The sequence below is a fragment of the Pseudoduganella flava genome, from assembly GCF_007830495.1.
GTDB lineage: Bacteria > Pseudomonadota > Gammaproteobacteria > Burkholderiales > Burkholderiaceae_D > Rugamonas > Rugamonas flava.
Map to the genome: position 1 here is coordinate 1 of NZ_VLKW01000019.1, position 51,693 is coordinate 51,693.

Annotated in this window: 40 protein-coding genes; 25 read left to right on the forward strand and 15 right to left on the reverse strand. The window is 69.7% G+C overall.

The window, feature by feature from the left end:
- Positions 1 to 324: 324 nt before the first annotated feature.
- The 4 genes from IP92_RS28820 to IP92_RS28835 form a co-directional block, all read right to left on the reverse strand.
- The gene (locus tag IP92_RS28820; protein WP_199271880.1) at positions 325 to 3,612 is read right to left on the reverse strand and encodes an exo-rhamnogalacturonan lyase family protein; all 3,288 of its coding nucleotides are present in this window, start codon (positions 3,610 to 3,612) and stop codon (positions 325 to 327) included.
- A 170-nt stretch (positions 3,613 to 3,782) separates the two neighbouring features.
- Positions 3,783 to 6,026: a TonB-dependent receptor gene (locus IP92_RS28825; RefSeq protein ID WP_145881979.1), complete on the reverse strand. Its 2,244-nt coding sequence runs from the start codon at positions 6,024 to 6,026 to the stop codon at positions 3,783 to 3,785.
- A 79-nt stretch (positions 6,027 to 6,105) separates the two neighbouring features.
- The gene (locus IP92_RS28830; protein WP_145881981.1) at positions 6,106 to 6,807 is read right to left on the reverse strand and encodes a YjjG family noncanonical pyrimidine nucleotidase; all 702 of its coding nucleotides are present in this window, start codon (positions 6,805 to 6,807) and stop codon (positions 6,106 to 6,108) included.
- A 33-nt stretch (positions 6,808 to 6,840) separates the two neighbouring features.
- Positions 6,841 to 7,323 (reverse strand): sigma-70 family RNA polymerase sigma factor, encoded by a 483-nt coding sequence (locus IP92_RS28835; protein WP_229419024.1) that lies wholly within the window; start codon positions 7,321 to 7,323, stop codon positions 6,841 to 6,843.
- 220 nt (positions 7,324 to 7,543) lie between these two features.
- Here IP92_RS28835 and IP92_RS28840 point away from each other — a divergent pair, with 220 nt between their 5' ends.
- From IP92_RS28840 to IP92_RS28855, 4 genes are read left to right on the forward strand one after another with little or no spacing between them, the layout of a single operon-like run.
- Positions 7,544 to 7,882 carry a hypothetical protein gene (locus IP92_RS28840; RefSeq protein ID WP_145881986.1) on the forward strand — a complete coding sequence of 113 codons (339 nt, stop codon included), beginning with the start codon at positions 7,544 to 7,546 and terminating at the stop codon, positions 7,880 to 7,882.
- A 56-nt stretch (positions 7,883 to 7,938) separates the two neighbouring features.
- Entirely contained in the window at positions 7,939 to 9,177 is a 1,239-nt protein-coding gene (locus tag IP92_RS28845; RefSeq protein ID WP_145881988.1) for a TolC family protein, read from the forward strand.
- A gap of 10 nt (positions 9,178 to 9,187) precedes the next feature.
- Positions 9,188 to 10,411: an efflux RND transporter periplasmic adaptor subunit gene (locus tag IP92_RS28850; RefSeq protein ID WP_145881990.1), complete on the forward strand. Its 1,224-nt coding sequence runs from the start codon at positions 9,188 to 9,190 to the stop codon at positions 10,409 to 10,411.
- Positions 10,412 to 10,418: 7 nt separating this feature from the next.
- Positions 10,419 to 13,544, forward strand: a complete 3,126-nt coding sequence (locus IP92_RS28855) for an efflux RND transporter permease subunit (RefSeq protein WP_145881992.1) — start codon at positions 10,419 to 10,421, stop codon at positions 13,542 to 13,544.
- A 50-nt stretch (positions 13,545 to 13,594) separates the two neighbouring features.
- On the opposite strand, the gene IP92_RS28860 is transcribed toward IP92_RS28855, so the two are convergent.
- From IP92_RS28860 to IP92_RS28875, 4 genes are all read right to left on the reverse strand, one after another.
- Entirely contained in the window at positions 13,595 to 14,044 is a 450-nt protein-coding gene (locus IP92_RS28860) for a RidA family protein (protein ID WP_145881994.1), read from the reverse strand.
- 1,071 nt (positions 14,045 to 15,115) lie between these two features.
- Positions 15,116 to 15,367, reverse strand: coding sequence for a DUF378 domain-containing protein (locus IP92_RS28865; protein ID WP_307724882.1), 252 nt, complete (start codon positions 15,365 to 15,367; stop codon positions 15,116 to 15,118).
- Between the two features lie 180 nt (positions 15,368 to 15,547).
- Entirely contained in the window at positions 15,548 to 15,754 is a 207-nt protein-coding gene (locus IP92_RS28870) for a hypothetical protein (RefSeq protein ID WP_145881996.1), read from the reverse strand.
- A gap of 76 nt (positions 15,755 to 15,830) precedes the next feature.
- Positions 15,831 to 18,020, reverse strand: coding sequence for a hybrid sensor histidine kinase/response regulator (locus tag IP92_RS28875; RefSeq protein WP_145881998.1), 2,190 nt, complete (start codon positions 18,018 to 18,020; stop codon positions 15,831 to 15,833).
- Positions 18,021 to 18,166: 146 nt separating this feature from the next.
- Between IP92_RS28875 and IP92_RS28880 the strand changes: the two genes are divergently transcribed.
- The 3 genes from IP92_RS28880 to IP92_RS28890 all read left to right on the forward strand — a co-directional run bounded on the left by IP92_RS28880 (position 18,167) and on the right by IP92_RS28890 (position 24,491).
- A complete protein-coding gene (locus IP92_RS28880) occupies positions 18,167 to 20,263 on the forward strand; it encodes a TonB-dependent siderophore receptor (RefSeq protein WP_145882048.1) in 2,097 nt (698 codons plus the stop codon).
- Between the two features lie 9 nt (positions 20,264 to 20,272).
- Positions 20,273 to 22,738 carry a PepSY domain-containing protein gene (locus IP92_RS28885; protein WP_145882000.1) on the forward strand — a complete coding sequence of 822 codons (2,466 nt, stop codon included), beginning with the start codon at positions 20,273 to 20,275 and terminating at the stop codon, positions 22,736 to 22,738.
- A 64-nt stretch (positions 22,739 to 22,802) separates the two neighbouring features.
- Positions 22,803 to 24,491 (forward strand): diguanylate cyclase, encoded by a 1,689-nt coding sequence (locus IP92_RS28890; RefSeq protein WP_145882001.1) that lies wholly within the window; start codon positions 22,803 to 22,805, stop codon positions 24,489 to 24,491.
- A 33-nt stretch (positions 24,492 to 24,524) separates the two neighbouring features.
- Here the strand turns inward: IP92_RS28890 and IP92_RS28895 are convergent, their stop codons facing one another.
- The gene (locus IP92_RS28895; protein ID WP_145882003.1) at positions 24,525 to 25,103 is read right to left on the reverse strand and encodes a flavin reductase family protein; all 579 of its coding nucleotides are present in this window, start codon (positions 25,101 to 25,103) and stop codon (positions 24,525 to 24,527) included.
- Between the two features lie 166 nt (positions 25,104 to 25,269).
- On the opposite strand from IP92_RS28895, the gene IP92_RS28900 reads away from it, so the two are divergent.
- From IP92_RS28900 to IP92_RS28955, 12 genes are all read left to right on the forward strand, one after another.
- Positions 25,270 to 26,331 carry a sensor histidine kinase gene (locus IP92_RS28900; RefSeq protein WP_158206661.1) on the forward strand — a complete coding sequence of 354 codons (1,062 nt, stop codon included), beginning with the start codon at positions 25,270 to 25,272 and terminating at the stop codon, positions 26,329 to 26,331.
- Complete coding sequence (locus tag IP92_RS28905; protein WP_145882007.1) at positions 26,328 to 26,936, forward strand: response regulator transcription factor; 609 nt, start codon at positions 26,328 to 26,330, stop codon at positions 26,934 to 26,936. Before IP92_RS28900 ends, IP92_RS28905 begins: the two co-directional genes overlap by 4 nt.
- A gap of 86 nt (positions 26,937 to 27,022) precedes the next feature.
- Positions 27,023 to 27,409 (forward strand): response regulator transcription factor, encoded by a 387-nt coding sequence (locus tag IP92_RS28910; RefSeq protein WP_145882008.1) that lies wholly within the window; start codon positions 27,023 to 27,025, stop codon positions 27,407 to 27,409.
- A 115-nt stretch (positions 27,410 to 27,524) separates the two neighbouring features.
- The gene (locus IP92_RS28915; RefSeq protein WP_158206662.1) at positions 27,525 to 28,211 is read left to right on the forward strand and encodes a sensor histidine kinase; all 687 of its coding nucleotides are present in this window, start codon (positions 27,525 to 27,527) and stop codon (positions 28,209 to 28,211) included.
- Position 28,212: 1 nt separating this feature from the next.
- A complete protein-coding gene (locus tag IP92_RS28920) occupies positions 28,213 to 28,833 on the forward strand; it encodes a response regulator (RefSeq protein WP_145882012.1) in 621 nt (206 codons plus the stop codon).
- A gap of 48 nt (positions 28,834 to 28,881) precedes the next feature.
- A complete protein-coding gene (locus IP92_RS28925; RefSeq protein WP_145882014.1) occupies positions 28,882 to 30,132 on the forward strand; it encodes a c-type cytochrome in 1,251 nt (416 codons plus the stop codon).
- Positions 30,129 to 30,593 (forward strand): (2Fe-2S)-binding protein, encoded by a 465-nt coding sequence (locus IP92_RS28930; protein ID WP_145882016.1) that lies wholly within the window; start codon positions 30,129 to 30,131, stop codon positions 30,591 to 30,593. Before IP92_RS28925 ends, IP92_RS28930 begins: the two co-directional genes overlap by 4 nt.
- Positions 30,590 to 32,830 (forward strand): xanthine dehydrogenase family protein molybdopterin-binding subunit, encoded by a 2,241-nt coding sequence (locus IP92_RS28935; protein WP_145882018.1) that lies wholly within the window; start codon positions 30,590 to 30,592, stop codon positions 32,828 to 32,830. Before IP92_RS28930 ends, IP92_RS28935 begins: the two co-directional genes overlap by 4 nt.
- A gap of 10 nt (positions 32,831 to 32,840) precedes the next feature.
- Complete coding sequence (locus IP92_RS28940; RefSeq protein ID WP_229419025.1) at positions 32,841 to 33,986, forward strand: FAD binding domain-containing protein; 1,146 nt, start codon at positions 32,841 to 32,843, stop codon at positions 33,984 to 33,986.
- Positions 33,987 to 34,047: 61 nt separating this feature from the next.
- On the forward strand, positions 34,048 to 34,377 hold the full coding sequence (locus tag IP92_RS28945; RefSeq protein WP_145882021.1) for a hypothetical protein: 330 nt from the start codon (positions 34,048 to 34,050) through the stop codon (positions 34,375 to 34,377).
- Positions 34,378 to 34,476: 99 nt separating this feature from the next.
- Positions 34,477 to 36,564: a TonB-dependent siderophore receptor gene (locus IP92_RS28950; RefSeq protein WP_145882023.1), complete on the forward strand. Its 2,088-nt coding sequence runs from the start codon at positions 34,477 to 34,479 to the stop codon at positions 36,562 to 36,564.
- Positions 36,565 to 36,573: 9 nt separating this feature from the next.
- The gene (locus IP92_RS28955) at positions 36,574 to 37,698 is read left to right on the forward strand and encodes an acetyltransferase domain-containing protein (protein ID WP_145882025.1); all 1,125 of its coding nucleotides are present in this window, start codon (positions 36,574 to 36,576) and stop codon (positions 37,696 to 37,698) included.
- A gap of 106 nt (positions 37,699 to 37,804) precedes the next feature.
- Here the strand turns inward: IP92_RS28955 and IP92_RS28960 are convergent, their stop codons facing one another.
- A complete protein-coding gene (locus IP92_RS28960) occupies positions 37,805 to 38,092 on the reverse strand; it encodes a putative quinol monooxygenase (RefSeq protein WP_145882027.1) in 288 nt (95 codons plus the stop codon).
- Between the two features lie 75 nt (positions 38,093 to 38,167).
- Positions 38,168 to 39,466, reverse strand: a complete 1,299-nt coding sequence (locus IP92_RS28965; protein ID WP_145882029.1) for a sugar MFS transporter — start codon at positions 39,464 to 39,466, stop codon at positions 38,168 to 38,170.
- A 234-nt stretch (positions 39,467 to 39,700) separates the two neighbouring features.
- On the opposite strand from IP92_RS28965, the gene IP92_RS28970 reads away from it, so the two are divergent.
- Entirely contained in the window at positions 39,701 to 42,382 is a 2,682-nt protein-coding gene (locus IP92_RS28970) for a bifunctional diguanylate cyclase/phosphodiesterase (protein WP_158206663.1), read from the forward strand.
- 6 nt (positions 42,383 to 42,388) lie between these two features.
- On the opposite strand, the gene IP92_RS28975 is transcribed toward IP92_RS28970, so the two are convergent.
- The 4 genes from IP92_RS28975 to IP92_RS28990 form a co-directional block, all read right to left on the reverse strand.
- The gene (locus tag IP92_RS28975) at positions 42,389 to 43,195 is read right to left on the reverse strand and encodes a ferritin-like domain-containing protein (protein WP_145882033.1); all 807 of its coding nucleotides are present in this window, start codon (positions 43,193 to 43,195) and stop codon (positions 42,389 to 42,391) included.
- A gap of 84 nt (positions 43,196 to 43,279) precedes the next feature.
- A complete protein-coding gene (locus IP92_RS28980; RefSeq protein ID WP_158206664.1) occupies positions 43,280 to 44,683 on the reverse strand; it encodes a PQQ-dependent sugar dehydrogenase in 1,404 nt (467 codons plus the stop codon).
- Positions 44,684 to 44,980: 297 nt separating this feature from the next.
- Positions 44,981 to 45,388, reverse strand: coding sequence for a KGG domain-containing protein (locus IP92_RS28985; protein WP_145882037.1), 408 nt, complete (start codon positions 45,386 to 45,388; stop codon positions 44,981 to 44,983).
- 214 nt (positions 45,389 to 45,602) lie between these two features.
- A complete protein-coding gene (locus tag IP92_RS28990; protein ID WP_158206665.1) occupies positions 45,603 to 46,604 on the reverse strand; it encodes a helix-turn-helix domain-containing protein in 1,002 nt (333 codons plus the stop codon).
- A gap of 111 nt (positions 46,605 to 46,715) precedes the next feature.
- Here IP92_RS28990 and IP92_RS28995 point away from each other — a divergent pair, with 111 nt between their 5' ends.
- The 5 genes from IP92_RS28995 to IP92_RS29005 all read left to right on the forward strand — a co-directional run bounded on the left by IP92_RS28995 (position 46,716) and on the right by IP92_RS29005 (position 51,547).
- Positions 46,716 to 48,728, forward strand: coding sequence for a TonB-dependent receptor domain-containing protein (locus IP92_RS28995; protein WP_145882041.1), 2,013 nt, complete (start codon positions 46,716 to 46,718; stop codon positions 48,726 to 48,728).
- A 1-nt stretch (position 48,729) separates the two neighbouring features.
- Positions 48,730 to 50,319, forward strand: coding sequence for an enterochelin esterase domain-containing protein (locus tag IP92_RS29000; protein WP_145882043.1), 1,590 nt, complete (start codon positions 48,730 to 48,732; stop codon positions 50,317 to 50,319).
- 95 nt (positions 50,320 to 50,414) lie between these two features.
- The gene (locus IP92_RS30065; RefSeq protein ID WP_158206666.1) at positions 50,415 to 50,555 is read left to right on the forward strand and encodes a hypothetical protein; all 141 of its coding nucleotides are present in this window, start codon (positions 50,415 to 50,417) and stop codon (positions 50,553 to 50,555) included.
- A 245-nt stretch (positions 50,556 to 50,800) separates the two neighbouring features.
- Complete coding sequence (locus IP92_RS30070; protein WP_158206667.1) at positions 50,801 to 50,944, forward strand: hypothetical protein; 144 nt, start codon at positions 50,801 to 50,803, stop codon at positions 50,942 to 50,944.
- 81 nt (positions 50,945 to 51,025) lie between these two features.
- On the forward strand, positions 51,026 to 51,547 hold the full coding sequence (locus tag IP92_RS29005; protein ID WP_145882045.1) for a helix-turn-helix domain-containing protein: 522 nt from the start codon (positions 51,026 to 51,028) through the stop codon (positions 51,545 to 51,547).
- The last annotated feature ends 146 nt before the right edge of the window (positions 51,548 to 51,693 follow it).

Genomic DNA, 51,693 nt, shown 5'->3' on the forward strand with positions numbered 1-51,693 from the left:
GCCCCACCAAACGCTGGGCTACCGCAGTCCAATCGAAGTCGAAAAACGGCACGCGATGCCAAATTAGACTGTCTACGGAATCCGGGCTATCTCAGTCTGACCCCGGCATTTGCCGTTGGTTCAAGCTTGCGATAACGGCGCCCCAACTGTGGTCAGAGAAGCCGGTAGACGACGAAGTCGCTGACCGCTGGCGCGATTCGGTCGTGAGCAAGTCGGCGGCTTCGGGCTGAAAACCAAATGCAAACCCTGGGGTCAGACCCGGCGGGTCTGACCCCGGCATTTGCCGTTGGTTTCAAGCTTGCGATATCGGCGCGCCAGGCAGGATCACGGAAGCCGGTAGACGACGAAGTCGCTGACCCGCTGGCGCGATTCGGTGGTGCGCAGGGCGAACAAGCCCGGGCCGATCCGTTCGGTGGAGGCGAAGAACTGAACGTTGTCGACGTACAGGCGGGTGCCGGCCGCGTCGACGACGATGCGCACGCGGTATGGCGTGTTCGCGCGCAGCAGCCACGGCTTGTCCGTGTATTCCTGCAGCAGCGGCCGGGCGCCGGTCGTGTCGTAGCGCCGGAAACGCGTCGTCGTGTTGCCGTTGCCGCCGATGCCCGCGTAGAACATCGGCACGCGGTCGTAGTCGGCGAACCTGCCGGATACGGGGCTCTTCACCTGCGCCTGCCAGAACACGTTCAGGTCCGACACGCGGTCCAGCGGGTCGGCTTCGTCCAGCACCGTGCGCGTAAACGCGATCTCGTAGTGGCCGTCCAGCGGTTGGGTGAGCCACACCGTCAATCCCTTGCGAGCCGCCAGCAGCAGCGATCCGTCGCGTGCCGTGACGGCCGTGGCGGCGTCGCCCGCTTCCGCTTCGACACGCCAGCGGGTCCGGTCGAACGTCCGGAAGTCGTCGCGCACCACCACGGGGCCGGGTTCGCGGGCGCGCCCATCCAATGCCAGCAATCCCAGCGCGCCGAGACCCCACTGGGCCGCCGAGTTGGTGGAGATGCGCGCCGCTTCGTCGACGTCGTTCAGCACATCCGGCGCACGCAGCCGCCGCACCGCGAAGTCGGCGTCGCGCAAGCCGACGCCGCCCGCCTCGAACTGTCGCCATGCCCGTTCCATCTCCACCGGATCGCGCGCCTGGGCGGCCGCATAACCGAGCAGCCGCGCATGGCCCTGCGACAGATTCAGCTTGCCCAGCTCCTTGCCGAGCGCCGCGCGCTGCGTCGCGCCGTCCGCGTTGTACCACCGGCAGTACTGCAGCCACGCCCGGCGGAACGCCGGTTCCGGCAATGTACGCAGCAGCTCGGCGCAGATCTCCGTCAGCCCGAACACGGCGGACAGGTGCGACACGGACAGCTTGCGCGACGTATCGATCGCGAACGCGCCCGTGTCCAGGTTCATCGTGCCGGCGCCCGTGAAGAAGCCGAAGGGCTGCGCGGCGATCGTCGCCATGCTGGCCAGCAGCCGGTCGCGCCAGCGCTTGTCGCCGGTGCGCTCCCACGCCGTGAACCACGCGCCCGCGATCGCGCCCCAGTCCGTGCCGAACTGCACGGTCGCTTCATTGGCGCCAGGCGCCGCCCGCGAGCCGATCTTCCGGCCCGGCACCACGTCGCGCAGCCGGCGCACACCGTCGACCTGCTCGGCCAGCAGGTCGCCGATGCGTTCGTCGGCCGTCAGGTAATACATGAAGCGGCGGTTGATCGCCGTCGAGATGCGCAGCTGCTTAGCGCTGTCGCCCCAGTGCTGCACGCCGTGCCGCGTACCTAGTGGGCTGAACCGGCCGATGTGATAAACGTCCACCTCGCCCGTGTGCCGCGTCATCGCCTCGGCGAAGCGGAACACGTCGGCGCGCCCGGAATGCAGGAAGTAGTGCCACAGCCAGATGTCGGTCGACAGCTCCGAGTTGTCCCACGCGAAGCCGCCGACATCGTAGCGCCACTGGTGGCGGCGCGGGTCGTACGTGTGCATCACGTCGCCGTAGTTCCAGAAACCGTACCAGTGCCGCTGCCCGGCCTGGTCGTGGTAGTAGTTGAACAGCTGCGCGAGGCGCGCCTGCAAAGCGGCGGCGCGCGGGCCGCCCGCCCCCGCTGGTGCCCCCGCTGGTGCCCAATAGTCGCTGAAGGCGCCCGCCGCATACAGGTGCGCGGCCGTCGGCACGAGCCGCGGCGGCTGCGCGACGCGGCGCGCCAGCGCGGCCAGCGCCTTGTTCGACGGCGTGGCCGCCAACAACGTCAGCGTCAGTTCACTGGTGCGCGCGATGCCGTACGGCGTGCCGAAGCCCGGTTCGTAGTCCTCGTACGTGATGTCCAGGCCCGCGCGCTGCTTCTCGTGCGTGTCCTGGCCCATGCCGTCGTGGTAGAAGCGCAGGTCCATCGGCGGCGCTTCCGGCGCCCACAGCCACATCGTCACGGTCGGCGTCGTGCCGGCAGCGCCGGCGATGTCCAGCTGGCTGGGATGGCTTTGCCAGAAGTTGCGCACACCGAAGGCCACGCCACCCTGCGTACCGCCCACGTAGCCGGTGCCCGCCGCACGGGTGCCGGCCGCCGCGCCGATCCAGCCATGGCCGGATGCCGTGCGCTTCTCGATCGCGTAGCCGTCCGCATTGGCCTGCACGAGACGGTAGTCGCCGAACGCCGGCACGTATTGCAGGCCGTCGCGCACGGCGGACGGCAACTGCGCCACCGGCGGCAGCGGCCGCCCCGCCACCTGCGCGGCGGCGAGATCGTCGCCGACGTCGCGCCGCAAGCCGGTCAGGCTCTTGACGCTTTCGGCAAACACCCCGCCACCGTCGGCCACGAAGCGCACGTGCCGGTCGTGCGCTTCGCCATCGAGCGCCACGCCGAAGCGCAGGCCGATGCCGCGCACGGCCAGCCTGGCGGGATCGGCATCGTAGACAAAGGTGTGCAGCACGCGCACCGCATCGCTGCCCTGGTGGAATTCAAGCCGCAGCGTGAACGGCAGCAGCGCCGCTGCCTCAGCCCCACGGTGGACACCCGTCAGCTTCAGCACGGCGCGCACGGGGCCGTCCTGCTCCACTTCCACCTTCGCCACCTCGCCGCGCCAGCTCTGTCGCTGCGTGCTGCCCACCTCGTCCTCGCTGACGGTTTCCGTGCGCAGCACCAGCGCGCCGTCGCGCAGCAGCGTGTGGCCGGCCAGCGCGAGCGATGAAAAGACCTTGGCGCCGCCGGCCGGCACGGTGGCGCGCAGCCGGCCCGTGTCGATGACGTAATCGCTGCCGGCCCGCGTGACCATGCCGCGTGCCGGCGCGCCGGCGGCAACGGGCCGCACTTCGTAGGACCTGGCCACCGGCCCGCTTCCCAGCGCATGGCCGGTCCATTTCAGCGAACCGTCCGGCCAATAGGCCAGCGGCCACGATTGCAGCGGGGGGCCGCTGCCGTCCGCGCCGCGCAGCGCGAAGCCGCTGCCCGCCGGGACAAGCCCCTGCGGCCACGGCACGCCGAACGCACCGCCGGAGAACGTCTCGGGTGCCACGTCATCCAGCCAGCGCAGCGGCGCGGCAAGCCCTGCTCCCAATTGCGCTGCCCGCGCGGGCAGCATCGTCATCGCGGGCGCGCCAGTCAGCAGCGCGCCCCATTTCAACATGGTGCGTCGGTCCATCGGTCTCCTTTATGGTCTGTCATGGACCGGCAGCGCTGCGCCGATCCATCCGGGCTAGTGTACGACGGGCTTACCGGATATTTCGATCAATTACGCGAGCGGTTGGTGCCGAGGATGTCGGCAGCGCGCCGGTCGCCGGCACATCGGCCTCCGTTGTGCGTCTGGTCGTATCAGTAGCGATAAGCGAGCGTCGCGCCCAGTGTGCGGCGTTCGCCCAGCCAGCCGGCAACCGAACCGTATTCGCCGTTGACGAGCCGTTTGTAGTACGCCTTGTCGAACGCGTTGTTCAGCCAGAGCGACGCGCTCCACTCGCCCTGCCGCAGCTTGCCCTCGGTGCCCACCGCGAACGCCGCCAGGCCATAGCCCGGCACTCGGGTGAACGCGGAGTCGTCGACGGTCCCGTACATCCAGCTGCGCCACGCGTAGCGCGCCGACACGAACGAGCGCAGGCCGTGCGCGCCCGTCCAGCCGTAGCGCACCGACGCATTCGCCGTCACGCGCGGCGCGTTGAACACGCGCCGGCCCGTCATGTCGCACGACGGCGGCGCGTTAGGTGCCAGCGTCACCTCCGGCGGGCAGCGCGCGTGCTCGTAATGGGTGTAGTAGGTATCGTTGAAGACGGCCGCCGCGTCGATGCGCCAATGGCGGTCCGGCGCCCAGCGCGCGCTGGCCTCGGCGCCGCGCGAGATGAACGTGCCGGCATTCATCAGGTAGACCTGCTGGTCGTCCGGGTTGTAGCCCTGCGTCTGGAAGTGGGCGATCTCGGTCAGGAACACGTCCGCCTTCAGCGTCAGCCGGTCGCCGGCCAGGCTGGCCTGGACGCCCACCTCGCCGCTCTTCGTCTTTTCCGGTTCGATGTACAGCGAATCGAGGCCGGCCTGGCGCGCGGCGCCGGCCGAGATGTTCAGGCCACCGGACTTCTCGCCATACGACGCCGCCGCATACGTGCTCCACCCGGCGGCCGGCCGCCACGTGACGGCGAGCGTCCCGGAAGGCAGCGTATGCTGTTCCTCCAGGTAGCCGGAGTTGAACGGCACGCGGTTGTAGCGCACGAAGCTGCCGCCCTTGCGCTCGACGTTGGCGCGCACGCCGGCCGTCACGTCCACCGTGTCGCCGACGTGCAGCGTGCCCTGCGCGAACGGCGACAGCATGCGGTCGCGCAGCAGGCCGACGCGGATGATGTCCAGGCCCTTGTAAGCGGCGCTGTCCAGCCATTGCGCCGGCGTGGCCGTGTTCGCGTAGCGCGTGTGCGCCAGCGTCTCCAGGTGCTGGCCCAGGTACGTGAGGCCGAATGCGTACTCGAACGGCTGGCCGCTTGGCGAATCCACGCGCAGCTCCTGCGACCACGTCTTGTCGCGTACTTCGGTGCCCGTGTTTGCGTAGACGCGCACGGAGAGCCCGTCGGCCATCGTCGGCTGCGAACGGAAGTAGCGCAGCGACGTTACCGAGCGCACGCGCCACCCCGCCGCGCTGCGCCACTCGGCCAGCGCCGAACCGCCGCCCTGCACGACGTGGATGCGGTTCTCGTCGTCCAGGTCGACCTCCGGCCCGAATACGACGTGGTTGCCGGCCGCCTGCGAATGGGTCAGGTACGTGTCGCGGCCGTTCACGGCATGCGTGGCGACGAGGACCGAGGTCGGTGCGCTGTTGCTGTTGTTGTAATCGGCGGCCAGGCGCAGCGTGAAACGTTCGCCGTCCTGGTACAGCAGTTGCCCGCGCGCGCCGTTCGACGTGCCGCCGTTCAGCCGGTTGCCGGTGCGCTGGTTCGTCACGGCGCCGTCGGCATCGCTGCGCATGACGTTCAGCCGTCCGGCCCAGTGCTGCGACAACGGCCCGGACACGATGCCGCGCACGCGCTGGTAGCCGTGCTGGCCAGTGGACACCGTCAGCGAAGCCTCCGGCACGAACGTCGGGGCGCGCGTCGAGATGTTCACCACGCCGCCCGTCGCATTGGCGCCGAACATCGTGCCTTGCGCGCCGCTCAGCACCTCCGCGTAGGCGATGTCGCCGAGGCTCGACAGCATGCCTGGCCGCGCCAGGTAGACGCCGTCCACGTACACGGCCACCCCGCTGGGCATGCCGATATTGCCGTCGCCGCTGGCCTGGCCGCCGCCGTCGCCAATGCCGCGGATCGAGATCTGCATGTCGGAAGGATCGGTGCTCTGGATGTTCAGGCCAGGCACGAGCTGCTGCAATTCCTCCAGGCTCGTGACGTTCTGTTCGTCGAGTTCATCGCCGCGCACGCGGTAGGCGGAGGTGGGCGCGCGGCGCGGATCGTCGTCCGGCTCCGTCCGGGCCTGGCGGACGCCGTTCACGGTGACGGTGGCGATCGCGCCCGCGGCTTCAGGTTCGGCGGCCGCGGCGGCGCAAGGAACGGCGGCCAGCACGGCCAATGCCATCAAAGTCTTTTGCAAGGGAATACCTCATGGAAGTCGTTGGTATTCCCTTGTGCGACGAGACGGCGAAAGCGTCAGTGCCGCGCCAAAAAAAACTTCAGGCGGCCAGCAATCCCCGCAGCGCCGGCACTACGTCGCCCAGCCTGCGCGCCTCGCACGTCGGCACCGCTTCCGACGCGTTCAACGCGCCGTCGGGGTTGAACCAGCAGCTGTCGATACCGAAACGGTTCGCGCCGAGGATGTCGGCATCGAGCCGGTCGCCGAAGATGATCGTGCCATCCTTGCCGAACGTGCGCGCCATCGCCGCCGCATGCTCGAAGAAGCGCACGTCCGGCTTGGCGTAGCCGCACGCTTCCGACGTGGCGACGAACGACACGTACGCATCGAGCCCTGACGCGGCGATGCGCCGGTTCTGGATCGCGTCGACGCCGTTCGTGACGATGCCGATTTCGCCGATGCCGGCCAGCGTTTCGCACAGCCGCGCGGCGCCGTCGATGAGGACGACGGTGTCGGAAAGCGATTCGAGGTACAGCGCGCTGGCGGCGGCCGGATCGAGATCGAGCGCGTGTTCGGCGAAGGCCTTGCGGAAGCGTTCGACCTTCAGGAACTCCTTGGTGACGGTGCCCTGCTCGAACGCGCGCCACAGCGCCACGTTGACGGACTGGTAATGCGCGAACAACGTATCGAGCGGGCCGGAGTGGCCCAGCGCGTGCAGCGTGCGCTCGAACGACAGCCGTTCGGAAGCGCGGAAATCCAGCAGGGTGTCATCGAGGTCGAACAGGAACAGGCGGTACTTCATCGGCAGGCGGTATGGATGGGATCACCCATCATATCACTGCACCGCCGGGCCGGTATCACGACACGCGTCGCGTGCCTGCGCCACGTACTTGCGCGCCATGCTGGCCGAGACGCCCAGCCGCGCGCCGATCGCCGCATGATCGAGCCCTTCGAAGCGGCTCATCGCGAATGCCTGCCGCGCCTTCGCGGGAAGACGCGCCAGCACGGACTCGAAGCGCGCCAGTTCCAGCGCGGCGGCGCACGTGTCCTCGGCGGACGCGGCCCGGCCCTCCGGGCGCGCGGCCAGTTCGGCCAGCCAGGTGCGCTCCAGGTCGCGGCGGCGCCAGAACTCGAATGTCAGGCGGCGCGCGATCGTCGTCAACAGCGCGCGCGGCTGGCGCACGTGGCGCAGGTCGTCGAGCGCGGCCAGTTCCGTGAACGCGGAGGCAGCCAGGTCCTCTGCATCGCTGCGCGAACCGACGACGCGGTGCACGCTGGCCGTAAGCCACCCATAACTGTGGCGGAACTCGCTGCCCAACAACTCGTTGCGCAGCGCAAGCAGGGATCCGGATGCGGCGGTTTCGAAAGCTGCGGATTGGAATGCTGCGGATTCGAATGTTGTACTCATACTGGCGCCCACTATAGAAGGGCAAGCCGCGGAGCGGAACGAACGATTTCGACTAAGCTTGATCGGATTTCGCCAAAGGCCCAAGGCGGGTTATCATTACGCCGATATCGATCAACGCTACCACCAACCCATGCGCCGCTGGCTGCTGATCCTCCTGCTGCTGATCTACCCGTTCCAGGTGTCCCTGGCACTGGCCGACGGCTGCTGCCTGGCGACGGCGGCGGGCGTGACGCATCACGCGGCAGACAGTAACCAGTCCGCCCAGCCGCAGGACGACGGCTATACCGGCGCGGCCGATCCGCATTGCGCCGCCTGCACGTTCGGCCACGCGGCCGCGCTGCCGCAGCTGATCGCCCCGATGCCGATGCCGCACACGCACACGCTGTCGCCCGTTCTGCCCTCCTACCTCCCCGCTTCCCACCTGCCCGGCCGGCCCGACCGGCCGCAGTGGTCCCCCGCCGCCCTCTGACGCGCGGGGTTCCCCAGCTTTCCCGCGCCTGATCCATCACATCATCAGGAGCACCCATGACACGACCGTTATTGACGGCCGTGGCGGCGGTATTCGTCCTGTGCCGCGGCCCCGCGTGGGCCGAGGCGCAGGCGCCGTCCCCGGCCACCCTGCTTGACCTGCCGGCCGCGCTGCGGCTGGCGGCCGAGCGCGATCCCACCTTGCGCGCGGCCGCGCACGAAGTCGCGGCGAGCGATGCCGCCGTCGACCAGGCCGGCCGCCTGCCCAACCCGGAACTCGCCTACCTGCGCGAAGGCCAGCGGGCCGGCACCCGCACGACCACCGTACAGATCAACCAGCCGCTGGAGCTGGGCGGCAAGCGGCAAGCGCGCATTGCGCTGGCCAACGGCGCGCTGGACGTCGCGCGCGGCGAGCTCGCTCTGCGCCGCCAGGCGCTGCGAGCCGACGTCACCCTCGCCTATTACACGGTGCTGGCCGCGCAGGAGCGGCAGCGGCTGGCGCAAGCCGCCGCCGACCTGGCCGCGCGCAGCCTCGGTGCGGCCGATATCCGCGTCGCGGCCGGCAAGGTCTCGCCCATCGAGGCGGGCAAGGCCCGGCTGGCCCAGGCCGAAGCGCAAGCGGCGCTGGGCCGCGCCACGGCGGAACTGGCGATCGCCCGCACCCGTCTGGCCGCCTTCATCGGCGCGCGTGCCGACGAGCCGCTGGCCAGTGCCGACGCGGCCGCCCTGCCCGATCCGGGCCCGCTCGCACCGTTGCTCGACCGGGCCGCGGATGGCCCGGCATTGCTGCTCGCCCGGCGTCAGGTCGTCTACCAGCAGGCGCAGACGGACGTGGCGAAGAGCGCTCGCGTGCCCGACGTGACCTTGACGATCGGCAGCCAGCGCGACGACCAACTGGCGCGGCGCCAAGCCGTCGTCGGCATCGCCGTGCCGTTGCCGCTGTTCGACCGCAACGGCGGCAATGTCGTGGCGGCGAGCGAGCGCGCCGCCAAGGCCCGTGCCGAGCTGGAAGCGGCCCAGCGGGACGTGACGGCCGACGCAACCACCGCCTGGCTGCGCTACCGGCAGGCGCGCGACGAAGCGCTGCTGATGCAGAACGGCGTCGTGGCCGATGCCGCGTCCGTGCACGCGCTGACGTTGAAGGGCTACGAGTACGGCAAGTTCGCCTTCCTTGACGTGCTGGACGCGCAGCGCACGCTGTTCGCGGCCCGATCGCGCCTCCTCGACGCGATGCTGGACGCCTGGCGCGCCCACGCCGACCTTGCGCGCCTGACGGGCGCCTTGACCACCGAATGAAGAGACAACAATGACGACCAACCAACGAAAAACCAGGCTGGCGGTCGCGCTGCTGTGCGCCGTCGCCGCCGTACTGGCCGCGCTGATCCTGTGGCGCCAGCCGGGCAGCGCGCCCGCCGGCGAAACTTCCGAGCATGCCGGCCACGCCGATTCGCACGGCCACGACGACCGCCACCCGGAACCTGCCGCGCCGCACACGGAACAGGAAGGCGCGATCGCGATGACGGCCGCGCAGGTGAAGGAAAACGGCATCGCCGTCGACACCACCCGGCCTGCGACGATCCGCGAAACCTTGCACCTGCCGGCGCAGATCAAGGTGAATGCGGAGCGCGCCGTGGCACTGGCGTTCCCCGCCCAGGGCATCGTGCGTTCCGTGCTCGTGTCGCCCGGCGACGCCGTGCGTGCCGGCCAGGGCCTCGTCGTGCTGCAAAGCCCGGATGTGGCGCAGTGGCGCGCCGACTACGGCACCGCGCGGCAGCGCGTGGCGCTGGCGCGCAGCGTGGCCGAACGCGAACGCAAGCTGTGGGACGAAAAGATCTCGGCCCGCCAGGACCTCGATGCGGCGGATGCGGCCCTTGCCGAAGCGCGTATCGGCGAACAGGCCGCCCGCCAGCGCCTTGCCGCACTGGGCATCGCGGCGGAAGGCGAGGCGCTGGCCACCGCCACGCTGCGCGCGCCGCAGGACGGCATCGTGATCGAGCGCCCCGCCGTGCCTGGCATGGCGATCGATCCCACCCGCCCCCTCGTCGCGCTGGCCGATCTCGCCCACGTGTGGGTCGAAGCGGCCATCCCGTCGGACAGCCTGGCGCAGGTCACGACGGGCATGCCCGCTTCCGTCAGCGCCGCCACCCTCGCGCAGGCGCAGACCGGCACCGTGTCGTTTGTCGGCCCCGTGCTCGGCGAAGCGACACGGATGGCCGTTGCCCGCGTCACGCTACCCAACTCTGGCCTGCGGCTGCGGCCCGGCATGCTGGCCACCGTCGACCTGCTTGGCCAGCCCGCGCATGCCCCCGTCACCGTTGCCAGCGATGCGGTGCAGACGATCCACGAACGCAGCGTCGTGTTCGTGCGCACGGCGGGCGGCTTCGCGGCGCGCACCGTCGTCACCGGCCGCTCGGATGGCCGCCGCACTGAGATCGTGCGCGGCCTGGCCGCCGGCACGCCGTACGCTGCAGCCGGCAGCTACCTGTTGAAGGCGGACCTCGGCAAGGCCGAGGCCAGCCATGACGACTGAGGCGCCCATGTACCAGCGACTCATCGAATTCGCCATTGCCCGGCGCTGGCTCGTGCTGTTTGCCGTGCTGTGCCTGGGCGCCCTCGGCATCCGCAGCTACCAGCACCTGCCGATCGACGCCGTGCCGGACATCACCAACGTGCAGGTGCAGATCAACACGGCCGCCCATGGCTATTCCGCACTGGAGGTGGAGCAGCGCATCACGTTCCCCATCGAGACCGTGATGAGCGGCCTGCCCGGTCTGGAGCAAACCCGCTCGCTGTCGAAGTACGGGCTGTCGCAGGTCACCGTCGTGTTCCGCGACGGCACCGACATCTGGTTCGCGCGCCAGCTCGTCACGGAGCGGCTGCAGCAGGCCAGGTCGCGCCTGCCCGGCGGCATCGAGCCGGCCATGGGCCCGGCCGCGACGGGCCTCGGTGAGATCTTCTACTGGACAGTCGAGGCCAAGGATGGCGCCCGCAAGCCGGACGGCACGCCATACTCGCCGGCCGACCTGCGCGAGATCCAGGACTGGATCGTCGCTCCGCAGCTGCGCGGCGTGCGCGGCGTCACCGAAGTCAATACGACGGGCGGCCACCTGAAGGAATACCTGGTGGCGCCGGACATGGCGCGCCTGGCCGCGCATGGCCTCGGCCTGGCGGAACTGGTGACGGCGATCGACCGCAACAACGGCAACGCCGGTGCGGGCTACATCGAACGGGGCGGCACGCAATTCGTCGTGCGCACGCCCGGCCAGTTGCGCACGCTGGACGAAATCGGCAACATCGTGCTGGACGTCGTGGCCGGCGCACCGGTGCGCGTGCGCGACGTGGCCAGCGTGGAACCGGGCCGGGAGCTGCGCACCGGCGCGGCCACCGAGAATGGCCGCGAGGCCGTGCTGGGCGCCGTGTTCATGCTGATCGGCGAGAACAGCCGCGCCGTGGCCGATGCGGCGCGCCGCAAGCTGGACGACGTGAACCGCTCGCTGCCGAAAGGCGTGCAGGCGCTGCCCGTGTACGACCGCTCGGTACTCGTCAACAAGGCGATCGTCACGGTGCGCAACAACCTCGTCGAAGGGGCGCTGCTCGTCATCGCGATCCTGTTCCTGTTCCTCGGGAACCTGCGCGCGGCATGCATTGCCGCGCTGGTGATTCCGTTCACGATGCTGCTAGTGTTTTCCGGGATGGTCGGTGCAGGTGTCAGCGCGAACCTGATGAGCCTTGGCGCGCTGGACTTCGGCATCATCATCGATGGCGCCGTCGTCATCGTCGAGAACTGCATCCGCCGCCTCGCCCATGCGCAGGCGGCCGCAGGCCGGCCGCTGACGCGTGCCGAGCGCCTCGCCGAAGTGGCCGCCGCCGCGGCCGAGGCACGCCGCCCGCTGCTGTTCGGCCAGTTGATCATCATGACCGTCTACCTGCCCGTGCTGGCACTGACGGGCGTCGAGGGCAAGATGTTCCAGCCGATGGCGCTGACCGTCGTGATGGCGCTGGTGGCGGCGATGGCGCTGTCCGTGACGTTCGTGCCGGCCGCCGTCGCGCTGTTCGTCACGCAGCCGGTGGCCGAGCGCGAGAACCGCTTGATGGAACGGGCCCGCGCGCTGTATCGCCCCCTGCTGGACGGCGTGCTGCGCAACCGCCCCATCGCGCTGACGTTCGCCGTGCTGGCGGTGCTGCTGTCCGCGCTGCTGGCCACGCGGCTCGGCACCGAGTTCGCGCCAGCGCTGAACGAAGGCGACGTGGCCGTGCTGACGATGCGCATTCCCGGCACGGGGCTGCAGCAATCGGTGCAGATGCAGCAGCAGCTGGAACGCACGCTGCTGCGCCAGTTCCCCGAGATCGAGCGGGTGTTCGCCCGCATCGGCACCGCCGAGGTGGCGACGGACCCGATGCCGCCGAACGCGGCGGACAGCTACATCATGCTGAAGCCCGAGCGCGACTGGCCGCGCCCGCGCAAGACGCATGCCGAACTGGTGGAAGCCATCACGGCGGCGGCCGCGCGCGTCCCCGGCAACAACTACGAGTTCTCGCAGCCGATCCAGTTGCGCTTCAACGAGCTCATTTCCGGCGTGCGCAGCGACGTGGCCGTGAAGGTGTTCGGCGACGAGACGGAGGCGATGCTGGCGACGGCCCGCCAGGTGGCCCAGCGACTGTCCGGCATCGCCGGCGCCGCCGAAGTGAAAGTCGAGCAGGTCGAAGCGCTGCCGACGCTGACCTTGCGGGTTGACCGCGACCGCGCCGCCCGCTACGGCCTGAACGTGGCCGACGTGCAGGAGGCGTTCGCGACGCTCGTCGGCGGCCGCGATGCGGGCCTCGTGTTCGAAGGCGACCGCCGCTTCGCAATCGCCGTGCGGCTGCCCGAAGGCATGCGCAACGACGTCGACGCGCTGCGCCAGCTGCCGATCGCGCTGCCGGCGCGCGAGGGCCGCAGCGCCAGCATTCCGCTCTCGGAGATCGCCACGCTGGCGTTCGTGCCTGAGGCGAACCAGATCAGCCGCGAGAACGGCAAGCGCCGCGTCGTCGTCACGGCCAACGTGCGCGGACGCGACCTGGGTTCCTTCGTCGCCGACCTGCAAGCCGACCTGGCGAAGTTGCCGCTGCCGGCCGGGACGTGGCTGACGTTGGGCGGCCAGTTCGAGCACCTGCAGGCGGCCGGCCAGCGGCTGGCCATCGTCGTGCCGCTCGCGCTGGCACTCGTGTTCGCGCTGCTGTACCTCGTGTTCAACAGCGTGCGCGATGGCCTGCTCGTGTTCACCGGCATCCCGTTCGCGATGACGGGCGGCGTGCTGGCGCTGTGGCTGCGGGGGCTGCCGCTGTCGATGTCGGCCGCTGTCGGCTTCATCGCGCTGTCGGGCGTCGCCGTGCTGAACGGGCTGGTGCTGATGACGCATGCTCGCGCCTTGCGCGACCAAGGTATCGGCCCGGAACAGGCGATCCGCGACAGCGCACTGGCGCGGCTGCGCGCCGTGCTGATGACGGCGCTGGTGGCATCGCTGGGTTTCCTGCCGATGGCGCTGGCCACCAGCACGGGCGCCGAGGTGCAGCGGCCGCTGGCCACCGTCGTCATTGGCGGGATGATCTCGTCGACGGCGCTGACGCTGCTGCTGTTGCCGGCGTTGTATGCGTGGGCGCACCGCAAGGAGGTGCGGGGCTGAAGAAACGGCGGCACGGCGGGCCGCGCCGTGCCGCAAGCGATCGCGCAGGGTCAGTCCGGCACGATCGCGCGGAACGTGATCTCGATCAGCTGTTCCGGGAACGCCAGGCGCGACACGCCGATCAGGTTGCTCGCAACGCCGGGCTGCGCGCTGCCATAAGCAGCCTTCCGGACGTCGCCCGCCACGGCAAAGGCGGCGTCCACATCCAATACATACAGCGTTTCCTCGACCACGTTGTCGAGCGTCGCGCCGAACTGCGCCAGCAGGCCGACGGCGTTCGCGTAGGTCTGGCGCATCTGCTCGGCCATCATGTCGAAGTTACGCGGTTTGCCGTGCTCGTCCACGGGTGCCGGCGCGACGAGGTTGCCTTGCTGGTCGTGGCTCAGCTGGCCGGAGATGTAGATCGTGTCCTTTACTTTCACGGCCTGGGTGTAGCCGTAGAGGTTTTCCCAGGCGACGCCCAGGTTGGCGGTCTGCTTTTGCAGTGGCGATGTATTCATGGGTTCTTTTCCGATTGGCGGCAGCCGCGCGCGGATGGCGGGCAGCATCGCGTGCAAGGATAGCCACCGCGTGACGGGCGTGCATCGTTCGGATTAGGGCAAGCGCCGTCTGCCTTTTTGCAGAAGCGCCCTGAGCAACCAAAAAATGGAATCTTCACGGAATGATGTCACTGGCGCCGGCAGCGGTTCCGTGCCGGCGGTCGGCGTCGGGTTCGCAGCGATCGGCAAGCGGTCGCGAAGCAGTGCCTCGTTTTGCCTAATTGCGCCTCGTTCCTGTCTCACCTTTTTCATTCGGGCGACGTTCTCCCTTCCTGCCGGGCTGCCGCCCCCCTTCGAGTGCGAGGCAAAAACGAGGCCGAACGCGACAAAACGAGGCAGTTGGCGCAGCGGTGCACGGCGCCGCCTCCCTCGACCTTTGCGTGCAGCCTTTCAAGCGCGTTGCCACGCCGGGCCGGCCAGGCGCGGAGTGCCTCGTCTTGCCTGTTCACACCACGCTAGTGCCCCACTTTTTCGAGTTCTTCACGGTTGATGTGACAGGCCTTCTTGGCGGCGCACGCGGTTCCTTCCTGGCGGCCGGCGCCGCGCCCGAGGCGACTGGCGTGGCGCAACGGGCTGGCATAGAGCCCCGCAACCACGCATGCTTCCGCCCCGGAGGACACGCCAGCGTGGGCATGATCGACTGCCGCGGGCCCGGTATCGATGCGGTCACCGCCACGCGCACGTCGGGCGCTTTTGGAAGGACGGCGCCATGTGCGATCCTCGTGCGACCGCCGCGACGCCTTCAATGCGTCCCACCAGCCATGTCTCCACGCGGCCGCACGGCATGCGTCGGGTGGCCGTCACGCGTGTCTCCTTCCTGCCCGCCATACACGGCAGCGCTCCGGCAGCACGTGAGCCAACATCGATGTCAGACGCGAATGAACAAAAAAAGTCCGCCGCATGGAACCCATGCCAGCGGACGGTCAGCTTGTATCAGCACCATTCACGCACCGCGTCCGCCCACGGGGCAGCGCGGCCGGACGCCAGCGCGTTCGTCCAATGAGTCGGCCAATCAGTCGGCTAGTGATTCGGCTAGTGATTCGGCAGCTTCTTCGCAGCCAGGTAAATGCCGTACAACGCCGACAAACCAACCAGCGCATAGACGACGCGCGCGGCGGTGGTCTGCTCGCCGAAGATGGCCGCCACCAGATCGAATTGGAACAGACCCACGAGGCCCCAGTTCAGGCCGCCAACGATCAGCAACACCATGGCAATCCAGTCCACGGCATTCATCGCCTTGTGCGCGACCACGTCGGCCGAGCCAGCATTCAATGTTGCCATCATCTTCTCCTTGTTCAGGTTGCGGGAAGCCCGCCCGATGCGAGCCTGCTCATTGTAGGCGTCGCAATGGGCCCTGACAGTCAGAGGGTCATCCAGAACAGCGTAGGAATCGACCTAGATGGAGGTCGCCGCTGCAAGTCACACGGCTCGGCGGGCTTGGTGGCTTAGTGGGGCGTGGCGGGCTCAGCGTGGATTACGCCGCCGCTCGCCGCGGCGGTGAAACTGCGGCGCGCACAGCACGCGCAGCGCGATCTCGCGGGGCACGCCCGCCTTGCGCATGAACTCGAGGGCCGGATGTATGCCGTCGGCCTCGCCGATCTTCAATCCGTCTTCCACCCGCGCTGCCGTCGTTGCGTCGGCGCGCGACCTTGTCGTACCGCGTTCCGCCATGATGCCTATTCCATCGCCAAGAAACGGGGCAGCCTACACGAAACGGCGCGCAGACGGCGCACGGATGATAGCGAGCTCATGCCGCCAGCGCGCGGCGCAGGTCGTCCAGCGACGCGGGCTTCGTCAGGTGCAGGTCGAATCCGGCGGCGGTGGCCCGCTCGACGTCGCTCTTCTGGCCGTAGCCGGTCAGCGCCACCAGCCGCAGCGCCCGCCCGCCCGCGGCGGAGCGCAGCGCCGACGCCAGCGCGTAGCCGTCCATGTCCGGCAGGCCGATGTCCAGCAGTGCCGCGTCGATCGTGTGCTCGCCGTAGGTGGCCAGCGCGTCGTGCGCCGTGTGCGCCACCCGCACGTCCAGCCCGATGTGACGCAGCATCAGCGCGCTGGCGCGGGCGGCATCCTCGTTGTCGTCCACCAGCAGCACGCGCAGGCCGGACGCGAGCGGCGTGCCCGCCGCTGCCGGGGCCGTGGCGGCCGGGCTCGCCAGCGGCAGCACGACGTCGAACGTGCTGCCCTGCCCCAGCCCGGTGCTGTGCGCGCTGACGTGCCCGCCATGCAGCTCGACGATCTTGCGCACGATCGCCAGGCCCAGACCGAGGCCGCCTGTGCGCCGCGCCAGCTGTTGCGGCGCCTGGTAGAACGGTTCGAACACGCGCGCCAGCAGTTCCGGCGACATGCCGACGCCGCGGTCGCTGACGGTCAGCCGGGCATTCTGCCCTTCCGACCGCAACGTGACGGCCGCCTCGCCGCCGCCGAAGCGCGCCGCGTTCGACAACAGGTTGCCCAGCACCTGCGCCAGCCGGCTGTCGTCGCCGCGCACCCACAGCGATTCGGGCGTTTCCAGCGTCACGCGCATGCCGGCCACGGCGGCCACGGATTGCCGGGCGATTTCCGCCAGGTCGACCGGGTGCAGTTCCAAGGTCAGCTTGCCGGAAGCGATGCGCGACACGTCGAGCAGGTCGTCGACCAGCCGCTTCAGGTGGCTGACCTGGCGCCGCATCACGGCGCGCTCGCGCTGCGCGCCGGGGTCGCCGCGCAAGTCCATCAGGTCCAGCGACGCGACGATGGGGCTCAGCGGATTGCGCAGCTCGTGGCCCAGCACGGCCAGGAATTCGTCCTTCGCCTGGCCCGCCTCGCGCGCCTCGGCCAGCGCCTCTTCCTGCGACGCGATGGCGCGCTCCAGCGATGCCAGCAATTCGGAGCGTTCCCGTTCGTGGCGGTCGCGCTGCTGCGCGGCGGCGGCCAGCGCCTGCCCCATCTGCTCGATCTCGCGGATGCGCGACGGCCCCACCGACACGGGCGCGCCCGCGCCCAGCGCCGCAGCGCCGCGCACCAGCCGGTCGATGCGGCGCACGATGCGGCGCGCCAGGATGGATGCCAGCACGATGCAGGTGGCCAGCGACAGTGCCAGCCCGGCCGCGTAGACGACGGCGCCCTGCATCAGCGGATAGCGCAGCGATTCGGTGGGCGCGCTGACGACGACCGTCCAGCCCCAGCGCGACGACGTCGTGTACGCGGTGCGCACCTCGGTGCCGTCGATCGTCTTCGAATCGCCGGTACCTTCCGGGCCGCCGTGCATCAGCCGCTGCAGCGCCACGCTGGGCGCGCCGCCGACATAGCGCTCGTGCTCGCGCGAGCGCGCCACCCGGTTGCCGACGCCGTCCGTCACCGCGATGATCCAGTCTTCCGGCACGCGCTGGCGCCCGATCACGTTGACGATGCGGCCAGGTTCGATGACGGCGGACAGCACGCAGCGCTGGCCGTCCGGCAGGTTGATGGGCACCCGCACCGGGAACGCATAGCGGCCGCTGTGGCCGCGCACGAGGTTGCCCACCACCGGCCCGTGCGCCGCGATCGCCTGGCGCAGGCTGGGCAGATCCACCGCCGTCGGCGGCGGCACGTCGAATGGCGCCATCGTGCGCACCAGCAGGCGGCCCTGTTCGTCCGCCAGCGTGATGCCGAGCCATTCGGCCTGCGCCGCGGCCTGCTGGCGCGCCACCTCGTGGAACGCGCGCAGGTCGCCCGCCTTCAGCGCCGGCGAGTGGGCGATGCCGGCCAGCGCGGCTGCGGCGCCATCGTGCTCCGCATCGACGGCGGAAGACAACGCCCGCGCCAGCTCCAGCATCGAGCGGTCCTGTTCGCGCTGGCGCACGTCGCCCGCCGCCTTCAGTCCCCACGTGCCCAGCAGCGCGAGCGGCAGGAAACCGATCGCGGTCAGCAGGATCAACAGGTGGCGAAGACTGAGGGTGATGCCGCGGCGTGCCTGCATGGATGAGCTCGGCTGTTGAAAGTTTGATTATAACGGGCATCGCGTTGCGGCAATATTTCCCCGCAAAACGTCAGCAGTATCCGCAAATGGTAATGATTCTCATTAAGCCCTATAATCTCGTGCATTCGAACAACTCTACTGCTTCCATGCCCTGCCGCCGTCCCCTCGCGCTCGCACTGTCGCTTGCCTTCCCGCTGTCCATTCCCGCGCTGGCGCTGGCCCAGTCCGACGAACTCGCCACCGTGCGCGTCACCGCCGCCCGGGCCGACGGCTTCGTGCCGAACACCGTCGAAGCGGGCACGTTCCGCGGCGCCGACATCATGGACGTGCCGTCCACCGTCAACGTGATCACCCGCGAAGTGCTGGAACTGCAGGCGGCCGGCGGCCTGTACGACGCGGTGCGCAACACGGCCGGCGTTACGCGCCAGCAGAACGGCGGCGACACGTGGGACCAGCTCGTGATCCGCGGCATCGCCGTCGAGAACCGCACCAACTACCGCCTGAACGGCTCGCTGCCGATCATGAATTTCTCCCAGGTGCCGATGGAGAACAAGGAGCGCGTCGAGGTGCTGAAGGGTGCGACGGCGCTGTACTACGGCTTCACGTCGCCGGCCGGCGTCGTCAACTTCGTCACGCGCCGCGCCGGCGCCACGCCCGTCACGACGCTGGGCCTGACCCTGGACGACAACGGCAGCGCGATCGCCACGGCCGACTTGGCGCGCCGCTTCGGCGAACGCCAGCAAGTGGGCGTGCGTATCAACGCGGCCGGCGGCACGCTCGGCTCCCACCTCGATGGCGTCGGCAACGGCAATCGCGCCTTCGCATCGGCCGCGCTGGACTGGCAGGTCGACCGGCGCCTGCGCCTGAAGGCGGACTTCGAATACGACCGCCGCCGCGTCACCGAGCAGGCCGGCATCACGCTGCCGACGGCGGTGGCGGGCGTCATCACGCTGCCGCGCGCCGTCGATCCGCGCCGCCTCGTCGGCCCCGATTGGGCGCTGTTCCGCACGGAGTCGATGAACGCGCAGCTGCGCGCCGACTACGCGTTATCGAGCGACTGGGCGCTGACCGTCGAGGCGGGCCGCGCCCGCACGGAGCGCGACCGCAACCTGCCGATCTTCCGCTTCACCAATGCGGCCGCCGTCGCCACCGGCGCGGGCCGCATCACGGGCAATATGCAGCACCTGGGCGTCGACTCGGACATGCTGCGCACCGAGCTGTCCGGCCGCTTCGCCACGGGTCCGGTCGAACATGACTTGACGCTGGGCGCATCGCGCACGGACAAGGGCCAGGACCCGATCTGGCAGGCGACCTATGCGATCCCCGCGCAGAACCTGTACGACCCGGTGCCGGTGACGAACGTGACGATCACGCCGCCCGCCGCCACGCCGTCTACCGCGGGACTGGAAAGCCGCGACGAAGGCCTGTACGCGGTGGACCGCATGACGTTCTCGCCCCACTGGCAGGCGGTGGCCGGCGTGCGCACCGTGCAGTACCGCAGCGACCAGGGCAGCAATCATTACGACGTATCGAAGACGACGCCGATGGGCGCGCTGATCTACAAGGTCGATGCCGACCTGTCGTTCTACGCGTCGGCCGCGCAGGGCCTGGAAGAAGGCGAAACGGCGCCGACCGGCAGCGCCAACCAGGGCGAGCGGATGGCGCCCGGCGTCAGCCGCCAGAAGGAACTGGGCATGCGCTGGCGCCAGCCGGGCGGCACCTTGCTGCAGCTCGCGCTGTTCGACATCCGTCGCCCCGGTTACTACACCGATACGTCCAACACGTTCACGGCCGCGGGCCGCCAGCGCTACCGGGGCATCGAAGCGCAGGCGCAGGGCAAGCTGACGCGCAATCTGTCATGGCAGGCATCCGCCCAGGCGCTCGATCCGACGTTCGAACGCATCGGGCCCGCCTACGACGGCAAGCTGCCGGAAAACGCGGCGCGCCGCACGGCCAGCACGTTCCTCGCGTGGGACGTCGACCAGGTGCCGGGCCTGACGCTGGACGCCGGCGCGTACTTCACGGGCCGCCGCCCCGTCAACGACCTGGACCAGGCTTTCCTCGGCGGCAGCACGCTGTTCTCGGCCGGCGCGCGCTACCGCACGACGGTACTGGGCAAGCGCACCACGTGGCAGCTGAACGTCGACAACGCCGCCGACAAGCAGTACTGGGCGGGCGCCGGCACGCGCCTGTCGGCCGGCATGCCGCGCACCATCAAGCTGTCCGTGAAGACGGACCTGTAAGCGGCGACAATGAAACGCGATCCCCTCCCCGGCCTGACCACCGCCGCCCCGGCGCGCGGCCCTGCTCCCCGCACGTGGGCGTGGCCCACCTGGAAACAGGTCTGGTTCCAGCTGCACTGGTTCATCGGCATCACGGCAGGCACGGTGCTGGTCGTCATCGGGCTGACGGGCGCGCTGCTGACGTTCCGCGACGAACTCACTGACCTGATCAACCCCGGCGTGCGCCATGTGCCCGCCGAGGCGCGGCCGATGCTGACGCCGCAGCAGGCCGCACAAGCCGTGCGGATGGCCCATCCGGAGCGGCGTGTCACGTCCGTGATCGTCTATTCGGAAGCCGGCAGCGCGGCCCGCGTGGGCCTCGCGCCGCTGCCCGGCCAGGCGCGCGGCGAATCCGTCTACGTGCATCCGTACACGGGCGCGCCGCAGCCGGAACTGGCTGGCGACGCCGCGTTCGAATGGATCGAATTCCTGCACCGCTGGCTGCTGCTGCCGCGCGACACGGGCAAGCCCGTCACCGGCACCCTGGCACTGTGCCTGCTGGGCCTTGCGCTGTCCGGCCTGTACCTGCGCTGGCCGCGCCGCGCGCTCGACTGGCGCGCCTGGCTCACGTTCGACGCGCACCTGAAGGGCCGGCCATTCCTGTGGGCGCTGCATTCGGTGGCCGGCACGTGGGCCCTCGTCGCCTACGTGATCTTCACGGCGACCGGTGCCTACTGGGCCTTCGAATCCGTGCGCGGCACCGTCGACGGCTGGGCCGGGGTGCAGCGCCCCGCCCGCGAAGCAGTGGGCAAGAAGGTGAAAGCACCCGGCGCCGCCAAGGGTCCCCCGGCCGACCTCACGCCGGCCTGGAACACCTTCACGCAGCAGGCACCGGACTGGCGCATGGCCTTCCTGCGCTTTACCGACAAGCCGGGAGACCCCGTGCAGATCGCCTGGCTGGCCGCCGACGCGCCGCACCCGCGCGCCCGCAGCCGCATGACGATTCGCACCGACGGCACGCTCGCCAAGAACGAGCCATACGCCGCGCAGACTGCCGGGGCGCGGGCGCTGTCGACGATCTATCCGCTGCACGTCGGCACGTACTTCGGCCTGCCGGGCCGCATCGCGATGATGCTGGCCAGCCTGGCGCTGCCCGGCTTCGCGGTCACGGGATGGATGCTGTACCTGAAGCGCCGCCGGCAGGCCCGCGCGGCCCGTGCCGAACGCGCGCGCCTTGGGCAGGACATTCCCGCGGCGCTGGGCGTGGCTCCGGTGCTGGTGGCCTATGCCAGCCAGACCGGCCAGGCCGAGCGCCTGGCGCTACGCACGGCCGCCGCGTTGCAGGCGGCCGGCACCCCGGCCGACGTGCGCTCCGTGGCCACGTTGACACCAGCCGACCTGGCCGGCTACCGGGACGCGCTGTTCGTCGCCAGCAGCTATGGCGAAGGCGAACCGCCGGACGGCGCGCGCCGCTTCACCCGCCTGCTGGACGACAGCGCGGCCACGCTGCCGGACTTGCGCTATGCGGTGCTGGCACTGGGCGACCGCGGCTACCCGCACTTCTGCGGCTATGGCCTGGCGCTAGATGCCCGGCTCGCGGCACTGGGCGGCCGGCGCCTGTTCGCCCCCGTCGAAGTGGACGATGGCGACGCGGCGGCCATCGCCCGCTGGTCCGCGGCGCTGGCCTGCCTGGGCGCCGGTCCGCTTGGCGGCTGCATTGCCGATCCCGCCACCGACGAGCAGCCGTGGCAAAGCTGGCCGCTCACCGGCCGCACGCTGCTGAACCCCGGCAGCGCCGGTGCGCCACTCTTCGAGGTGGTGCTTGCCGCGCCGACGGACCTGCACTGGCAAGCCGGCGCGCTCGTTGAAATCCTGCCGCCGGCCGACGGCACCGCGGGGTCGCTATCACCGCGCAGCTATTCGATCGCGTCGATCCCGGCCGATGGCGCCGTCCAGCTGCTGGTGCGGCAGGTGCGCCACGCGCAGGGCCTGGGCGTCGCGTCCGGCTGGCTGACGGAACATGCGGCCATCGGCGCAACGGTGACGGCGCGGCTGATGCCGAACCCCGCGTTCGCGCCCGCCGACGCCGATGTGCCGTGCATCTTCATCGGTAACGGCTCGGGCCTGGCGGGCCTGCGCGGCCACCTGCGCGCCCGCGTCACCGCGGGCCGGCACCGCAACTGGCTGCTGTTCGGGGAGCGCAGCCGCGCCTTCGACACCCTGTGCGCGGCCGAGCTGCACCGCTGGGCGGATGCGGGCTTCCTGCCCGAACTGGACCTGGTGTTCTCGCGCGACGGCGACGGCTATGTGCAGGACCGCCTGCGCCAACGGGGCGCCACACTGCGCGCCTGGATCGCGGACGGCGCCGTGCTGTACGTGTGCGGCAGCCTGCAAGGCATGGCCGGCGGCGTCGACGCCGCGCTGGCCGAGCTGCTGGGCCGCGACGAGGTCGATGCGCTGGCGGCGGCCGGGCGGCTGCGGCGCGACGTCTACTGAGCCGCGCGGCGCCCGGCGGGCGCTTTTGCTACAGTAGCCCCGTGCCAATCCGGCCCGGGGCGCCATGAGACTCGAGACCAAACTGAAAATCGCATCCGCCTGCATCATCGGCGTGATGTCCGCCATCGCCGTCGTGCCGCACTTCCTGAACGCGAGCGTGACGGACGTGATGACCAATCTGCGCACCACGTCGGCCCGCGAGCGCCAGTACGCGCAGCTGCTGGATTACCTGCTCGACGCCGAAACGGGCCAGCGCGGCTACGTCATCACCGGCAAGAACGAATTCCTGCAGCCCTACCATTCGGCGCTGAGAGCGCTGCCGCCGTTGCTGGACGAACTGCGTGCCGCCCCGGCCGGCCCCCCGGAACGGCGCGCGCTGCAGGACATCGTCACGCTGACCAATGCCAAGATCGCCTACAGCACCGAGGTCGTCGAGGTGCGCGCGCAGCGGGGTTTCGAACCGGCCAAGGCGCTGATCGACGCGGGCCGCGGCAAGTCGTACATGGACCAGCTGCGCGTGCTGATCGGCGGGCAGGAGGCGGCGTATGCGCAGCAGCGCGCCGCGCTGCGCGAGCGGCTGGCCGCGAACTCCGAGCTGGCGGCGCTGATCTCGAGTGCCGCCACGATCATCGACGTGCTGCTGCTTGTCGCACTGGCGGTCGCCGCAAACCGCGGCCTGGCGAAGCGGATGAAGGACCAGCAGGCGGCCAACGACGTGTCGGCGCAGCTGCGCGCGACGGCCGCGCTGAGCGAGCGGCGCAACACCCAGCTGCAGGCCGGCGGCGAGATGCTGCAGGCGCTGGAACTGGCCGAGACGCTGGACGAAGGCGCCCAGATCGTCGCGCTGTTCTTCGGGCGCCTGCTGCCCACGCTGAGCGGCTCGATGTACCTGTACCGCAATTCGCGCGACATCCTGGAACGCCAGGCCAGCTGGGGCGCCGCGCACGATCCCGAAGTGCTCGAACCGCTCGACTGCTGGGCACTGCGCAAGGGCGGCCAGCACCTGCAGGAGGATGCCGGCGCGCTCACCTGCCGCCACAGCCAGCAGGCCGCCACGGGCCAGCCGCGCATGTGCCTGCCGCTGGTCACGCAGGGCAATGTGATCGGCTTCATCACCGTCAGCGGCGCCGACATCGGCGCGCATGCCGGCGCCGTCGAGCGGGCCTGGGTGCTGCAACTGGCCGAGCAGGTCGCGCTCGCGCTGTCGAACGTGCAGCTGCGCGCGTCGCTGCGGCACCAGTCCGTGATCGATCCGCTGACGCAGCTGTACAACCGCCGCTACATGGACGAGACGGTCAAGCGCGAGCTGGCGCGGGCCGGCCGCAAGGGCACGCCGCTGGCGCTGATCCTGATCGACCTGGATCACTTCAAGCGCGTCAACGACACGTTCGGCCACGAGGCGGGCGACATGGTGTTGCGCGCCGTGGCGCACGTGCTGCAGCAATCCGTGCGGGGCGGCGATGCGGCGTGCCGCTTCGGCGGCGAGGAACTGGTGGTGGTGTTGCCGGAGTGCCCGCTGGAGCATGCGGCGGAACGGGCCGACCAGCTGCGCCGGGCGATCCGCGCCTTGAGCCTGACGGTGGCGGGGGACGCGCTGTCGGTCTCCGCCTCGCTGGGCGTCGCGGCATTTCCCGTCAATGGCCCCAGCGCCGAGGCGGTGCTGCAGGCGGCCGATGCGGCGCTGTACGCGGCCAAGCGCGGGGGCCGCGACCGTGTCGTCGTCGCCACCCCGCTGGAGCCGGGCGACGGGTAAGCTCGACCTGTGCCGGGGCCGGCAGCGGTTGGTTTATTCCGCGCCGGCGCGCAGCGGGTCCCCGATCGTGTAGAAATGGCCGCCCGCCACGTGGTGCAGGCTGCGCCAGCGCGGGTCGGCATCCTCGAAATGCCAGTGGCCGTCGCGGAACACGCGCGTATCGGCCCAGGCGGCCGTCACCTCGCCGATGAACAGGTCGTAAGCGTCCTGGTTGTGCGGCTCCGGGATCAGGCGGCATGCCAGCCACGCCGAGCACCCGGCCACGAACGGCATGTCCACGCCGTCCTGCGCGAACAGTTCGACGCCGCAGCGCGCCAGCTTGTCCGGTGCCTCGGCGAGGCTGACGTTGCCGACGGCGTTCGTCATATCCACTTGCGCGGCGGTCGGCACCTGCAGCACGAACTGGCCGCTGGCCTCGATCAGCGCGCGGGTGCGGGTGGCCTTGTCCAATACCACGGTCACTTTCGGCGGGCGGAAATCGAGGGCGCAGGCCCAGGCGGCGGCCATCACGTTGTCGACGCCCGCGTGGCGCGCGGAGACGAGGACGGTGGGGCCGTGGTTCAACAGGCGGTAGGCCTTGGCGAGATCGACGGGGGCGATGTGGGCGTTCATCGGCGCAGCATAGCATCGTTGCGTTTGCCGTGCAGGCGCCCCCGATCGCGTGACGGCCAGCTCCCCCTTTCGCATGAACCGGCGGTTGGAGCGGCCACCTCGCCGACCGGTTGTCATATACTCGCGGCAACTACTCATCACCATCCCAGTCATCACCGTCCCGACCATGCCCGCTACCCTGCGCCCGGCGCTGCTCAAGCCCGTGATTGTCCTGCTGGCCGCGGCGATCTTCGCGATCGACGCGTTCACGCCGCTCGACAGCGCGATCGCCGTCATGTACGTCGTCGTCGTGCTGGCCACCGTGCTGGCGTGGCCGCGCCATGTGCTGGCCGTGACGGGCATCTGCCTGGTGCTGACGGTGGCGGCGCACCTGTGCAGCACGTGGTTCGGCATCGTCAATTCGTCGCTGGCCCGCTGCGCCGTCAGCCTGGCGGCGATCGGCATCAGCGGCTACCTGGCCCACGCCGGCGCGCGCGCGACGGCCCGGCTGCTGGAGCGCGAGGAGTCGCTGCGCCACTCGCGCGCCCAACTGGCCCACGCGACACGCGTGACGACGCTGGGCGAGCTGGCGGCATCGATCGCGCACGAGGTGAACCAGCCGCTGGCCGCGATCTCGGCCAACGGCGAGGCGGCGCTGCGCTGGCTGCGCCGCGACCCGCCCGATCCGGACGAAGTGCGCCATGCACTGGAGCGCATGCTGGCCGACACGGAACGGGCCAGTGAAGTGATCAGCCGCATCCGCGCGCTGGCGCGCCGCGGCGAGCCGCAGGTGGCGCCGGTGGACCTGGGCGGCGTGGCGCGCGACTGCGCAGCGCTGCTGCAGCGCGAGCTGGCCAGCCACGGCACCGCGCTGGCGCTGGACATCGCCGCCGGACTGCCGCCCGTGCGCGGCGACCGCGTGCAGTTGCAGCAGGTGCTGATCAACCTCCTGATGAACGGCATGCAGGCGATGGCGCCGCACGGCGGCCAGCTGCGGCTGACGGTGGCGCCGGCCGGCGCCGGCGTGCGCATCGCGGTGACGGACCAGGGCCCCGGCATTCCCACCCATGAGGTGGGCCGGCTGTTCGAGCCGTTCTACAGCACCAAGGAGGACGGCATGGGCATGGGCCTGCCGATCTGCCGCTCGATCGTCGAGTCCCACGGCGGGCGCATCGCCGCGCTGCCCGGCGGCTCGGGCGCCACGCTGGAAATCACGCTGCCGGCGGGCGGTACGGGAAGCCCGGCATGAAACCGCTGGTCTACCTGGTCGACGACGACGCCCCGCTGCGCGACGGTCTCGCCAGCCTGCTGCGTTCCGCCGACCTGGACGTGCTGGCCTTCGGCGCGGTGGCCGACTTCCTCGCCCATCCCCGCGAGGACCGCAACAGCTGCCTGCTGCTGGACGTGCGCTTGGGTGGCCACAGCGGCATGGACCTGCATGCGGACCTGAAGGAACAAGGCTGCACGCTGCCCGTCGTGTTCATGACGGGCTTCGGCGACATCCCGATGTCGGTGCGGGCGATGAAGGCCGGCGCCGTCGACTTCCTGGCCAAACCGGTGCGGGTCGAAGAGCTGCTGGACGCCGTCACGCAAGCCCTCGCGCGCGACGCCGAATGCCGCGCCGACGCGGCCGCGCACGCCGGCCTGCAGCAGCGCTATGCAACGCTGACACCGCGCGAGCGCGAGATCATGGCACTGGCCGCGCGCGGCCTGATGAACAAGCAGATCGCCGCGGAAGTGGGCACCAGCGAAATCACCGTCAAGATCCACCGCGGCCAGGCGATGAAGAAGATGCAGGCGAAGACGTTCGCGGACCTGGTGCGGATGGCGCAGGAGCTGGGGCTGAACAGCTGAGCCCAGCGGGGCCCTTATACCCAGGTATGATGGCGCGCCCCGCCGCCGCCGGCTAAGCTGTGGCGGTTGCATCAACGGGAGCCGCGGTGTCCTTTACAGATCAGGAAGTTTGCATCGTCGACGACGATGCGTCGGTGCGCACGGCGGTCGGCAGCCTGGTGCGCTCGCTGGGCTATGGCGCCCGGCTGTTCGCGTCCGCCGAGGAGTTCCTGGACGGGCGCTGCGCGGCCGATCTCGTGATCTGCGACGTGCAGATGCCCGGCATCGGCGGGCTCGAACTGCTCGAGCTGCTGCGCGCCCGGCACGACCCCGTACCATTCATCGTCATCACCGCGTTCCTGCAGGACGTCGTCGCGCGCCGCGCCACCGCGGCCGGCGCTTCCTGCGTGCTGGGCAAGCCGTTCCAGGCCAACGTGCTGATCCGCTGCATCGAACGGGCGCTCGCCGCACCGCCGGATCATACCCACGTATGATTTCGCCCCGGCCAAAGGGGCTCTAAGCTGTGATCACGATGAACGGCGGCGCAAGAGAGTGACGCTGCCGGCATCGCCGATCAACCCAACCGCCGGAACCACCATGAGAACCGCCATGAGAATCGACACGAGACGGCCGCAGCTCCCGCATCCAGAGATCCCGACCAGCATCGGCACGGTGGCGGATGCGCTGCGCTCCGAACGCCTGCGCTGCGCCCGCGACGTGCACGACATCGTGCTGCAAGACCTGACCGCCGTGCTGCTGCAATTGCGTGCCGCCAGCGGCTGCGCCGATCCTGCCCGCCTCGCGGCCTGCCTCGACATCGCCCGCCAGGCCGCCGAACAAGGCATCGCCAGCGCCCGCGACTTCGTGCAGCGGCTGCGCACCGGCGGCGCGGAAGCGTCTGCCACGGCCGACCTGGTGCCGGCGATCCGCGCCGCGCTGGCCGCGATGCCGCTGGCCCGCGGTGTCACGCTCAAGCTCGACATGGCCGCCGCGGCGGTGCTCGACACCGTCGCCTGCGAACACGCCGCGATGATCGTGCGCGAGGCCGTCGGCAACGCCGCCAAGCATGCCAGCGCGGGCACCGTCGTATGCCGGCTGCGCGTGCGCGCCGGCCGCGTGCGGGTGCAGGTGCGCGACGACGGCCCCGGTTTCGATACGCATGCGGCACGCCCCGGCTTCGGCATCGGCGGCATGCACGAGCGCGCGGCGCTGATCGGCGCCGCGCTGCACGTCGACAGTGCGCCCGGCCGCGGCACCACCATTTCCCTTTCCCTTCCACTCGCCACAGGAGAATGACATGACCACCGTGATGCTCGTCGACGACCACCCCCTCGTACGCCTCGGCATGGCCGGCGTCGTGTCGCGCCAGGCCGGCTATACGATCGCCGCCGAAGCTGCCGACGGCGCCGCCGCGATCGACCTGTACCGCCGCGTGCGACCCGATGTCGTGCTGATGGACCTGATGATGCCCGGCGTCGGGGGCCTGGAAGCGCTGCAGGCCATCCGCGCGGCCGACCCGGAAGCGCGCGTCGTCATCGTCTCCAGCGCGGACGGCGAGGAGCACGTGTACCGCTGCCTGCAGGCGGGCGCCCGTGCCTACCTACTGAAGGACGCGCCGGAAGCGCAGGTGGCCGATTGCCTGCACGCGGTGGCCGCCGGCCGCCGTTACGTGCCGCCGGAAGTGGCGGCGCGCCTCGCGTCCCGCCTCGACAACGATGCGCTGACGGGCCGCGAGCTGGACGTGCTGCGCTTCCTTGCGCAAGGCCTGTCGAACAAGCTGATTGCCCGTGCGGCCGGCATCGCGCCGGGCACCGTCAAATACCACGTGAAGAACATCATGGCCAAGCTGGATGCGTCGTGCCGCACCGAGGTGCTGCGCGAGGCGGTACGCCGCGGCATCGTCAGCCTCGCGCACTGAGCGCCCGCCACTGCCGACCGGGCGGCCCCGCGCCGCCGGAGACTACCGATGAAAAAAACTTTGCTTGCCATCGCGGCGCTGGCGCCGCTCGCCCTCGCGCTGCTGTACGGCTGGGTGCACGAGCCGGCGCTGCCCGCGCTGCCCGCGCCACCGAAGCCGGATTCCGCGCTGGTTGCCGCCGGCGCCCGCGTCGTCGCGCTGGGCGACTGCATGGTATGCCACACGGCGCCGCACGGCATGCCGTATGCGGGTGGCCTGCCGCTGCGCACGCCGTTCGGCACGATCTACAGCACCAACATCACGCCCGATCCGGAGACCGGCATCGGACGCTGGTCGCAAGAAGCGTTCCGGCGTGCGCTGCGCCGCGGCGTGGCCCGCGATGGCCACCTGCTGTACCCCGCCTTCCCGTACACCCACTATACGCGGATGACGGATGCCGACATCGACGCGGCCTGGCATTACCTGATGTCGCGCACGCCGGTGCATGCCGAGCCGCGCGCCAACGACCTGCTGTTCCCGCTGACGTGGCGCCCGCTGCTGGCGTTCTGGAACGCGCTGTACCTGAAGACCGGCGATGGCGCCCCGCCCGCCGCGACGGGCGCCGTGGCCCGCGGCCGCTACCTGGCCGATACGCTCGGCCATTGCGGCTCATGCCACAGCGGCCTGACGCTGGCCGGCGGCGAACGCCAGCCGCCGTTCGGCGGCGGCATGATCGACGGCTGGACGGCGCCGGCGCTGACCCGCCTGACGCAAGGCCCGGCGCCGTGGACGGAAAGCGAACTGGCCGACTACCTGCGCACCGGCCTGTCGCGCGGCCACGGCGCCGCCAAGGGGCCGATGCGCCCGGTGACGGAACGGCTGGCCGACGTGCCGGGCGAGGACGTGGCGGCGTTGGCCGCATGGCTGATGTCGATCCAGCAGCCGGCTGCTACGGCCACACACACCGCCGTCGCCGCCCGCCCCGCCGCCACGGGCCAGGCGCTGTTCGAAGGCGCCTGCGCCGGCTGCCATGCCACCGCCGCGCCGATGATGCGGCTGGCGGCCCGGCCGGCGCTGGCGCGCAGCAGCGCCGTGCTGGGCGAGCATCCGGCCACGTTCATCCAGACCGTCCTGCAGGGCATCGCCTGGCCGGCCGACCAGCACGGCCAGGCCGGCCCCTACATGCCGGCCTTCGCGGCGACGCTGACGGATGCCCAGATCGCCACCATTGCCGCCGACGTGCGGGCCGCCGCCGGCGTGCCGGCCTGGCCCGACACGGAACGAGAAAGCGCACGCTTGCGCAAGGAGCTGCCACGATGACCACCACGATCACCCTGAACGGCCGCGCTGTCGCGCTGCGCGCCGATCCCGCCACGCCGCTGTTGTACGTACTGCGCAACGAACTGGAACTGAACGGCGCCAAGTTCGGCTGCGGCATGGGCCAGTGCGGCGCCTGCACCGTGCTGCTGGACGGCGAACCCGTGTTTTCCTGCATCACACCGCTGGTCGCCGCGGCGGGACGCGCGGTGCGCACCGTCGAAGGCCTGGGCAGCGCCGAGCGCCCCGGGCCGTTGCAGGCGTCGTTCATCCGCCACCAGGCCGCCCAGTGCGGCTACTGCATCGCCGGCATGATGATGCGGGCGCAGGCCCTGCTCGACCGCGTGCCCGATCCCACCGAACAGCAGGTGCGGGCGCAGCTGGAACCGAACCTGTGCCGCTGCGGCACACACCACCGCATCATTGCCGCCGTGCTGGATGCCGCACAAGGAGCGCGCCGATGAGCGCCGGGCAGTCGAGCCCCGACCTGCCGGCCCGCCGCGCCTTCCTCCGCCGCGGCTCCCTGATCGTCGGCTTCACGTTGTTGCCGGCCGCCGCATGGGCGGAATTCAACGGCATGGGCATGCCGCCGGTCGCCAATCCGCGCCTGCCCGGCAACCTGAAAAGCACGCCGTGGCTGGACGCGTGGATCCGCGTCGCGCCCGACGGCACCGTGACCGTCTGCAGCGGCAAGGCCGAGCTGGGAACGGGCCTGCGCACGGCGCTCGTGCAGATCGCCGCCGAACAGCTCGAGCTGGCGCCGAACGCCGTGCGCTTCATCGGCGGCGACACGACGCTGACGCCGAACGAAGGCTTCACGGCGGGCAGCCACAGCGTGGCCGACAGCGGCACCGCGCTGCTGCATGCATCCGCCCAGGTCGCGGCCTTGCTGCGCGCCGGCGCGGCGGCGCAATGGCACGTGCCCGCCGCCGCGGTCACGCTGCGCGGCGGCGCCGCGCTCGCGCCGGACGGCCGCCGCATGCATTATGGCGCGGCGATCGCCGGCATCGACCTGCACCGCCATGCGGCCGAAACGTCGCCGCTGCGGGCGCCCGCCCAGTATCGCCTGATCGGCAAGAGCGTGCCGCGCCTCGACATCCCCGCCAAGGTCACGGGCGGCGCGGCCTACGTACAGGACATGCGTCTGCCCGGCATGCTGCACGCCCGCGTCGTGCGGCCACCGCGTCCCGGTGCAAGACTGGTCGCGGCGGACCTTGCGGCGATCCGCCGCCTGCCCGGTGTGCGGCACGTGGTGCGCGACGGCAGCTACCTGGCCGTGCTGGCGGACGACGAATGGCGCGCCGTGCAGGCGATGCGCGCACTCGAAGGACTCGCGCGCTGGGAAGGCGGGACACCATTGCCGGCGCCTGGCGACGTGCACGCGCTGCTGCAGCACCTGCCGGCGCAGGACATCACGATCCTGCGCAAGGGCGCGCCGCTGCCGGCCGAACTGCCACCGGGCCGCAGCGTATCCGCCCGCTTCACGAAGCAGTACGTGATGCATGCCTCGATCGGGCCGTCGTGCGCCGTCGCGCACCTCGATGGCGGCCAGCTGACCGTGTGGACGCATACGCAGGGTGTCTATCCGCTGCGCCATGCGCTGGCGGAGCTGACCGGCATGGCGCTGGAGAACGTGCGCTGCATCCATACGGAAGGCGCCGGCTGCTATGGCCAGAACGGTGCCGACGACGTGGCCGCCGATGCGGCGCTGCTGGCCTGCGCCATGCCCGGCCACCCGGTACGCGTGCAGCTGATGCGCGAGCAGGAAAACCTGTGGGAGCCGTTCGCGCCGGCCATGGTCACGCAGGTCAAGGCCGCGCTGGACGATGCGGGCCGGATCAGCCACTGGGATTACGAGCTGTGGAGCGGTTCGCACAACGAACGGCCCGGCAACGCGGGCAAGCTGGTGCCGGCATGGCTGCTGGCCCGGCCGATCGCACCGACGCCCTCCGAGCCGATGCCGCAGCCGGAGGGCGGCGGCGACCGCAATGCGCTGCCGCTGTATGCGCTGCCGAATGCGCGCGTCGTCAACCACTTCCTTCCGGTGACGCCGCTGCGCACATCGGCGATGCGTTCGCTGGGCGCGCACATCAACATCGTGACGATCGAAACCACGATGGACCGCCTGGCCGCGCTGGCGCAGGTCGATCCCGTGCAGTTCCGGCTGCGGCACCTGGCGCACGAGCCGCGCGCCATGGACGTCGTGCGCGCGGCCGCGCAGCTGTTCCACTGGCCGCGCCCACGTTCCAGGCCATGGCACGGCACGGGCTTCGGTTTCGGGCAGTACAAGAACCTGATGGCATATGTGGCCATCGCGGTCGAACTGGCGTTCAACCCGGACACCGGCGTGGTGCGCATCCTGCGCGTGGCGGCCGCCGCCGACTGCGGCCAGGTCGTCAATCCGGATGGCGTGCGCAACCAGCTCGAAGGCGGCATCATCCAGTCGGCCAGCTGGACCTTGCTGGAACAGCTGCGCTACGGGCCGGACGGCATCGCCAGCATCGACTGGAGCAGCTACCCGATCCTGCGCTTCTCCGGCGTGCCGCAGCATATCGAGATCAGGCTGCTCGACCGGCCGGGGATGCCGTTCCTCGGTGTGGCCGAAGCGGCGCAAGGGCCGATGGCTGCGGCGCTGGCCAATGCGCTGGCCCAGGCCACCGGTTTGCGGCGCGACGCGCTGCCGCTGCTGGCCACACAATGAAAGGTACGTGATGAACGACACGACGAGTGACACGATGCAAGCGCCGCACGCCCTGGTGGTGGGCGGTTCGGTGGGCGGCCTGATGACGGCCGCGGTACTGCGGCATGCAGGCTGGCGGGTGGACGTGTTCGAGCGTTCGGCCACGCCGCTGTACGGCCGCGGCGGCGGCCTCGTGCTGCAAGGCGACGTGCTGCGCCTGCTGCATCACGCCGCCATCGGCTGGCACGGCACGCCCGGCGTGACGACGATCGACCGCATCTGGCTCGATGCGCAGGGCAACGTGGCGCGCCGCGTGCGGATGCCGCAGACGCAGACGTCGTGGAACGTGCTGTACGGCGTGCTGCGCGATGCGCAACCGGCAGGCACCGTGCATGCCGGCATGACCTTGGCGCATTACACGCAGGACGCGGGCGGCGTGACGGCCCATTTCACGGACGGCACCACGGCCAGGGGCGACCTGCTGGTCGGTGCCGACGGCGCCCGCTCGACCGTCCGGCAAGGCATCTACCCGGCGCTGGCGCCCCGCTACGCCGGCTATGTGGCGTGGCGCGGGCTGGTGCCGGAAAGCGCGCTGCCGCCGGCAGTGCACGCGCAGCTGGACGACGTCTTCGCATTCCAGGAAGGCGAACGGTCGATGCTGCTGACGTATCCGGTGCCGGACGCGGAAGGCGCGACGGTACGCGGCGCGCGGCGCTGGAACTGGGTGTGGTACCGGCCCGTGGCGGACGGCGCGCCGCTGCGCGAGCTGCTGACGGACCGCGACGGCGTCGCGCACGAGGCTTCGCTGCCTCCTGGCGCACTGCGCGACGATGCGCTGGCGGCGCTGCGGCGCGACGCCCACCAGCTTGCGCCGGCGTTGCGCGCCCTCGTCGACGCCACGGATGCACCGTTCGTGCAGGCGATCGTGGACTTGCTGGCACCGGGAATGCACGACGGCCGCGTCGTGCTGATCGGCGATGCGGCGGCCGTCGTGCGCCCGCACACGGCCGGCGGCACGGCAAAAGCGGCCGCCGATGCGCTGGCACTGGCGCGGGCCCTGCCGCATGGCTACGACGCCGCCGCGCTGGCCGCCTGGGCAAACAGCCGCCACGCGCAAGCGCAGGAGATGGTCCGCTGGGGCATCGGCCTGGGCGACAACATCATGGGCGTGCCCTGAGGTTGTTGCGGCGCGACCGCGTGCAGTACAATCGCGGCCACATTCACCGACTCTCGCTCCGATGGCCTTTCCGAACCCCAGCTTAAGACGCCTTGCCGCCCCGCGCGGCTGGGTCGCGCTGTGGCTGGCGGCCATCGTCTTCCTCGCGCAGCTGCTGGCCGCGGCCCATCACGACCACGAGGTGGCCGCCAAGTCGCAGCACTGCGTGGCGTGCGCACTGCACGCGCAGCCGCATGCGGCGCCGCCGGATGCCGTCGTCCGCACGGCGCCGTTCAGCTGGATCCTGCTGCACAGGCTGGCATTCGTGCCCTCCGCCGGGCGGCACGTGCCGGCCGACGACTATGCGCTGCCGCCGGCGCATGCTCCTCCCGCCTTCCTGCCCCGTCATTGACCGCGCCGGCGTGTGATCCCTTCACGCGCCGGCTTTCCCATGTCGACAGGACCCGGCATGCACGCCCGCGTGCGTGCGGCCGGGCCATGCAGGAACACCATGAACAACACCGCATTTTCAACGCGGCGGCGCACCTGTGCGCTCGCCGCCACCATTGCCATCGCCCTGCCGGCCACGCCGGCGCAGGCCGACGACGCCGGCACCGTCATCGTCGACGGCCGCCGCACCGGCTACCGCACGCTGGCCGTCGCCGGCGCCACGAAGACGGACGCGCTGCCGAAAGACCTGCCGCAAAGCGTGCGCACATTGACGGCCGAGCTGCTGCAGGATGCCGGCGTCACGTCGCTGGCCGGCGCGCTGGATCTCGGCAGCGGCATCGCCCGCCAGAGCGACCTCGGCGGCCTGTGGGACAGCTACGCGATGCGCGGCTTCACGGGCGACCCGAACTTCGGCTCCGACTACATGGTCAACGGTTTCACGGCGAGCCGCGGCTACAACGGGCTGCGCGACATCGCCGGCACGCAGTCCGTCGAGATCCTGAAAGGCCCCGCGTCGGCGCTGTACGGCCGCGGCGAGCCGGGCGGCACCGTCAACATCCTGACAAAGAAACCCCGCTTCGCGCCGCAGTACGGCATCGAGGCATCGGTGGGCAGCCATGCCGCGCACCGCGTAGCCGCCGACCTGACCGGGCCCATCTCCGGTACGCTGGCCTATCGCGTCAACGTCGCGCACCAGGGCGCGGACAGCTTCCGCGACACGGTGCACACGGACCGCGACTACGTGTCGCCATCGCTGCTGTGGCTTGCCGGACCCGATACGACGGTGTCGTATGAAGTGGAAGCGTCGCGCCAGCGCAGCCCGTTCGACCGGGGCATCCCCGTCATCGCCGGCGCGCCGGAGGTGCCGGTGGAGCGGTTCCTGGGCGAGCCGGCCGACGGCCCGATCACCGTCAAATCGCTGGGGCACCAGCTGTTCGTGCAGCACGCGCTGGCGGACGGCTGGTCGCTGCAAGGCGGCGCGGCATACCGCGACAGTTCGCTGTCCGGCTATTCGAGCGAAGCAAACGACGTGCTGGCCGATGGCCGCACGCTGCGGCGCCAGCGGCGCTTCCGCGACTGGTCGGCAACCGACCGCTCCGTACGCGCCGAGCTGCTGGGCACCGTCGACACGCTGGGCATGCGCCACGCGCTGCTGGTCGGCGTTGACGCTTACCGCTTCGACGACACGCGATTGCAGCTGCGCCGCAATCCGTCGGCCGCGAATCCGTACGCGATCGACCTGTATGCACCCGTGTATGGCGGACAGGCGGCGCCGCTGGCCGTCTCCGTCGACACCGTCGAACACCAGCGCGCCCACGCCTTCTACGCGCAGGACCAGTTGACGATCACGCCGCGGTGGAAGGCCCTCGTCGGCGTGCGGCACGACCGTTACGAACAGACGGTGATCAACCACCGGACGACGACCGTGAATGCGCAGGAGCTGGCGGCAACGAGCCCGCGCGCGGGCCTCGTCTGGCAGCCGACCGACGTGCTGTCGCTGTACGGCAGCGCGGCGCGGGGCTTCCGGCCGAACAGCGGCATCGGTATCGACAACACGGCATTCCCGGCCGAGAAAAGCCTGTCGTACGAGCTGGGGGCGAAGGTTGAAACAAGCGCGCTGGCCGGTACGCTGGCCGTGTACCGGATCGAGAAGAAGAACGTGCTGACGACCAATCCCGTCAACACGGATTACGCGCTGCCGGCCGGCGAGGTGGCCAGCAAGGGCATCGAGCTGGACGTATCGGGCGAGTTGCGGCGCGGCGTGCGGCTGTCCGGCGCGTATGCGTACACGGATGCGCGCGTGACGCGGGGAGACAACGCGATCCGCACCGGCAGCCGCTTCCCGAACGTGCCGCGCCACAGCGCGAACCTGCTGCTCGTCGCGGGCAACGCCCATGCGTCGATCGGCGGCGGGCTCGCGTACGTGGGCGAGCGGTATGGCGACGTCGCCGCATCGAGCGACTTCCGGCTGCCCGGCTATACGACGGCGCGGCTGCTGGCCAGCTGGATGCCGGCCCCTCACTGGCGAGTCGGCGTCAACGTCGACAACCTGTTCGACCGCCGCTACTACGCCAGTTCGTACAGCCGGCTGTGGGTGGCACCGGGCAGCACGCGCACGATCAGCGCCAGCGCGGCGTACCGGTTCTGAGGAGGCAAGATGACGACACATAAACAGCGCATCGCATCGATCGACGTCGCGCGCGGCCTCGTGATGCTGTTGATGACGGTGGACCACGTTCGCGAGACGTTTTTCCTGCAGCACCAGGTCAGCGATCCGATGGACGTCGGCGCGACCGATCCGGCACTGTTCTTCACGCGGCTGTCGGCGCACTTCTGCGCGCCGATGTTCGTGTTCCTGACAGGGCTATCGGCGTGGCTGTACGCGCACCCGCCCGGCGGGCCGCGCGACGCGACAGGGTTCCTCGTCAAGCGCGGGCTGCTGCTGATCGGGCTGGAAATCGTCGCCGTCAACTTCGCGTGGACGGGCACGTTCATGCCGGCGACCCTGTACCTGCAGGTGATCTGGGCGATCGGCCTGGCGATGCTGGCGCTCGCGCTGCTGCATCGCCTGCCGCTGCCGCTCATCGGCGTGCTGGGACTGGCGATCGTCGCCGGCCACAACGCGTTGCATCCGGCCTTCGATCCGGGCACGATCGCGCACGGCCTGTGGACGGTGCTGGAGCAGCGCGGTTTCCTGCTCGATGCGCCGGTGCGCGTGAAGATCAGCTACCCCGTGCTGGCATGGATCGGCGTGATCCTGCTCGGCTATGCGGCGGGCCCGCTGTATGCCCGTGCGACGTCCCCCACGCTGCGCCGGCGCACGCTGGTCACGCTGGGCGCGGCCGGCCTCGCGCTGCTCGCGGTGCTGCGCACGGCGAACGGGTATGGCGAGCCGCTGCCGTGGACCGGCTACGGCGATACGCTGCGCACGGCGATGTCGTTCCTGAACTTCACGAAGTATCCGCCGTCGCTGGACTTCGTGCTGCTGACGCTGGGCGTGGGCTTCATCGTGCTGGCCTGGGTCGAGCGGCCGATGCGGTGGACGCCACTGGCCGCCGTCTTCGGCGGCGCGCCGCTGTTCTACTACCTGCTGCACCTGTACGCGCTGCTCGCGCTGCAGAAGCTGGCGGCGTTCGCCGCCGGCGTCCCCCGGGCGGACGTGCAGCACGTGTGGCAGGTCTGGGCGATCGCCGCGCTGCTGGCAGTCGCGCTGTACTGGCCGACGCGGTGGTTCGGCAACTACAAGCGCAGCAGCGGCAAGGGGTGGGTCAAGTACTTCTGATTACTGCTGAGTTCGTGTCCCCTGGTGCCAGGCACGAGGAGACACGAGCTCAACAGAAATGTCCCTTGGTGCCTGGCACCAGGGGACACAGCCTCAGCCATTCAAATCACGCGATCCTGGTCAGCTTCGCCAGCGAAATCTCCGCCTTCCCGACCACGTCGGTCAGAAAATTCTGGAAATGCGGGCTGGCTTCGTGGATGGCGAAGGCTTCGTCGCCGAGCCATTCTTCCAGCATCGTGAACCGGGACGGGACGGACTGGTCGACGTGCAGCTCGTAGCGCACGCAGCCGGGTTCGGCGCGGCTCGGGGCGAGCATCGCTTCCAGCGCGGCACGGATGGCGGCCTCCTGGCCGGGTTTCGCCGCGAGCGTCGCGACGATGATCAGGTTGCTCATTGAGGCTCCTCGTTATTGTCGAGTTGCCATTGTAGCGGGGCGGCCGCCGGCTTGCAGGGACCGCCCCGTCATCCTTCAGTGGGATTGCTCCGGGAACGCGTTGGTGGGTTTCGCGCCCCACACGGCGTAGAACAGGATGTACAGCTCGCACGCGGCCGTCAGCAGGAACGACAGCTGCAGGCCGTACACGTCCGCCAGCCAGCCCTGCACGACGACCAGCGCGCCGCCGGCGATCGCCATGATCAGCAGGCCCGCGCCCTCTTCCGTCAACGGTCCCAGGCCGCGGATGCCCAGCGTGAAGATCGTCGGGAACATCACCGAGTGGAACAGGCCGACGGCGATCAGCGCCCACATCGCCAGCGGGCCCGTGGAGAAGGTCGCGACCAGCATCACGATGCAGGCGCCGACGGCCGCGCCGCCCAGCACGCGTTCGGCCGAGATCGTGCGCATCAGGAAGCTGCCCGCGAAGCGGCCCACCATCATGCCGCCCCACAGCAGGAACAGGTAGTGCGACGCCTGCTCGTGCGTGACGTTGCCGATGTGCGGCTGCGACACGAAGTTGATGAACAGGTTCGCCACGCCGATCTCGGCGATCAGGTAGATGAAGATGGCCGGAATGCCGAACACGAGGTTCCGGTGGCGCCACAGCGAATGCGCGCCCCGCTCCGCCTTCGCGACACGGCTGGAGCCCATCGCCGGCAGCGGATAGCGGGCGATGATCAGCGCCAGCAGCACCAGCACGGCGGCGACGATCAGGTACGGCAGCTGCACCGCCTGCGCATCCGCCAGGCGCTCGGCCTGCGTCAGCACCTGGTCGGCGCCGGCCGTGCCGCTTGTCGAGCGGCCCAGGATCAGGTAGCCGCCGAACAGCGGCGCGAACGTCGTGCCCAGCGAATTGAACGCCTGGACGAGGTTCAGCCGTGCCGACGCCGTCTGCGGCGGGCCCACCACGGCCACATACGGATTCGCGGCGACCTGCAGCAGCGTGATGCCGCACGCGATCGTGAACAGCGCCACCAGCGTCACCGCGTACGATGGCAGCCGCGCGGCCGGGATCATGCCCAGCGCGCCGACGGCCATGATGACGAGGCCGATCACCATCGACTTCTTGTAGCCGACCCGCTCGATCAGCCGGGCCGACGGAATCGATGCGACGAAGTAGGCGATGAACCAGACGGATTCGATCAGGGTCGTCTGCGTATAACTGAGTTCGAACACGCTGCGCAGGTGCGGCAGCAAGGTGTTGTTGATGACGGTGATGAAGCCCCAGATGAAGAACAGGCTCGCGAGAAGCGACAGGGCCGACTTGTAGCCCGCCGGTGCGGGCGCGTGCCCGTCGAATGTCGCGCTTACGGTGGAGACAGGGCCGGCCACGAACACTCCTTGGATGTTGAGAGAGTGTCATCGTAGAGCTGCGGTTGACGGATTACCAATAGCAAAAATGATGATTGCTATATCAAAAGATGATATCTCGAGCAACCGATCGTCACGCCGCGGCATGCCCAACTGTTGCGTTCTGGCGCACCGCGAAACGTGCGGGCGCCCGGCGGGAGTAAGCTAGCTCCCATGGCGCAAGCAACGACGCGCGCGCCGACTACAGAGACCACCATGAAGGCATGGGTTCCACGCCTGCGTCCGCCGTCGCTGGCCGCGCTGCGCCCTTACCTGCTGTTCATCCTGCTATGGCCGGTGGCCGGGCTCGTCATTGCCGGCGCGTCGTGGTTCTTTCTGGTCCGCAACCTCATCGAGGACCGCCAGGCGGCCGAGCGGCAGGCGCTGGATACCACCGCCGGGATCGTGCAGGTCCAGGCCGAGCAAACCCGCCACAGCCTGGCGCTTGTCGACCAGCTGCTGATGACGATCCGGCTGCAGTGGCAGATCGACGGCGGAGCGCTGCGGCTGGACCGCTTCCGCAAGATCGCCGACCCGGCCGGCATGCCGCTCAATATCAGCATCTTCGGCCCGAACGCGACACTGCGGCTGACCAATGCGCGCGGCATCTGGTCGCGCGAGGAGCTGAACAAGGTCGACGAGCTGCCGTTCTTCGCCGTGCAGCGGCTGCGTGCGGCGGACGACATGTACATCGGCATGCCAATGCCGGCCGCCGGCAGCCCGGCGCGGACGGTGCGCTTTTCCCGCAAGCTGGTCAACCAGGACGGCGAATTCAGCGGCGTGGCCGTCGTGTCGTTCGATCCGGAGAACCTGGTGGCCGAATACGATCGTGCCCAGCTGGGCTCGCGCGGCTTCCTGGCCGCCGTTGGCAGCGACGGCGCGCCGCGCGCAATGAAATGGGACGGCTCTTCCGACCGTATCGGCGCGCTGCCGGCGAACTTGCTGCTGGCGATGCAAAGCCCGCGCGGCAGCGCGATCGTGCCGGGCCGCGAGTTCGCCGACGGCGTCACGCGCTACGTCAGCTGGAAGGCGCTGGACGGCTTTCCCCTCGTCGTCGTGGCCGCCGCCGACCAGCCGCATGCGCTGGCGCTGTACCGGGAGCGGGAAAGCGCGTCGCGCCAGACGGCGCGCGACGCATCGGTCGCGCTGCTCGTCTTCGTGCTGGCGGGGATGACGCTGTCCGGCCGCCTGGCCCTGCAGCGCCACCGCCTGACCGTCGCGCACGATGCCTACCGCAAGGCCACCGAAGCCAGTACCGAAGGCTTCTTCATCACGGCACCGGTGTATGGCGACGGCGGGCGCATCATCGATTTCGTCACCGTCGACTGCAACGAACAGGGCGCCGCGCTGGCGCAGCTGACGCGCGATGAACTGATCGGCAAGCGGCTCTCCACGTTGGCCGGCAAGCTGCCCGTCGAACCGGCGGCGGCGCTGCTGACGCAGGCGATGTCCACCGGCAGCGCGGAAGGCGACCTGGAAGCGCTGGCCGAAGGGCCCGTGAAGCACGTGCGCGTGAAGGCGCGCCGCTCCGGCGACGTGCTGGCCGTGACCTTGCGCGACGTGACGCTGGAGCGCGCCCACATGCTGAACCTGGAGCGCAAGAACTTCGAGGATGCGCTGACGGGCCTGCCGAACCGCGCGTGGGTCGGCAAGTGCCTGCCCGACATCGTGTCCCGCGCCCACGCGCGCGGCAGCCGCCTGGCTGTGCTGTTCATCGACCTGGACGGCTTCAAGGCCGTCAACGACACGTACGGCCACGCGGCCGGCGACGAGCTGCTGCAGATCGTCGCGCGCCGCCTGAAGGTGGCGGTGCGGCCGGGCGACCGGGTGGCGCGGCTGGGCGGCGACGAATTCATCGTGATCCTGGAAAACCTGCACGACAACGGCGAGGCGGCGCAGGTCGCGGCTCGCGTGGTGCAGGCGTTCCATGGCGGCGTGGCCATCGCGGCCGGCACGGCGACGGTCGGCGCATCGGTCGGCATCAGCAGCTGCCCGGGCGACGCGCACGACGTGGACACCCTGCTGCGCCACGCCGACATCGCGATGTACGAAGTGAAAACCCATGGCAAGAACGGCTACCAGTTCTTTGACCCCGCGTTCTATGGCGCGATCCGCCAGCGCCAGCAGCGCGAGCGCGAGCTGCAAGCGGCCATCGACGAGAACCAGTTCGTGCTGCACTATCAGGTGCGGGTGTGCGCGACGACGCAGCGCGTCGTCAGCCTGGAGGCGCTGGTGCGCTGGAACCACCCGACCGCGGGCCTGCTGTACCCGGACGAATTCATTCCGCTGGCCGAGGAGACGGGCATGATCGTCGCGCTGGGCGAGCGGGTCGTCGATTGCGTGTGCGCGCAGATCGCCGCGTGGTCGGACGACGGCTGCGCGCCGGTGCCGGTCTCGATCAATGTGTCGAGCCGCCAGTTCAACGAGCGCGACATCCATGCGCTGTTCACGCGCGCGCTGGCGCGCCACGGCATTCCGCCGGACCGGGTGGAAGTGGAGCTGACGGAATCGACGATGATCCGCGACCCGGAGCGCACGTCCAGCCACCTGCACGCGATGCACGCGCTGGGCATCCGCCTGCTGGTGGACGACTTCGGCACCGGCTATTCGTCGCTGTCGATGCTGCAGCAGCTCGACTTCGACATGCTGAAGGTGGACAAGTCGTTCACCCGCCGCCTCGGCACCGACTGCCAGGGCGAGGTGCTGTTCGCCGCCATCATCACGATGGCGCATGCGCTGGGCATGAAGGTGGTGGCCGAGGGCGTCGAACGCCCCGAGCAGGTGGAGGTGCTGCGCCGGCTGCACTGCGACGAACTGCAAGGGTATTACATCGCCACGCCGCTGGACGCCAAGGACGTGCAGGCCGAGATCCGCCGGCGCCGTGCCGCCATCGTGTAGCGGCGTTCAGCCGAAGCGGCCCAGCTCCGCTTCCGTGAAGCCGGCGCGGCGGCGCGCCTCCAGGTTGAACGGCCCGCGCAGCGCCGGCGCCTGGTAACGCACGATCAATTCGTCGTAGGTCGCATACGGATCGATGCCCCGCTGCGCGCACAGCCAGCCATACCAGCGGTTGCCGATTTCCACGTGGCCCACTTCGTCGCGCAGGATCACGTCGAGGATCGCGGCGGCGGCCTGGTCGCCGGCCTGCGCCAGCTTCGCGCGCAGCGGCGGAATCGCATCCAGCCCGCGCGCCTCCAGCGTGCGCGGCACGAGGGCCATGCGGGCGACGACATCGCCGCGGGTCTTGGCCACCATCTCCCACAGGCTGTCGTGGGCGGGGAAGTCGCCGTAGGCGTTGCCGAACGTGGCCAGGTGCGCGGCCAGCATGCGAAAGTGCGTGGCTTCCTCGCTGGCCACGCGCAGCCAGTCCGCATAGTACTGCGCTGGCATGCCGGCGAAGCGCCACAGCGCGTCCAGCGCCAGGTTGACGGCATTGAATTCGATGTGGGCCAGCGCGTGGATCAGCATCGCCCGCCCTTCCGGCGTCACCATGGAGCGGCGGCCGACGAGCTTCGGCGCGACGAGTTCGGGCCGCGCAGGGCGGCCCGGGATCGCCGGGGAATCGGGCAGCACGGCGTCGGCGTCGAGCGTGCAGGCGCCGGCAGCGGGACCGGCGGAATACGCGGCGGCCAGCGCCGCCACCGCGTCGGTCTTCTCGAAGGGATCGGTCAACAGCAGGCAGCGCCGCGCTTCGGCGCGCAGTTCGGGCATCATGGCGGGGGTCGTGCGCAAAAGCCGCAAGTGTAGCAAATGGCGCCGCTCACGCGAACGGCGCCCGCCAATCCGCCTGGCTTGCCGTCAGCGCACGGGGCCGAGCCGGTAGACGACGCCGCTGGTGCCCGTCGTCGTGCCGGCCGCGTTGCCCAGCACGTAGATCTCGCCGGCCGCGTCCTGCGCCATGCCGAGCACCGGGAAGCCGAGCGGGTTGCGGTGCGGCGCGATCAGCCGCTCGACCTGGTTGCGCACGCCCAGCGTGAACAGCTTGCCGGTGCCGTCCGCGCCGATGTAGTCGGCAAACACGTACTGGCCGCGCAGCTGCGGGATCGCCGTGCCGTAGTAAATGAAGCCGCCGATGATGGCCTGGCGCGCCGGCGGCTGGCCGGCGCCATCCGCGTGGTCGTATTCGGCGACAGGGTCGATCATGCCGGCCGGCGCACCCGGGCTGTGCGCATACACGAAGCCGGGGCCGGTGCCGTTCTGGTCGAACAGGAAGCTGCCTTCCTTCACGGGCCAGCCGTAGTTGCCGCCCGAGACGATCTGGTTGACTTCCTCGATCGCCCCCTGCCCCACGTCGCCCGCCCACAGCCGCCCTTCCCGGTCGAACGCCATGCGGAACGGATTGCGCAGGCCATACGCATAGATCTCGTCCGCGCCGGGCTTGCCGACGAGCGGATTGTCGGCCGGGATGCCGTAGGCGCCGTTGGCCGAGTTCGAACCGAGCGGATCGATGCGCAGGATCTTGCCGAGCACATTGCCTGGCGCAAGGCTCTGGCCATTGCCGCCCTCCACGTGGCCGGCGCCCTGGTCATCGCCGGCGCCGCCGTCACCCACCGCGATGTACAGCATGCGGTCGGGGCCGAACACGATCTCGCCGGCGTTGTGGTTCGCCTGCGGCTTGTCGATGCGCAGCAGCACGCGCGCGCTGGCCGGGTCGACGGTCGGGTTGGCCGCGCCCGGATTGCTGACGCGCCATTCGCTGACGACGCTGTGGTTCAGTGGCGCGACGCCGGGCGGCAGCGTCGAGAAATCGGCCGGGGTCGTGGCCGGTTCCGAGGTGAACAGGTAGAAGCGGCCATTCGTCGCGTAATCGGGGTGGAACGCCAGCCCCAGCAGGCCCCGTTCGTCGCGCTGGCCCAGCGTGATGAGGCGGCTGCCCACGTCGAGGAACAGCGCCGGCGTGACCCGGCGGGTATCGCCCGCAAGCGGCACCTTCCAGATCTTGCCGATCTGGTCGACGATGTACAGCTTGTCCGGCTCGCCCGGCGCGACGGCGCCGCCGACCGGCGCCGTGATGTCGCGGATGAGCGGGCGCAGCGACACGGCAACGGGGCTGGCAGGGATCGTGCCGGGAATCGGATCTTCCAACCGGGTGTGTTGCGCCAGCGCGGAAGGGGCGGCGGCAACGGTGAGCAACACGCTTGCAACGGACATCAATGCGGCGGGTACTTGGCGGTACAACGGGCGAATCGGTGTGCTGGACATGGCGGTCTCCGTCGTGGTGGTTGGTGCGGTGGTTGGTGCGGTGGGGGGAAGCGGTGGTGCCGGAAGATGATGCGCCTGTCTTGGCATATCGACAAGGAGAACGCAAGCGTGCGGGACGGAATGTCGAGTTTTTGCCGCGTTGCGGCAAGCAAGCTGCTGCGTTGGAAAGGCGCTGTCACCGCTGTGTGTGGGTTCGACAGGAAATATTGCCGCGCACCAGCTTCCAACAAACTCGGATGACAGCGCCCAAAAAAAAACCGCCCCGAAGGGCGGTTACTCTCACAATATCAAGCCCGATCAGCGATCGTTCTTGTGGCTTTGACGGCCCGCTTGCGCGTGCTGTTCCGGCGTGCCGCCGCGCGTGCCGCCCGAGCCGGCGTTGTTGCCACCACCGTTGCCACCGTTGCCGCGGTTACCCGACTGGCTGTTGCCGCCCGAGCCGCTCTGGCTATTGCCGTCGTTCTTGTGGCTCATCGAGCCGGCACGGCGCGCTTCCTCGGAGGTGAACTCGTGGGCGTTGCCCGAAGCGTGCGCAGCGCGGCCGCCTTCCGACGCGATTTCACGCTGGCGCTGCGGATCCATCGACGCGAAGCCGCGGTTGCTCGTGTCGCCGCTCTGGCTGTTGCCGCGGTTGCCCGACTGGCTGTTACCCTTGGTGAACTGGTTGTTGCCTTGCGGGTTGTTGTTGCTGCGATTGTTGGCCATGATGTATCTCCTTTTGATGGTTGAGATGTCACGTCCTTCATGCGACCCGCTCGTTCCTTGCGGTTGGCAAGTCGCGTAAAGGTGTGACCATGGTAGGCCGGACCGGGCTCGGGGCTTATAAGTCATCCTCTTCGCAGCCCGTAGGACATCGCCTCATGGACGGGTCGGAACCATCACTCAGCCGCTGCAACGCTTCTTCCGGGAAGCGACAGGGTCAACGGGCCCGCACCTGCCGCGGCGTGCAGCCGAAGCGGCGGCGGTAAGCCGTCGCGAAATTCGTCGCCGCCGAGTAGCCCGCGACGGCCGCCGCGTCGGCCACGCTGGCCCCGCCCAGCAGCAATTCCTGGGCCCGGTCGAGCCGCAGCGCACGCAGCCGCTCGAAGACGGTGCAGCCCCACGCCCGCCGCGCCAGCGCCTGCAGCGTGACGGGATTCGTGCCCACCTCGCGGGCCAGGTCCGCCATCGACAGCGCATCGGCGCCGTCGGCATGCAGCAGCTCGTCGAGGCGGCGCAGGCGGCGCCGCTCCAATTCGCGCAAGCTGGTGGGCGCGGCCGGCGTGCCGATCACGGCCAGCGCCTCGGCCGCCAGTTCGATGCAGCGCGACTCCAGCCGCAAGCGCTCCAGCCCGGGCGCGAACGAGCCGGGTTCGAGGATCTGGCGCGCCAGCGCACGCGCGCGCCCGGACACCGTCCACGGCTGCCGCGCCAGGTGCTCGGCGCAGAACGACGCCATCGCCCGGTGGTCGGCATGGTTCGCGAAACCGCCCTCTTCCAGCCAGGCCGGCGTCAAGGTCAGGCTCACCTTGCGCTCGCTGCGGCCCGCCTGCCAGCGGCGCGCAAACATGTCTTCCTCGGCCAGGTTGACGAGCGCGCCGGTGCCGCGCAGCGCCGGGTCCGGTCCTGCGGGCCCCAGCTGGAAGCGATGGTGGCCGAACGACAGGTCCGTTGCGCCGTCGACGAGCAGCACGATCTTCACGCCGGGGTTCAGGTGGTTGCTGGTCTCCATCGTGCGCAGGTCGCGCACGCAGGCCGTGTGCAGGATCAGGCCGGGGCGCAGCCGCAACGTGTCGAACTGGCCGTGCAGCACCTGCTCGCCGGCCGGGGCGCTGTCGGTAAACGTGTAGGCCGCACCAAGCATGCCGGCACTGCGGACAAGGTCCGCCCGCGTCACGTAGCGTGTGCTGCCGCACGAATGGTGGGCAACATCGATGGGCAAATTTTCGGATGCATACATTTTCTTATGTCGGGCATATATCTTTCTAGCAAGATTCTGCCACAATCCGGGGATTTCGCAAATAAGAATCATTCTCATTGGATTGACATCACGATGAATTCCCCGCACCTCCCCACTTTCCGCCGCCTGCCGCTGGTGCAGGCCCTGGCCACAGTCCTGGCTCTCCCCTCCTTCGCCGCGGCGCAGGAAGCGATGCCGATGCAGACCGTCGTCGTCACCGCGTCCGCCCACGAGCAGACCGTGCGCGATGCGCCGGCCAGCATCTCCGTGCTGACGCGCGCCGACCTGGAAAAGCGCCCCGTGCTGGAAGTGGCTGAACTGCTCGGCACGATCGAAGGCGTGACGCTGTCGCGCAGCGGCAACCAGGTACCGGCCGTGCAGCTGCGCGGCCTCGGTTCGGCCTACACGCTGTTTCTTGTCGACGGCAAGCGCGTCAACTCGACCAGCGTGAGCTTCCGCGGCAACGATTACGACACGGGCTGGGTGCCGACCAGCGAGATCGAGCGCATCGAAGTGGTGCGTGGCCCGATGTCGTCGCTGTATGGTTCCGATGCGATCGGCGGCGTCGTCAACATCATCACGAAGAAGGTCGGCAAGACGTGGCGCGGTACTGTAAAACTCGATACCGTGCAGCCACAGGACGACGAAGCTGGCGCGACCCGCTCGGCCAGCGTCAGCGCCAGCGGCCCGTTGATCGCGGACGTGCTGGGCCTGCGGGTGTCGGCCGGCTACGACAAGCGCTCCGGCGACGGCCAGGTCAACGCGCCCGTCGGCGGCGTCGCGCAGAGCGGCATGCCGCTGATCGAGAACCGCCAGTACAGCGCGCTGTTGTCGTGGCTTCCGGCCACCGGCCACGAGGTGAAGCTGGGGCATGACGGCAGCCGGCGCGACCACGGCGGCTTCATCCTGGAGCGCGACGCCACGTCGCTGTCCCACGCGGGCCGCTACGAGTTCGGCCGCTCGGAGATCACGCTGAACCTGGACAAGACGCAGAACCTCGTCGGCACCGTCACCGGCCAGCGCAACCCGAACGAGGCGCACAACCAGACGTTGAACGGCAAGCTCGTGCTGCCGTGGGATACGGCGCGCCAGACCGTCACCGTGGGCGGCGAAGCCCGCCGCGAGAAGCTGCACGATCCGGCCAACATCACCGGCCTGCCCGGCACGCCCGGCTATCGCCAGGATCCGAACATCGCCGTGTCGCAGTACGCGCTGTTCGCCGAGGACGAGATCGTGCTGCCGGCCGACGTGCGCCTGACCCTGGGCGACCGTTACGACCACCACGAGAACTTCGGCGGCCACCACAGCCCGCGCGCCTACCTCGTGTGGCACGCGGCGCCGCAATGGACCGTCAAGGGCGGCGTGGCGCGGGCGTTCCGTGCCCCGACCCTGCTGCAAGGCTCGGGCAACTGGGGCTCGGTGTCGTGCGGCAGCGCGACGGTGGGTTGCTACATCGTCGGCAGCGCCGGCCTGACGCCGGAAACCAGCACCAGCAAGGAACTGGGCATCCAGTACGAGCAAGGCCGGCTGGCCGGTGGCGTGACGGTCTTCCACAACAAGCTCAAGGACATGATCGACATCACCAGCCGCACGTCCGACCGCGTGCTGGCGCCGTCGTACGCGAACTTCGTCGGCTTCCTGCCCGATGGCCGGCCGATCTTCGCCTACCAGAACATCGCCAGCGTGCGCACGCGCGGCGTCGAGGCGAGCCTGCGCGCGACGCTGAACGACGCGCTGACGGCGCGCCTGAACTACACGTACACGGATGCGAAGAACACCAGCGGCGCCACACCGCTGCCGATGGTCTACCGGCCGCGCATGAACGCCAACGCGGCGCTGGACTGGCGCGCGACGGATGCGCTGTCGGCGTCGGCGACGGTACGCTACATCGGCGAGCAGTACCTGAACGTGCCGTCGAACGGCCGCAACCTGCTGCGCAAGGGCGGCTACACCGTGGCGGACCTGTCGGCCGCATGGCGCGTGCATCAGTACACCATCAGCGCGGGCGTATTGAACGTGGGCGACCGGGGCACGCAGCGCGATACGTCCGCCGACTTCAACGAGGAAGGCCGCCGCGTGTTCCTGTCGCTGCTGGCGAAGTTCTGACATGCGCACCGGCGTACGCAAATACTGTGTGATGGTGCTTGCGGCGCTGCCGTTGCTGTGCCGTGCCGACCCGCTACCCCGCTTCACCGGCACCCTGGACGCGCAGACGCACCGCGAGCATGCCGTGGCGCTGACGCCGGGCGACTTCGTGCAGGGCCGGCTGACGGGCAAGGCGATGCGCCTCGTGCTGCTGGACCGCGACGGCCAGCGCGAACGCATCCTCGCCAAGGGCCGGCGCGACGAGCAGGAATTCATGTTCGTCGCCGGCACGCGCGGGCCGTACGTGCTCGACGTGCGCGCGCCGGAAGCCGGTGCGTACGACCTCGCCGTACTGCGCCACGTGCCCGTCGCCGCGCAGGTGGCACCGGGTCCGCTGCCCGACAGCCCGCGCCTGCGCACGCTGTTGGCCGGGCTCGCACAGGGTACGAACACCGAGGCGTTCTGGCGCGGCGTGACGGGCCCGCTGGTCGAGACGGCCGGCGTGACGCCCGCGCTGGCCAAGGACGAGGTGCTGGTGACGTTCCTGTGGCGCGGCGCGCGGCGCAATGTGCGGCTGCTGGGCGGGCCTTCGTCCGATCACGACGAGCTGCAGCGCCTGGGCGCCAGCGATGTGTGGTACCGCAGCTACCGCGTGCCGGCCAGCACCCGCCTGTCGTACCGCCTGGCGCCGGACGTGCCGGAGGTGGACGGCACGCCGATGGAGCGGCGCCGCGCGATCCTCGCCACGTTGCAGCGCGATCCGTTCAACCCGGTGAGCTTCCCGGCGCGGCCGCTGGACCGCTACGACGGCGCGTCGGTGCTGGAACTGCCGGGCGCACCGCCACAGCAGTGGATCGCGCCGCACGCAGGTGTCACAGCAGGCGCCGTCGAGACGCTGCGGCTGGCCAGCAAGGAGCTGGGCAACGAGCGCGACATCGTGCTGTATCGCTCCGCCGGCTGGCGCCCGGGCGCGCCGGGCAATGCGCTGGTGGTGCTGTTCGACGCGGAGCAGTACACGACGGATGTGCCGACACCCGTCATCCTGGACAACCTCGTCGCCGCCGGCAAGCTGCCGCCGACCGCCGCGATCCTCGTCGCGAATCCCAGCGCGACGAGCCGCGGCGTGGAGCTGCCGCCCAATCCCGCGTTCGCACGCTTCCTGTCGGCCGAGCTGATGCCATGGGCGCGCGCACGGGGTGTCTACGCCGACGCAGGGCGCACCGCCGTCGCCGGCGCCAGCTACGGCGGCCTGGCGGCGACATATGCGGCGCTGCGCCATCCGGAACTGTTCGGCAATGTGTACAGCCAGTCCGGCTCGTTCTGGTGGGCGCCGGACGGCGCAGAGCCGGAGTGGCTGACGCGCCAGTTCGTGGCGGCGCCGAAGCTGCCAGTGCGCTTCCTGCTCGAGGCGGGACTGTACGAAGGTGGACGGGGCAGCGCGCCGGGCATCCTGGACACGACCCGCCATCTGCGCGACGTGCTGCAGGCGCGCGGCTACGATGTCCAGCACCGTGAATTCGCGGCAGGGCACGACTATTTGCACTGGCGCGGCAGCCTGGGCGACGGGCTCGCCGAATTGCTCGGATCTCCAGAGGGGCACGTTATGCGATAGCTGTATGGCCGAGATGCGAACATGGAATTGGATTTATATCTCGATGCCCCGTAAGCTGTTTCCATCGCTTAACGCAGCATATTCAGGAGTCCGCCATGCACACGCCCATCGCCCAACCCGTCACCACCGCCGGCTTTTCGTTCGGCCGCGTTGCCCGCAACGTCCTCGCTGCCATCCGCGAAGCGATCAAGCAGTACGGCGCCCCGTACCTGAACGGCCCGCTGCCGCCGCTCTGATCCGGTACGGCTGGTGTGACGCAAGCCCCCGCCTGCCGGGGGCTTGTTGTTTCCATCACCATTTTTTAGTTGATTCCCCAGAGAAATAACCAGCGTTAATATCGGGATGCATGTCACTGCGATGTCGGCCAGTTGAGTTATACCGAAACGTTATCGCCGGCATCCGAAATCAAAATTGGCTTTATATCTTGCAGTGCAATAAGATTCAACCATCGCACAACGCCAACGAATACCAGGAGCTGAACATGACCACGCTGACCGCCAACGCCGCCACCCTCGGCAACACCGAATCGACCCTGACCCGCGTCCTGCGCGTGATCCGCAAGGAACTGCGCCGCGCCTTCGAACTGTCCGGCGCACCGTACGTCGAAGCCCTGCCGCCGCTCTGAGTCCCGGGCCGCACGCACAAAGAAAAGCCTCCTTCGTGAACTGAACCCCAAAAGTTGGACACCAACTTTTGGGGTTTTTTCATGACGAAGTACGACGAGTACTTTAAGTTAAGGATCGTTCAGCAGTACCTTGCCGGGGCATCAGGATACAAGACCTTAAGCAAGCAGCATGGCCTAGATGCCAGCATGATCAGACGCTGGGTCAAGTGGTTTGAGGCTCATGGAGTTGATGGGCTGAAGAAGAAGTTCACGCAGTACCCCGCCGAGGTCAAGCTGTCGGTGCTCCAGCACATGTGGGACAATGAGCTTTCTTGCCGCCAGACGGCCGCACTGTTCAATATCCGCAATCCTGGCATCGTAAACATCTGGGAGCGCGAATTTCGGCGAGCTGGGTTTGATGCCTTGATCGCTCGACCACGAGGAAGACCAAAGTCCATGCCTGCAGCCCCGCCTAAGCCTGAAATGAAGCCTGACGATAGCAATCGGTCGAAGGAAGATCTACAAGCTGAGGTAGAGCATCTGCGCATGGAGAATGCCTACCTAAAAAAGTTGCAAGCCTTAGTTCAAGCCCGGCCCCAAGCACAGCCGAAAAAGCGCAAGTAGTCCAAGAACTAAGGCAAGATCATCCGATTGCCGGTTTGCTCAAGGTCGCGCAGCTGCCTCGCAGTACGTTCTACTACCAGCAAAGTCTGCTGGGCAAAGACGACAAGTACGATGGGTTGAAAAGGGCAATCAAGGAAGTCTACGAG

What these genes read in the sequence shown, in the direction of transcription:
- IP92_RS28820 (WP_199271880.1), bottom strand. Translation starts at nt 3,612, where the DNA reads ATGGACCGACGCACCATGTTGAAATGGGGCGCGCTGCTGACTGGCGCG.
- IP92_RS28830 (WP_145881981.1), bottom strand. Translation starts at nt 6,807, where the DNA reads ATGAAGTACCGCCTGTTCCTGTTCGACCTCGATGACACCCTGCTGGAT.
- IP92_RS28840 (WP_145881986.1), top strand. Translation starts at nt 7,544, where the DNA reads ATGCGCCGCTGGCTGCTGATCCTCCTGCTGCTGATCTACCCGTTCCAG.
- IP92_RS28845 (WP_145881988.1), top strand. Translation starts at nt 7,939, where the DNA reads ATGACACGACCGTTATTGACGGCCGTGGCGGCGGTATTCGTCCTGTGC.
- IP92_RS28850 (WP_145881990.1), top strand. Translation starts at nt 9,188, where the DNA reads ATGACGACCAACCAACGAAAAACCAGGCTGGCGGTCGCGCTGCTGTGC.
- IP92_RS28855 (WP_145881992.1), top strand. Translation starts at nt 10,419, where the DNA reads ATGTACCAGCGACTCATCGAATTCGCCATTGCCCGGCGCTGGCTCGTG.
- IP92_RS28860 (WP_145881994.1), bottom strand. Translation starts at nt 14,044, where the DNA reads ATGAATACATCGCCACTGCAAAAGCAGACCGCCAACCTGGGCGTCGCC.
- IP92_RS28865 (WP_307724882.1), bottom strand. Translation starts at nt 15,367, where the DNA reads ATGATGGCAACATTGAATGCTGGCTCGGCCGACGTGGTCGCGCACAAG.
- IP92_RS28870 (WP_145881996.1), bottom strand. Translation starts at nt 15,754, where the DNA reads ATGGCGGAACGCGGTACGACAAGGTCGCGCGCCGACGCAACGACGGCA.
- IP92_RS28875 (WP_145881998.1), bottom strand. Translation starts at nt 18,020, where the DNA reads ATGCAGGCACGCCGCGGCATCACCCTCAGTCTTCGCCACCTGTTGATC.
- IP92_RS28880 (WP_145882048.1), top strand. Translation starts at nt 18,167, where the DNA reads ATGCCCTGCCGCCGTCCCCTCGCGCTCGCACTGTCGCTTGCCTTCCCG.
- IP92_RS28885 (WP_145882000.1), top strand. Translation starts at nt 20,273, where the DNA reads ATGAAACGCGATCCCCTCCCCGGCCTGACCACCGCCGCCCCGGCGCGC.
- IP92_RS28890 (WP_145882001.1), top strand. Translation starts at nt 22,803, where the DNA reads ATGAGACTCGAGACCAAACTGAAAATCGCATCCGCCTGCATCATCGGC.
- IP92_RS28895 (WP_145882003.1), bottom strand. Translation starts at nt 25,103, where the DNA reads ATGAACGCCCACATCGCCCCCGTCGATCTCGCCAAGGCCTACCGCCTG.
- IP92_RS28900 (WP_158206661.1), top strand. Translation starts at nt 25,270, where the DNA reads ATGCCCGCTACCCTGCGCCCGGCGCTGCTCAAGCCCGTGATTGTCCTG.
- IP92_RS28905 (WP_145882007.1), top strand. Translation starts at nt 26,328, where the DNA reads ATGAAACCGCTGGTCTACCTGGTCGACGACGACGCCCCGCTGCGCGAC.
- IP92_RS28915 (WP_158206662.1), top strand. Translation starts at nt 27,525, where the DNA reads ATGAGAATCGACACGAGACGGCCGCAGCTCCCGCATCCAGAGATCCCG.
- IP92_RS28920 (WP_145882012.1), top strand. Translation starts at nt 28,213, where the DNA reads ATGACCACCGTGATGCTCGTCGACGACCACCCCCTCGTACGCCTCGGC.
- IP92_RS28925 (WP_145882014.1), top strand. Translation starts at nt 28,882, where the DNA reads ATGAAAAAAACTTTGCTTGCCATCGCGGCGCTGGCGCCGCTCGCCCTC.
- IP92_RS28930 (WP_145882016.1), top strand. Translation starts at nt 30,129, where the DNA reads ATGACCACCACGATCACCCTGAACGGCCGCGCTGTCGCGCTGCGCGCC.
- IP92_RS28935 (WP_145882018.1), top strand. Translation starts at nt 30,590, where the DNA reads ATGAGCGCCGGGCAGTCGAGCCCCGACCTGCCGGCCCGCCGCGCCTTC.
- IP92_RS28940 (WP_229419025.1), top strand. Translation starts at nt 32,841, where the DNA reads ATGAACGACACGACGAGTGACACGATGCAAGCGCCGCACGCCCTGGTG.
- IP92_RS28945 (WP_145882021.1), top strand. Translation starts at nt 34,048, where the DNA reads ATGGCCTTTCCGAACCCCAGCTTAAGACGCCTTGCCGCCCCGCGCGGC.
- IP92_RS28950 (WP_145882023.1), top strand. Translation starts at nt 34,477, where the DNA reads ATGAACAACACCGCATTTTCAACGCGGCGGCGCACCTGTGCGCTCGCC.
- IP92_RS28955 (WP_145882025.1), top strand. Translation starts at nt 36,574, where the DNA reads ATGACGACACATAAACAGCGCATCGCATCGATCGACGTCGCGCGCGGC.
- IP92_RS28960 (WP_145882027.1), bottom strand. Translation starts at nt 38,092, where the DNA reads ATGAGCAACCTGATCATCGTCGCGACGCTCGCGGCGAAACCCGGCCAG.
- IP92_RS28970 (WP_158206663.1), top strand. Translation starts at nt 39,701, where the DNA reads ATGAAGGCATGGGTTCCACGCCTGCGTCCGCCGTCGCTGGCCGCGCTG.
- IP92_RS28975 (WP_145882033.1), bottom strand. Translation starts at nt 43,195, where the DNA reads ATGATGCCCGAACTGCGCGCCGAAGCGCGGCGCTGCCTGCTGTTGACC.
- IP92_RS28980 (WP_158206664.1), bottom strand. Translation starts at nt 44,683, where the DNA reads ATGTCCAGCACACCGATTCGCCCGTTGTACCGCCAAGTACCCGCCGCA.
- IP92_RS28985 (WP_145882037.1), bottom strand. Translation starts at nt 45,388, where the DNA reads ATGGCCAACAATCGCAGCAACAACAACCCGCAAGGCAACAACCAGTTC.
- IP92_RS28995 (WP_145882041.1), top strand. Translation starts at nt 46,716, where the DNA reads ATGAATTCCCCGCACCTCCCCACTTTCCGCCGCCTGCCGCTGGTGCAG.
- IP92_RS29000 (WP_145882043.1), top strand. Translation starts at nt 48,730, where the DNA reads ATGCGCACCGGCGTACGCAAATACTGTGTGATGGTGCTTGCGGCGCTG.
- IP92_RS30065 (WP_158206666.1), top strand. Translation starts at nt 50,415, where the DNA reads ATGCACACGCCCATCGCCCAACCCGTCACCACCGCCGGCTTTTCGTTC.
- IP92_RS30070 (WP_158206667.1), top strand. Translation starts at nt 50,801, where the DNA reads ATGACCACGCTGACCGCCAACGCCGCCACCCTCGGCAACACCGAATCG.
- IP92_RS29005 (WP_145882045.1), top strand. Translation starts at nt 51,026, where the DNA reads ATGACGAAGTACGACGAGTACTTTAAGTTAAGGATCGTTCAGCAGTAC.